Origin of the sequence: Streptomyces sp. NPDC048718, assembly GCF_043198875.1 — a bacterium.
In the GTDB taxonomy this organism is placed as follows: domain Bacteria; phylum Actinomycetota; class Actinomycetes; order Streptomycetales; family Streptomycetaceae; genus Streptomyces.
On sequence record NZ_JBICVG010000004.1, the window covers coordinates 114,094 to 170,663 of the forward strand.

54 protein-coding genes, 1 tRNA gene and 3 pseudogenes (2 of these 58 only partly in view) are annotated in these 56,570 nt (G+C 70.3%); 43 read left to right on the plus strand and 15 right to left on the minus strand.

Going from position 1 to position 56,570, the window contains the following annotated elements; genetic code table 11:
• The 4 genes from ACGFRB_RS08770 to ACGFRB_RS08785 all read left to right on the plus strand — a co-directional run.
• On the plus strand, positions 1–584 hold the 3' portion of the coding sequence (locus ACGFRB_RS08770) for a response regulator transcription factor (protein WP_393240825.1). 133 nt of this gene lie to the left of the window's left edge; only the last 584 of its 717 coding nucleotides appear in the window; its start codon lies beyond the left edge, outside the window; its stop codon occupies positions 582–584.
• A gap of 113 nt (positions 585–697) precedes the next feature.
• Positions 698–1,525, plus strand: a complete 828-nt coding sequence (locus ACGFRB_RS08775; protein ID WP_393240828.1) for a 4'-phosphopantetheinyl transferase family protein — start codon at positions 698–700, stop codon at positions 1,523–1,525.
• Between the two features lie 400 nt (positions 1,526–1,925).
• On the plus strand, positions 1,926–3,425 hold the full coding sequence (locus tag ACGFRB_RS08780) for a multicopper oxidase family protein (protein ID WP_393240831.1): 1,500 nt from the start codon (positions 1,926–1,928) through the stop codon (positions 3,423–3,425).
• A 397-nt stretch (positions 3,426–3,822) separates the two neighbouring features.
• Positions 3,823–5,373, plus strand: a complete 1,551-nt coding sequence (locus tag ACGFRB_RS08785) for a M4 family metallopeptidase (RefSeq protein WP_393241535.1) — start codon at positions 3,823–3,825, stop codon at positions 5,371–5,373.
• Between the two features lie 215 nt (positions 5,374–5,588).
• Here the strand turns inward: ACGFRB_RS08785 and ACGFRB_RS08790 are convergent, their stop codons facing one another.
• A complete protein-coding gene (locus ACGFRB_RS08790) occupies positions 5,589–6,599 on the minus strand; it encodes a DUF5954 family protein (protein ID WP_393240834.1) in 1,011 nt (336 codons plus the stop codon).
• A 175-nt stretch (positions 6,600–6,774) separates the two neighbouring features.
• Between ACGFRB_RS08790 and ACGFRB_RS08795 the strand changes: the two genes are divergently transcribed.
• Both ACGFRB_RS08795 and ACGFRB_RS08800 read left to right on the plus strand, forming a co-directional pair.
• Positions 6,775–7,389 carry a hypothetical protein gene (locus ACGFRB_RS08795; RefSeq protein WP_393240837.1) on the plus strand — a complete coding sequence of 205 codons (615 nt, stop codon included), beginning with the start codon at positions 6,775–6,777 and terminating at the stop codon, positions 7,387–7,389.
• An 83-nt stretch (positions 7,390–7,472) separates the two neighbouring features.
• Positions 7,473–9,119: pseudogene (locus tag ACGFRB_RS08800) on the plus strand (SWIM zinc finger domain-containing protein).
• 75 nt (positions 9,120–9,194) lie between these two features.
• On the opposite strand, the gene ACGFRB_RS08805 reads toward ACGFRB_RS08800, so the two are convergent.
• The gene (locus ACGFRB_RS08805; protein ID WP_393240840.1) at positions 9,195–10,106 is read right to left on the minus strand and encodes a hypothetical protein; all 912 of its coding nucleotides are present in this window, start codon (positions 10,104–10,106) and stop codon (positions 9,195–9,197) included.
• Between the two features lie 639 nt (positions 10,107–10,745).
• On the opposite strand from ACGFRB_RS08805, the gene ACGFRB_RS08810 reads away from it, so the two are divergent.
• The gene (locus ACGFRB_RS08810; protein ID WP_393240843.1) at positions 10,746–11,489 is read left to right on the plus strand and encodes a hypothetical protein; all 744 of its coding nucleotides are present in this window, start codon (positions 10,746–10,748) and stop codon (positions 11,487–11,489) included.
• Between the two features lie 9 nt (positions 11,490–11,498).
• Positions 11,499–11,924 (plus strand): hypothetical protein, encoded by a 426-nt coding sequence (locus ACGFRB_RS08815; protein WP_393240846.1) that lies wholly within the window; start codon positions 11,499–11,501, stop codon positions 11,922–11,924.
• 672 nt (positions 11,925–12,596) lie between these two features.
• On the opposite strand, the gene ACGFRB_RS08820 is transcribed toward ACGFRB_RS08815, so the two are convergent.
• Positions 12,597–12,668 (minus strand) — tRNA-Arg (locus tag ACGFRB_RS08820).
• A 110-nt stretch (positions 12,669–12,778) separates the two neighbouring features.
• Between ACGFRB_RS08820 and ACGFRB_RS08825 the strand changes: the two genes are divergently transcribed.
• The 28 genes and pseudogenes from ACGFRB_RS08825 to ACGFRB_RS08960 all read left to right on the plus strand — a co-directional run bounded on the left by ACGFRB_RS08825 (position 12,779) and on the right by ACGFRB_RS08960 (position 42,389).
• A complete protein-coding gene (locus ACGFRB_RS08825; protein WP_393240848.1) occupies positions 12,779–13,333 on the plus strand; it encodes a response regulator in 555 nt (184 codons plus the stop codon).
• A gap of 109 nt (positions 13,334–13,442) precedes the next feature.
• Positions 13,443–14,507 (plus strand): ArgS-related anticodon-binding protein NrtL, encoded by a 1,065-nt coding sequence (gene nrtL, locus ACGFRB_RS08830; protein ID WP_393240851.1) that lies wholly within the window; start codon positions 13,443–13,445, stop codon positions 14,505–14,507.
• 10 nt (positions 14,508–14,517) lie between these two features.
• The gene (gene lysA / locus ACGFRB_RS08835; RefSeq protein ID WP_393240854.1) at positions 14,518–15,909 is read left to right on the plus strand and encodes a diaminopimelate decarboxylase; all 1,392 of its coding nucleotides are present in this window, start codon (positions 14,518–14,520) and stop codon (positions 15,907–15,909) included.
• Between the two features lie 162 nt (positions 15,910–16,071).
• Positions 16,072–17,361 (plus strand): homoserine dehydrogenase, encoded by a 1,290-nt coding sequence (locus ACGFRB_RS08840; protein WP_363001781.1) that lies wholly within the window; start codon positions 16,072–16,074, stop codon positions 17,359–17,361.
• 6 nt (positions 17,362–17,367) lie between these two features.
• A complete protein-coding gene (gene thrC, locus ACGFRB_RS08845) occupies positions 17,368–18,438 on the plus strand; it encodes a threonine synthase (protein WP_363001320.1) in 1,071 nt (356 codons plus the stop codon).
• Between the two features lie 405 nt (positions 18,439–18,843).
• Positions 18,844–19,761, plus strand: a complete 918-nt coding sequence (thrB, locus tag ACGFRB_RS08850; RefSeq protein WP_363001319.1) for a homoserine kinase — start codon at positions 18,844–18,846, stop codon at positions 19,759–19,761.
• Positions 19,762–20,213: 452 nt separating this feature from the next.
• The gene (gene rho / locus ACGFRB_RS08855; RefSeq protein WP_393240858.1) at positions 20,214–22,322 is read left to right on the plus strand and encodes a transcription termination factor Rho; all 2,109 of its coding nucleotides are present in this window, start codon (positions 20,214–20,216) and stop codon (positions 22,320–22,322) included.
• Between the two features lie 227 nt (positions 22,323–22,549).
• Positions 22,550–23,645 (plus strand): annotated as a pseudogene (locus tag ACGFRB_RS08860) (LCP family protein).
• A gap of 253 nt (positions 23,646–23,898) precedes the next feature.
• On the plus strand, positions 23,899–24,123 hold the full coding sequence (gene rpmE / locus ACGFRB_RS08865) for a 50S ribosomal protein L31 (protein ID WP_030761597.1): 225 nt from the start codon (positions 23,899–23,901) through the stop codon (positions 24,121–24,123).
• A gap of 101 nt (positions 24,124–24,224) precedes the next feature.
• Positions 24,225–25,301 carry a peptide chain release factor 1 gene (gene prfA, locus ACGFRB_RS08870; RefSeq protein ID WP_363001314.1) on the plus strand — a complete coding sequence of 359 codons (1,077 nt, stop codon included), beginning with the start codon at positions 24,225–24,227 and terminating at the stop codon, positions 25,299–25,301.
• Between the two features lie 37 nt (positions 25,302–25,338).
• Positions 25,339–26,184, plus strand: a complete 846-nt coding sequence (gene prmC / locus ACGFRB_RS08875) for a peptide chain release factor N(5)-glutamine methyltransferase (RefSeq protein ID WP_361229965.1) — start codon at positions 25,339–25,341, stop codon at positions 26,182–26,184.
• Positions 26,185–26,314: 130 nt separating this feature from the next.
• Positions 26,315–26,962: an L-threonylcarbamoyladenylate synthase gene (locus tag ACGFRB_RS08880; protein WP_361229968.1), complete on the plus strand. Its 648-nt coding sequence runs from the start codon at positions 26,315–26,317 to the stop codon at positions 26,960–26,962.
• Positions 26,959–27,642, plus strand: coding sequence for a protein-tyrosine-phosphatase (locus ACGFRB_RS08885; protein WP_361229971.1), 684 nt, complete (start codon positions 26,959–26,961; stop codon positions 27,640–27,642). Before ACGFRB_RS08880 ends, ACGFRB_RS08885 begins: the two co-directional genes overlap by 4 nt.
• A gap of 448 nt (positions 27,643–28,090) precedes the next feature.
• Positions 28,091–29,404 carry a serine hydroxymethyltransferase gene (glyA, locus tag ACGFRB_RS08890; protein ID WP_393240864.1) on the plus strand — a complete coding sequence of 438 codons (1,314 nt, stop codon included), beginning with the start codon at positions 28,091–28,093 and terminating at the stop codon, positions 29,402–29,404.
• A gap of 118 nt (positions 29,405–29,522) precedes the next feature.
• Positions 29,523–30,923 carry an MraY family glycosyltransferase gene (locus tag ACGFRB_RS08895; protein ID WP_393240867.1) on the plus strand — a complete coding sequence of 467 codons (1,401 nt, stop codon included), beginning with the start codon at positions 29,523–29,525 and terminating at the stop codon, positions 30,921–30,923.
• A gap of 262 nt (positions 30,924–31,185) precedes the next feature.
• Complete coding sequence (locus tag ACGFRB_RS08900) at positions 31,186–31,599, plus strand: hypothetical protein (RefSeq protein WP_361229980.1); 414 nt, start codon at positions 31,186–31,188, stop codon at positions 31,597–31,599.
• A gap of 225 nt (positions 31,600–31,824) precedes the next feature.
• Positions 31,825–32,634 (plus strand): F0F1 ATP synthase subunit A, encoded by an 810-nt coding sequence (gene atpB / locus ACGFRB_RS08905; RefSeq protein WP_361229983.1) that lies wholly within the window; start codon positions 31,825–31,827, stop codon positions 32,632–32,634.
• Between the two features lie 94 nt (positions 32,635–32,728).
• Positions 32,729–32,986, plus strand: coding sequence for an ATP synthase F0 subunit C (atpE, locus tag ACGFRB_RS08910; RefSeq protein ID WP_093874070.1), 258 nt, complete (start codon positions 32,729–32,731; stop codon positions 32,984–32,986).
• A 40-nt stretch (positions 32,987–33,026) separates the two neighbouring features.
• The gene (locus ACGFRB_RS08915; RefSeq protein ID WP_361229986.1) at positions 33,027–33,572 is read left to right on the plus strand and encodes a F0F1 ATP synthase subunit B; all 546 of its coding nucleotides are present in this window, start codon (positions 33,027–33,029) and stop codon (positions 33,570–33,572) included.
• Positions 33,569–34,384, plus strand: a complete 816-nt coding sequence (locus ACGFRB_RS08920; RefSeq protein WP_363001307.1) for a F0F1 ATP synthase subunit delta — start codon at positions 33,569–33,571, stop codon at positions 34,382–34,384. Before ACGFRB_RS08915 ends, ACGFRB_RS08920 begins: the two co-directional genes overlap by 4 nt.
• A 130-nt stretch (positions 34,385–34,514) precedes the next feature.
• Positions 34,515–36,110, plus strand: a complete 1,596-nt coding sequence (gene atpA, locus ACGFRB_RS08925; protein ID WP_363001305.1) for a F0F1 ATP synthase subunit alpha — start codon at positions 34,515–34,517, stop codon at positions 36,108–36,110.
• A 20-nt stretch (positions 36,111–36,130) separates the two neighbouring features.
• Positions 36,131–37,048 (plus strand): F0F1 ATP synthase subunit gamma, encoded by a 918-nt coding sequence (locus ACGFRB_RS08930; RefSeq protein WP_361229995.1) that lies wholly within the window; start codon positions 36,131–36,133, stop codon positions 37,046–37,048.
• On the plus strand, positions 37,048–38,487 hold the full coding sequence (gene atpD / locus ACGFRB_RS08935) for a F0F1 ATP synthase subunit beta (protein WP_363001303.1): 1,440 nt from the start codon (positions 37,048–37,050) through the stop codon (positions 38,485–38,487). The genes ACGFRB_RS08930 and atpD overlap by 1 nt, the downstream gene beginning before the upstream one ends.
• Before the next feature lie 175 nt (positions 38,488–38,662).
• On the plus strand, positions 38,663–39,037 hold the full coding sequence (locus ACGFRB_RS08940) for a F0F1 ATP synthase subunit epsilon (protein WP_359871980.1): 375 nt from the start codon (positions 38,663–38,665) through the stop codon (positions 39,035–39,037).
• A 144-nt stretch (positions 39,038–39,181) separates the two neighbouring features.
• Positions 39,182–39,628, plus strand: coding sequence for a DUF2550 domain-containing protein (locus tag ACGFRB_RS08945; RefSeq protein ID WP_363001301.1), 447 nt, complete (start codon positions 39,182–39,184; stop codon positions 39,626–39,628).
• A gap of 241 nt (positions 39,629–39,869) precedes the next feature.
• Positions 39,870–41,087 (plus strand): cellulose-binding domain-containing protein, encoded by a 1,218-nt coding sequence (locus ACGFRB_RS08950; protein WP_393240874.1) that lies wholly within the window; start codon positions 39,870–39,872, stop codon positions 41,085–41,087.
• A 142-nt stretch (positions 41,088–41,229) separates the two neighbouring features.
• Positions 41,230–41,655, plus strand: coding sequence for a DUF3788 family protein (locus tag ACGFRB_RS08955; protein ID WP_393240877.1), 426 nt, complete (start codon positions 41,230–41,232; stop codon positions 41,653–41,655).
• Positions 41,656–41,708: 53 nt separating this feature from the next.
• Positions 41,709–42,389, plus strand: coding sequence for a histone-like nucleoid-structuring protein Lsr2 (locus tag ACGFRB_RS08960; protein ID WP_393240880.1), 681 nt, complete (start codon positions 41,709–41,711; stop codon positions 42,387–42,389).
• 20 nt (positions 42,390–42,409) lie between these two features.
• Here the strand turns inward: ACGFRB_RS08960 and ACGFRB_RS08965 are convergent, their stop codons facing one another.
• The 5 genes from ACGFRB_RS08965 to ACGFRB_RS08985 all read right to left on the minus strand — a co-directional run bounded on the left by ACGFRB_RS08965 (position 42,410) and on the right by ACGFRB_RS08985 (position 46,062).
• Positions 42,410–43,690, minus strand: a complete 1,281-nt coding sequence (locus ACGFRB_RS08965) for a cytochrome P450 (protein ID WP_393240883.1) — start codon at positions 43,688–43,690, stop codon at positions 42,410–42,412.
• 1 nt (position 43,691) lies between these two features.
• Positions 43,692–44,726 (minus strand): cytochrome P450, encoded by a 1,035-nt coding sequence (locus ACGFRB_RS08970; protein WP_393240886.1) that lies wholly within the window; start codon positions 44,724–44,726, stop codon positions 43,692–43,694.
• An 82-nt stretch (positions 44,727–44,808) separates the two neighbouring features.
• The gene (locus ACGFRB_RS08975; protein WP_359872132.1) at positions 44,809–44,889 is read right to left on the minus strand and encodes a tryptorubin family RiPP precursor; all 81 of its coding nucleotides are present in this window, start codon (positions 44,887–44,889) and stop codon (positions 44,809–44,811) included.
• A 649-nt stretch (positions 44,890–45,538) separates the two neighbouring features.
• Positions 45,539–45,796: a hypothetical protein gene (locus ACGFRB_RS08980; RefSeq protein WP_393240889.1), complete on the minus strand. Its 258-nt coding sequence runs from the start codon at positions 45,794–45,796 to the stop codon at positions 45,539–45,541.
• Positions 45,793–46,062, minus strand: coding sequence for a hypothetical protein (locus ACGFRB_RS08985; protein WP_393240892.1), 270 nt, complete (start codon positions 46,060–46,062; stop codon positions 45,793–45,795). The genes ACGFRB_RS08980 and ACGFRB_RS08985 overlap by 4 nt, the downstream gene beginning before the upstream one ends.
• A 90-nt stretch (positions 46,063–46,152) precedes the next feature.
• Between ACGFRB_RS08985 and ACGFRB_RS08990 the strand changes: the two genes are divergently transcribed.
• The 4 genes from ACGFRB_RS08990 (at position 46,153) to ACGFRB_RS09005 (ending at position 47,784) form a co-directional block, all read left to right on the plus strand.
• Positions 46,153–46,995 carry a Scr1 family TA system antitoxin-like transcriptional regulator gene (locus tag ACGFRB_RS08990; RefSeq protein WP_393240895.1) on the plus strand — a complete coding sequence of 281 codons (843 nt, stop codon included), beginning with the start codon at positions 46,153–46,155 and terminating at the stop codon, positions 46,993–46,995.
• Positions 46,992–47,204: a DUF397 domain-containing protein gene (locus ACGFRB_RS08995; RefSeq protein ID WP_393240898.1), complete on the plus strand. Its 213-nt coding sequence runs from the start codon at positions 46,992–46,994 to the stop codon at positions 47,202–47,204. The genes ACGFRB_RS08990 and ACGFRB_RS08995 overlap by 4 nt, the downstream gene beginning before the upstream one ends.
• Before the next feature lie 143 nt (positions 47,205–47,347).
• Positions 47,348–47,554 carry a DUF397 domain-containing protein gene (locus tag ACGFRB_RS09000; RefSeq protein ID WP_393240901.1) on the plus strand — a complete coding sequence of 69 codons (207 nt, stop codon included), beginning with the start codon at positions 47,348–47,350 and terminating at the stop codon, positions 47,552–47,554.
• A 20-nt stretch (positions 47,555–47,574) separates the two neighbouring features.
• The gene (locus tag ACGFRB_RS09005) at positions 47,575–47,784 is read left to right on the plus strand and encodes a DUF397 domain-containing protein (RefSeq protein WP_393240904.1); all 210 of its coding nucleotides are present in this window, start codon (positions 47,575–47,577) and stop codon (positions 47,782–47,784) included.
• Positions 47,785–47,820: 36 nt separating this feature from the next.
• On the opposite strand, the gene ACGFRB_RS09010 is transcribed toward ACGFRB_RS09005, so the two are convergent.
• Positions 47,821–48,264, minus strand: a complete 444-nt coding sequence (locus tag ACGFRB_RS09010; protein ID WP_393240907.1) for a DUF6194 family protein — start codon at positions 48,262–48,264, stop codon at positions 47,821–47,823.
• A gap of 81 nt (positions 48,265–48,345) precedes the next feature.
• On the opposite strand from ACGFRB_RS09010, the gene ACGFRB_RS09015 reads away from it, so the two are divergent.
• Positions 48,346–49,092 (plus strand): MerR family transcriptional regulator, encoded by a 747-nt coding sequence (locus tag ACGFRB_RS09015; RefSeq protein ID WP_393240910.1) that lies wholly within the window; start codon positions 48,346–48,348, stop codon positions 49,090–49,092.
• A gap of 60 nt (positions 49,093–49,152) precedes the next feature.
• Here ACGFRB_RS09015 and ACGFRB_RS09020 read toward each other — a convergent pair whose 3' ends face one another.
• From ACGFRB_RS09020 to ACGFRB_RS09030, 3 genes are all read right to left on the minus strand, one after another.
• Positions 49,153–51,030 carry a glycosyl hydrolase family 18 protein gene (locus ACGFRB_RS09020; protein ID WP_393240913.1) on the minus strand — a complete coding sequence of 626 codons (1,878 nt, stop codon included), beginning with the start codon at positions 51,028–51,030 and terminating at the stop codon, positions 49,153–49,155.
• A 122-nt stretch (positions 51,031–51,152) separates the two neighbouring features.
• Positions 51,153–51,926 carry a response regulator gene (locus ACGFRB_RS09025; RefSeq protein ID WP_393240915.1) on the minus strand — a complete coding sequence of 258 codons (774 nt, stop codon included), beginning with the start codon at positions 51,924–51,926 and terminating at the stop codon, positions 51,153–51,155.
• Positions 51,923–53,167, minus strand: a complete 1,245-nt coding sequence (locus tag ACGFRB_RS09030) for a sensor histidine kinase (RefSeq protein WP_393240917.1) — start codon at positions 53,165–53,167, stop codon at positions 51,923–51,925. The genes ACGFRB_RS09025 and ACGFRB_RS09030 overlap by 4 nt, the downstream gene beginning before the upstream one ends.
• Positions 53,168–53,397: 230 nt before the next feature.
• Between ACGFRB_RS09030 and ACGFRB_RS09035 the strand changes: the two are divergent.
• A pseudogene (locus ACGFRB_RS09035) lies at positions 53,398–53,937 on the plus strand (hypothetical protein); the annotation flags it as partial.
• A 123-nt stretch (positions 53,938–54,060) separates the two neighbouring features.
• On the opposite strand, the gene ACGFRB_RS09040 reads toward ACGFRB_RS09035, so the two are convergent.
• The 3 genes from ACGFRB_RS09040 to ACGFRB_RS09050 form a co-directional block, all read right to left on the minus strand.
• A complete protein-coding gene (locus ACGFRB_RS09040) occupies positions 54,061–54,633 on the minus strand; it encodes a cob(I)yrinic acid a,c-diamide adenosyltransferase (protein WP_363001280.1) in 573 nt (190 codons plus the stop codon).
• A 98-nt stretch (positions 54,634–54,731) separates the two neighbouring features.
• Positions 54,732–55,478, minus strand: a complete 747-nt coding sequence (locus ACGFRB_RS09045) for an ABC transporter permease (RefSeq protein WP_393240920.1) — start codon at positions 55,476–55,478, stop codon at positions 54,732–54,734.
• Between the two features lie 77 nt (positions 55,479–55,555).
• Positions 55,556–56,329 (minus strand): ABC transporter ATP-binding protein, encoded by a 774-nt coding sequence (locus tag ACGFRB_RS09050; protein ID WP_393240923.1) that lies wholly within the window; start codon positions 56,327–56,329, stop codon positions 55,556–55,558.
• Positions 56,330–56,399: 70 nt separating this feature from the next.
• Between ACGFRB_RS09050 and ACGFRB_RS09055 the strand changes: the two genes are divergently transcribed.
• Positions 56,400–56,570 carry the 5' end (the start) of a TetR/AcrR family transcriptional regulator gene (locus ACGFRB_RS09055; RefSeq protein ID WP_393240926.1) on the plus strand. It continues 468 nt past the right edge of the window, so the window shows 171 of its 639 coding nt (coding positions 1–171); it begins with the start codon at positions 56,400–56,402; its stop codon lies off the right edge, out of view.

Genomic DNA, 56,570 nt, shown 5'->3' on the forward strand with positions numbered 1-56,570 from the left:
GCCACCAGGTGAGCCGCGTCGAGACCGGGGGCGCCGCGCTCCGGACGTACGGCGACATGGATCTCGTCCTCATCGACCTCGAACTGCCCGACATCGACGGGCTGGAGGTCTGCCGGCTGATCCGCGCCGCCGGCGATACCCCGTTCATCGCGCTCAGCACCCATGGTTCCGAACTGGACCGGGTGCTCGGCCTCCAGGCCGGCGCCGACGACTACCTGGTCAAGCCGTACGGATTCCGCGAACTCGTGGCGCGCGCCCAGGCCGTCATGCGCCGGGCCAGACCCCGCCCGCGCTGTACGGGGGTCATCGCGCGCGGAGCGCTGCGCATCGACGTCGGGGCGCGCGAGGTCAGCCTCGACGGCAGACACATCGACGTCACCCGCAAGGAGTTCGACATCCTGCATCTGCTCGCCTCCGACCCGGGGAACGTCGTTCCCCGCAAGCGGCTCATGCAGCAGATCTGGGGCGACTCCTGGTCGCGGCGGACCGTGGACACCCATGTGAGCAGCCTGCGCGGCAAACTGGGCTGTCGGGACTGGATCGTGACCGTGCGCGGCGTGGGGTTCAGACTCGGCGGCGGGTGACCGGCCAAACAGCCGGAAGCCCCAGTCGCTTGACCTTCCACGTGCCCGGCCACCCCTCCGACTCCGCGATCTCCACCCCCTCTTGCGATCCCACCCCGGGAAGGACACCACCGATGCGGGCCGATGCCTGGCTCCTGGACGTCACCGAGGAATCCGACCCCGGCGCCGCCGACATCACCCCGCTCGACGCCCATGAGCGCGAGCGGGCCGCCGCGTTCCGGCGGCCCGTCGACCGGCACCTCTACACGGTGGCGCACCTCGCCCTGCGCACCCTCCTCGCCGGGCTGCTCGGCGCGCGCCCCGCCGATCTGGTCTTCGGCCGCGAACCCTGCCCGTGCTGCGGCGCGCCGCACGGCCGTCCGGTCCTCGCCACCCCCGGACCGCCCCCGCTGCACTTCTCCCTGTCCCACACCCCCGGGCTCGTCCTCGTCGCGACCGCGCCCGTCCCCGTCGGCGCGGACGTCGAACACCGCCCCGCCCCCGAATCCGTACGCGACCTGGTGAGCGTGCTGCACCCGAGGGAGCGGGCCGAGATCGAGGGCGAGCCCGAAGGAGAGCCCCGTGCCGCCGCCCTCGGCCGGATCTGGGCGCGCAAGGAGGCGTACCTCAAGGGCCTCGGGACCGGCCTCGGCCGCGATCCGGCCCTGGACGACCTCGGCGGCGACCCCGTCCGCGAGCCCGGCCGCCATCCGGAAGGCTGGGCCGTGCGCGACCTGCTCTGCGGCCCGCGCCATCACGGCGCGGTCGCCCTGCGCACCCTCGTACCGGGCACGAAGCCGGCCCCCGGAACCGGAACCGGCCCCGGCCCCGGCCCTGGCTTTGGTTCCGAGTCGGGATCCGGCTCCGCACCGGGGTCCGCTTCCGGGGCCGAGCCGCGACTGCGTCGTTTCCCGTCGCTCGCCGCGCTGCGGGCCGAACCGCCCGCGCCCCTCGGGGAGTAGCGCGTCCCGGCCTCGCCGTAACCCGCCGGGCCCCCGTACCCTGACGAGCCCGGCCGGGGCCTGTCGGATCCCCGGCGGCACGCCCACGTCACGGCGACGGCCGCGCGACCCCCGTACGACCTCCGTACAACCCCCGTGCGGCGACTGCCCCGTGCGGAATCCGGCGACGCCGCGACGCCCTCGGGCCACCCCGACGGAATCTTGACATTCTCTTGCGGAAATCACACGGAAAGCCCGCGCGGTCTGCGGAATTGCACCGCTCTCTGACTTCCCCGCACGTTGAAGCGGACCCGGGAACCGACGAAGAATCGTGGCCGTGTTCCGGCCCGATTCCGACGGCCGGTTTCTTGTTCGCGCAGGATTTTCGGGAGTCGATCCCGGGATCGTTATGGGGGATTACGTGATAACTCGGCGCAGCATGCTCAAGACGGGCATGGCGACCGGCGCGGTCGGGGCCGCCGGCCTGCTGATCCCGGCCACCGCGGGCCCGGCCGCGGCGAGCCCGGCCGGTGCGGCGAGCCCGGCCGGTGCGGCGGGCGCGGCCGGTTCGCGCGGCGCGTCCGCCGCGGTGGACCTGGACCCGGCCTCCGTACCGAAGTTCACGCAGGCCATGCCGCTGGCTCCGACGGCCACGCCGTACATGTCCATGCCGATGACAATGGACTGCTACGCCCTGACCATCCAGGAGGCGGACAAGGAGGTCCTGCCGGGCGCGCTCACCCGGGTCTGGACCTTCAACGGCGGCTTCCCCGGGCCCGTGCTCAAGGCCAGGAGCGGTGTCCGCACCGTGGTGGACCAGACCAACAACCTGCCCGTGGGCATCTCCGTCCATCTGCACGGCGCGCATGTGTCGGCGGACAACGACGGCGACCCGATGGTGCTCATCCCGCCGAACGGCGGCACCAAGACGTACACGTACCCGAACTCCCAGCCGCACGCCAACCTGTGGTTCCACGACCACGCGCACCACGCCGAGTCGGAGAGCGCCTTTCGGGGGCTTGCCGGAACGTATCTGCTCACCGACGACATCGAGCAGAGCCTGAATCTGCCGAGCGGCGCGTACGACGTGCCGATCCAGCTGCGCGACGCCCGCTTCGACGACCAGGCTCAACTCGTCTACCAGATGGGCGACCAGAGCCGTCATGTCATCCTCGCCAACGGCAAGGCGTGGCCGTATCTCAATGTCGCCGCGCGCAAGTACCGCTTCCGGCTCTGCAACACCGCCAACACGCGGTTCTTCACCCTCGCCCTGTCGGACGGCGCGACCTTCCAGCAGATCGGCTCGGACGGCGGGCTGCTCCCCGCCCCGGTCACCGTCAACCAGGTGGTGATCTCCCCGGGCGAACGTGCCGACATCGTCGTCGACTTCTCGAAGTACGCGGTCGGGACGACCCTGGAGTTCCGCAACGAGGGGACCGGCGGCCCCATCGACCAGATCAGCAAGGTGCTCCAGTTCCGGGTCGACCGCACGGCGGCCGACACCAGCGTGGTGCCGAGCACCCTGCGCACCCTGCCGGCGCTGCCGGCGGCCACGGTCAACCGGTCCTTCACGCTGGCGATGGGCGGCGGCGTGGCCACCATCAACGGCCTCGCGTACGAGCACGGCCGGATCGACACCGAGATCGCGTACGGGGCCACCGAGGTCTGGACCGTCACCAACCCCGGCCCGGGCAACCACAACTTCCATGTGCACCTGGTGCAGTTCAGGGTGATCGAGCGAAACGGGACGCCGGTGACCTCGGGGCCGGAGTACGGCCTGAAGGACACCGTGCGGGTGGGGTCCGGGGAAACGGTCAAGATCCAGGCGACCTTCACCGGCTACCGGGGGCAATACCTGTACCACTGCCACATGTTCGACCACGCCGCGATGGGCATGATGGCCACGCTGCGCGTGTCCTGACACGGGGGCGCGTACGTCCCTCGCGTACGTACTTCCCCGCGCTCTCCGCCGAGTTACCTTCCGCGCCCCTCACGTACGTCCCCCGCGCCTCTCGCGTACGTCCCCCGAGCCGCCCCCGAGGGGAGACCCTCGCGTCTCCCCTCGGGGGCACCCTCAGGGCGGTCAGCTCCCCGCATAACGGACCGACTTGGTCGCCCTTCGGACAAGCGAAGGTCAAATTCTTGTTGCATACCTGTCAATCCGATCGGTCTGCTGACACGCTTCCGACGCACCAGCACCACGCACCACCCCCCACTCACCCCCCACGCTTCACAGCGAAGGAGCCCGCGTGAACCGCCTGCAGACCTCGCCCCGCCGTACCACCGTCCGCGCCGCCGCCCTGCTCGCCTCGGCGGCCATGGTCGTCATCGGTGTCCAGACCGGATCCGCCAGCGCCAGCGCCCCGCGCGAGGCCGGAGCGACCGCGGTCAACCTCAGCGCCTCGCAGCGCGTCGCCGCCCTCCAGGACGCCCAGGCCGGAGCCGACGCCACCGCCCAGGCCATCGGCCTCGGCGGCCAGGAGAAGCTGGTCGTCCGTGACGTCGTCAAGGACGCCGACGGCACGGTCCACACCCGCTACGAGCGCACCTACGCCGGCCTGCCGGTCCTCGGCGGCGACCTCGTCGTCCACGAGAAGAAGGACGGCGCCCGCTCCACCACCAAGGCGACCGGCGCCCGGATATCGGTCCCCACCACCGCCCCGGCCGTCGCCGCCGCCACCGCCGGCAAGTCCGCCGTCGCCGCCTCCGACGCCCGGTCGGCCAAGGCCGGCGACGCCCGCAAGGTGATCTGGGCCGCCACCGGCAAGCCCGTCCTCGCCTGGGAGACCGTGGTCACCGGTACGCAGGCCGACGGCACCCCGAGCCGCCGCCACGTCATCACCGACGCCACCAGTGGCAAGGAGCTCTTCTCCTACGAGTCCATCGAGACCGGCGTCGGCAACACCATGTACAGCGGCCAGGTCACCCTCGGCACCTCCGGCTCCGGCTCGTACACCCTGACCGACGCCACGCGCGGCGGCCACAAGACGTACGACCTCAAGGGCGGCAGCTCCGGCACCGGCACGCTCTTCACCAACACCACCAACACCTTCGGCAACGGCCTCGCCTCCAACCGCGAGACCGCCGCCGCCGACGCCCACTACGGCGCCGCGATGACCTGGGACTTCTACAAGAACGAGCTGGGCCGCAACGGTATCCGCGGCAACGGCGTCGCCGCCTACTCCCGCGTCCACTACGGCAACGCCTACGTGAACGCCTTCTGGGACGACTCCTGCTTCTGCATGACCTACGGCGACGGCTCGGGCAACGCCAAGCCGCTCACCTCCCTCGATGTGGCCGGCCACGAGATGTCCCACGGCCTGACCGCCTCGACCGCCGGTCTGGTCTACAGCGGTGAGTCCGGCGGCCTGAACGAGGCCACCTCGGACATCTTCGGCACCTCGGTCGAGTTCTACGCCAACAACGCCTCCGACAAGGGCGACTACCTCATCGGCGAGAAGATCGACATCAACGGCAACGGCACGCCGCTGCGTTACATGGACAAGCCGAGCAAGGACGGCGCGTCCAAGGACGCGTGGTACTCCGGCGTCGGCAACGTCGACGTGCACTACTCGTCCGGCCCGGCCAACCACTTCTTCTACCTGCTGTCCGAGGGCAGCGGCGCGAAGACCATCAACGGCGTCAGCTACAACTCGCCCACCGCGAACGGTGTGACGGTCACCGGCATCGGCCGGACCAAGGCCTACAAGATCTGGTACAAGGCCCTGACCACCTACATGACCTCCACCACCAACTACTCGGGTGCCCGCGCGGCCACCCTCTCCGCGGCTTCCGCCCTGTACGGCGCGAGCAGCGCCGAGTACACCGCGGTCGCGAACGCCTGGAACGGCGTCAACGTCACCAAGTAAGCGCCCGCGCGGTCACCGGTGGCATGCCACCGGTGAAGCGCCGCTGGTGACGCGCCACAGGGAGCCGTCCTCGACCGCCGACGCGGTCGGGGACGGCTCTCGTCGTGTCGGCGAAGGCGATCGAGGATGGCCCAGGCGATCGAGACGGCCGGGCCGATCGAGGCGGCCGGGTTGACCGAAGCGGCCGAGGGAGGCCCGTCGGACGCCGTCGCGCCTCACGCGTCGTAGTGGATCACGCCGTACTCGTCCATCGTCGGGTGCATCTTCATCGGCTCGGTGTCGTCCACGTCCGACGGCCTCGGCTTCTCGGGGCCGTCCGGTCCGACTCGGACCATGCGTTCGGTCCGGCAGATGTGGAACAGGCGCCCGTCGAAGGTGAGTTCGTCCGCGCGACCGAGGGTGCGGAACTCCTCGGCCGCCCGCGCGTACCGCTTGCGCTTCTTGTCGTCGAACTCGTAGATCATCGGCCAGAGTTCGTTCAGCGCGCCGTACAGGAACGCGCGCGCGTCGTGCGGGGTCGTCATCAGCGACCCCTGCGGCTCCCAGACGGCGCCCCGCTTCTCGACCACCCCGAAGGTGGTCGGCATCAGGACGACCTCCGGGTGGGTCCGTACCGCCTGCTCGGAGTCGGCGCTGACCTCGTCCGGGTAGCGCTCCCCGTCGTAGGTGAACTCCCGCAGCCAGAGTCGCAGCGCCTCCGCCATCGGCCGGTTCTCCCGGGCCGGATCGAGGACGAAGCCGAGGTCCGGCGAGGGGGAGCGCTGGCGGCTCAATTCCCAGGAGCGCAGCAGCGGTTCGACGTCGGTCGGCCGGGGCGGTTCGAGGCCCTCCTGTCCGGACCGCGCCAGCTCGTCGCCCCGTACCACCCGGAATCGTTCGCCCAGCACCTCGACCTCGTCGATCGGCTCCTTCTCCAGGACGGCGACGGCGTCGAGCAACTCCCGGCGCTCGGTGGGGACATCGGTGTCGTCCTTGGCCCGGAACCACAGCATCGAATGAAGACTGTCCCGCGACCCCTGCGGCGTCGCGTCCCGCAGCGGCGACACCAGCCGCCAGGCCCCGTCCCGGTGCACGGCGACCCCGAACAGCGCCCCGCGCACCGACAGCGACGGATAGCGCAGGAACCGCTCCATGGCGTCCCGCTCGCTGACCCAGGCCACAGGGTCCTCCTCCTGGATGAGGTTCTGCTGCGCCTTCTCGATCCGCGACTTCCAGTCATCAATCATGCGCGCATTGTGATCCTTCCGGCCCGTGTGCTGGGCCGAAACGGCCGAACTGTCCGGCGGACGAGCGATGTTGCGGCGCCGGGCTTGCCGCGAGGGGCCGGTAAAGGGGGGTGGGTGCGGGGTTCGACCGCAGGTCACCGTAGGGTTCGGCTCCCTTCGTGAGAGGAACGATTCGATGCTCGGCTACTGGTTCGCGGTCGTACGCCGCCTGGCCTTCCCCGCGCTGACGACCGGCGCGCTGTTCGCGGTCGGCCTGGCGGCGCTCCTGATCGTGGGCGGCGACGTGGTGGTGAGCGAAGCCGTCCCCGAGGTCCTCGGAGCCGGTGTGGGCAGCGCGTTCGCCTTCCTGGCCATCCTGTCCATGGCCGCCACCGTGGGCGCGGCCCGCACGGCCCGCCGGTACGGCCTCGCGCTCGGCCCCGAGGCCGTCGCCCTGCCGAGCGTCCGCGAGGTGCGGGTGCCGGGCATCGCGAACAGGACCGCGTTCCAGCTGACCGACAGCGTGCGGTACGCGATCGAGAACGACCCCGCCATGCCGCTCGACGAGGTCACCACCTTCGGCCACGGCGCCCTGGACCTGACCCTGAGCGGCCCCTCGGACACCAAGGTCGTCGTCGAGATCCGCATCACCCCCGGCCCGGACACGACGACCGCCGCCATCCAGGCGCGCCCCACCGCCACCCACAAGCGCCTGGACTCGGCGGCCTCTTGGGCGATGGCCGGCATCGTCGAGCGCCGCACGCTGGAAGCCCTGCACGCCGAAGCCGCCCCGGCCGGCGACCCCGCCTGACAGCCGACCCGGGGCCGCGCCGCCCAACGGCCGCTGGCATGACGGGCCGTCGAGCCGGAGCCGATCCGGAGTGTGGGGGAGCGGTGAGCGGTCTTACCGAGGCGAAGCTGAAGTCGCTGGCCGGGACGCGTTCGTTCGAGCGTGGACTCGATTACGTCGACGACGTGTCCGGTCTGGAGATCGGCGACGGCTGGATCAGAGCGTCGGTGCGCGGCACGGAGCGGTACGAGGCGGAACTTCTGCTGGGCGGGCGCAAAGGGCCGACGGGCACCTGCGACTGCCCGTACGGCCAGGAGGGCAACTTCTGCAAGCACCTGGTCGCCCTCGGCCTGACCGCGATCGCCCAGGGAGCCGACCTCCCCGCCCGGCGCGCGTCGGCCCGGGGCCGGGCGCGGGGGTTCGAGTCCTGGCTGTCCGGCCTGACCCGAGACGAATTGCTCGCCCTGCTGAGGGACGAGATGGCCGGGGACCGGCAGCTGCGCCGCCGCCTGGAGGCGCGGGCGGCCGCCGCGCGCGGAGACCTGGCGGAGGTCCGGTCCCGGGTTCGTGAACTCTTCGACATCACCCCGTTCGCCCAGTACGACTATGTCGAGTACGCCGACGCCCACGCCTTCGCCGGCCAGGCGAGGCAGGCGGTGGCCGCGATCCGGTCGCTGACCGCCGCACACCGGGCCGCCGACGCGGTGGCCCTGGCGCGGGAGGCGATCGACCTGCTGGCCGGGGTGATCGAACGCGTCGACGACTCCGACGGATGGCTCGGACAGATCGGCACCGACCTCGCCGAAGCGCACCATGAGGCCTGCCGCGCCGCCCGCCCCGACCCGGAGGAACCGGCCCATTGACTCGTGGCGCACGCCGTCGCCGACGCCTCCGACCTGACCGACCTCGACCCGCTCGACTACACCGACCTCCTCGGCGACCGGGGCATGGCCGCCCTGCGCCGGTACGCGGTCGAGGCGTGGCAGGCCAACCGGACGGGCTGGGCCGAAAAGGATCTGATGCGGCGCCTCGCGAAGTCCGGGCGGGACATCGACACGGTGATCGCCGTCCACGCGGCGGACCTCGCGCCGAACGGCCACACCCACCTGCTCATCGCCCGCGAACTGGACACGGCGGGCCGCCCCGCCGAGGCCCTCGACTGGGCCGAGCGCGGCATCCGCGACACCGACGACCTCGCCACGATCGACACCGCCCTCGTGGACGACCTCGCCGAGCGGTACGCCCGCACCGGCCGGCTCGCGGACGCCGCCACCCTGCGCCGCGACCACTTCGCCGCCTGCCGCACCCTGGCCACGTACCAACGACTCCGCACCGCCGCGCAGGCCGCGACCCGCTGGCCGACCGAGCGGGAGGCGGCCCTGGACCTCCTGCGCGCCGCCGCCGACCGGACCCTCGTCGACATCCTGCTCGACGACAAGGACACGGAAGTGGCATGGCAGGCGGCCACGGCGACCGGCGCCCACGACGGCCAGTGGCTCATCCTCGCCGACCACTCCCGTCCCACCCGCCCCGCCGACGCACTCGCCGTCTACCTCCGCTTGGCCGCCCGCCTCACCCACCAGACCGGCAACCACGCCTACGAACAGCTGGTCAGCCTGCTCCTGAGCATCCGCGACTGCCACCGCCATCTCGGCACGCCGGACGACTTCACCACGTACGTCACCGCCCTGCGCGCGGCCCAGAAGCGCAAGCGGAACCTGATGCGGCTGATGGACGAACACGGGCTGTGAGCGACGAGGCCCGTCTTCGGACCGGCCCGTCGGCCGGCCTCGTACAGGCTGGCCGACGGGCCGTACGCGCGACTGTTACGCGCTGACTCCGGCGGTGTGTTCCCGGTGCCAGCGGAAGAACTCCGCACGGTGCGTGCCGAAGTCGGCGACCACTCGGCCGGCGATCGTGTCGGCCATGTGGCGAAGGTCGTCCGTCGTCGAACTGTGCGGACCCGACGCGAGGGTGCCGTCGGCGGCCACGTAGACGTATCCGTGCTCGAAGAGCTCGTCGCAGCCCATCAGACAGGCGGGCACGATGTTGTCCAGACTAAGGCGTTCCTGCCGGCTGGCCTCGCTGCGACGCTTGACATGAGCCGCGCGGATGAGGCGGCTGGGAAATATGCGGCCGCAGAAGGCGCAGGCGACGGTCGAGCGCGCACCTATGAGGGCTCTGCGCAGCTTCTGCTGCTCACGGCGGACGAACACCTGGGCCACCGCGTTCGTGTCGCCGGTGTGGGCGACATCGCCCGCTCCCGTACCGCCCTGGACGGAGGGCAGACCTGCGGCGAGGCTGGCGACCGCGGCCGAGCCTTGGGAGACGACCGCGGCGCCCTGCTTGTTCGCGGACAGCCGCAGGGCCTCCATGGCGTCGGCCCCCAGGCTCAGGCCCGCGACGCTGTTCTCCTCGCTGAGGGTGTCTATCCCGATACGCTCGGGGTACGTGTCGTCAGGCCAGACCTCGTCCGTGGCCACGAAGAGAGGCCGCGTGATTTGGGTGACGATGACCCGCTGGAGCGTGGCTTCGGCCCATCCGCCCGGAGCCACCCTGCTGTTGGGGCCGCGGTGCCCCAGGATCAGAAAGTCGCCCTCGGCGAGCCCCTGGACGACCTGCCTGGCTCCGGCCCGGTCGAGGGCGCTGCTGCGCCAACCCCACAGGCCCGCGTCGAGCCCGGTCTCGAGGTTTTCCTTGGAAGGGGCGGGGACGTAGATGTAACCGGTCTGCGTCACTGGTTCTTCTTTCACTCGGCCTCCAAGACGGAGGGTTCAGTGGTCGTGCCCTCAGCGAGTCTCTTGACTGGAAGGGGCACGCACTCAACCGGAGTTGAGTGCCGAAGATCGTACCTGTAAGTAAGTCAGATAATCAAGCGTGCGCTTGAGATGGTGATGCCGAAGATGGAGGTGTCCTCCGCGCCTCGCGTCCGACGGGGGCGCGGAGACTCCGTCGAGCCGGGTGAAGGCCGGGCTGCGTAGTCGCCCCAGCTCTGGACGCTTCGGTCAAGAAGATCCGCCGACACTCGGAATGGTCGGGGGAGGTGGAACACGCGCCTTCGTCCGCACGCCTCTCGTCCGGGACGGATGAACAACGAAGACCCCCTGTGTACAGGGCGGAGAGCGTGGCACGTAGGGGACTTATTGGCCTGTGACCTCCACGCGAGCCGTACAAGCGCCATCCGTGGGGCGACCTCACGCGCTACGGGCTAGCGGGCGATCGTGGTGCGTTGACGGGCACTCGCAGACCTGGGCTTGAGAGGACCTTGTGCTGCCCAACGGGTCTGATGGGGCTGCTAGTTGACTAAGATCACACCTCTGCATGGAGTGGCGGTCTGTCGATTCAGTTGAGAGGGGAAGTCTTTGGAGACGGCCCGGGTGTTCTTTGGCCTTGCAGCGCCTTTAGCGGTCTCGTGGGAGCGTGACTGGTTCAGGAAACGGCCGTGGCGGGCGATCGTCTTCACTGTGCTGTACTGCGGCTACGTCATCGTTCCGTACCGGGATGAGGCGAAGCCTTGGGAGGCCCTCGCGGCTGCAGGGCTCGTGGCGGTGGGGGCGGCGCTTCTGCTCCACCTCCCTGGAACGATGTTCGTTGGCTTCTCGGTCACGACGTCTGTGACCAGCGGACGGGTGGCCGCCAGCAAGCTCGGAGGTGCGGTCATCCTCGGGTTTGCGGCTATCGCCGGGATCTGGGTGGCGGCGGCCACAACGGTGAACCTCGGGACTCAGTTGCTGCTCAGTGATCGGGCGAGCGTGATGATCTCTGCCTTGCTCTTGGCGGTCTTCGGTGGTGGGACTCTCGTCAAAGCCGCGACTGATCCGGTGGAGCGTGAGGTGAACAGTCTGGACCCTGGCCCTGCGAAGACGATGGCATTGCAGCTGATAAAGAGCGGCGGCAGGAACATCGGACTGATTGAGCGCGGGATCCTGTTCCTGTTCTTGGCTGCTGGCCAACCCGAAGCCGCAGCGCTCGTATTGGCAGCCAAGGCTCTGGCGCGCGCCCCGGTTGATCACGTCAATCACGCATCCAAATACTTTCTCGTCGGTACGCTGGCCAGCGTCCTTGCTTCGGCGGTCATGAGTATGGCTGCGCGCACAGCGGGAGGGCTGTCCGCACTTTAGGAGGGTTCCTTGGAGCTCAGGCGGCATCCGTTCATCCACAAGTTGCTCTCGCTCGGCTTGCCGGCCGCGGACTATGTGGTGGCTGGTAGTGGCCCCCTTCTCGCTCACGGCCTGAGAGATGAGGTCACGGACCTGGACGTCGTCGCCCGCGGCGATGCCTGGAAGATCGCCACCAGCATCGCTGATCCCGTGCGGGCACCGTCCGGGCACGGCTTTATGGTGCTGCTCTTTGATGGCGGAATTGAGATCTTCGATCGCTGGCTTCCGGGTGGGGCAGGGGTCGATGCGCTGATCGACAGCGCAGAGGTGATTCAAGGGATCCCCTTCTGCCCGCTTGCCGAGGTTCTCGAATGGAAGATCCGATCCAATCGAGAAAAGGACCAGCCTGACATCAGGGCGATAGCGCAATATCTGCACCGTCAGACCCGGCGATGAATCTGCGGTTGAACGCACGTAGGATCCATCTGGATGCCCCTGTGGGTGTCCTTGAAGCGCTTCAGGCTGTGGCGTGCATGGTCACAGACTTCCTTGGTGTCCTCGGATGGCTCCAGCAACGTGGTTGTAGGCAGGAACGCCGCCTTCCCCCACGCCTCGTGGATGACCAGCGATGCGAAGGGGAGCCACGCTGAGACCCGCGACGCTCCCGAAGGGAGAGTCCTGGCCGTCGAGCCCGCGAAACACGCGTCCCATGTACCCGGCATCGGGTGTAACGCCGGCAACGGCTACGCCTTCCTGTGCTGGCAAGGCCCCTCCCAAGCTGCGCTTGGCACGAAGACGATCCCGTTCGCGGCACGGCGCGACTGCTTTCAAGCGTTCCATGCTGTTCGGACGGTGGACCAAGCGTCGGCCCCCGTGTGAGCGGTCCCGGCGCGGTCCAGGGGGACATGTCCGGCGCCGGATGCTCAGCGGGGCAGTGTCGCGTTGAAGCGCCAGTAGTCCGCGTCCGGGGAACCCGTGGTGTGAGGTGCTTCTCTGGGGGGCGCTACATCCGCACCCGCGATCAGTGACACACAACAACAGAGACCCGGACTCAGTAGGACTGAGTCCGGGTCTCTGTGTTTGGCACTCTCGCTGGTCAGCGGGTCGATCACGCTGTCCGAGCTGGAGTGCCCCCGGCAGGATTCGAACCTGCGCACACGGCTCCGGAGGCCGTTGCTCTATCCCCTGAGCTACGGGGGCGTTGTCGCTTGTTGCGGCGACGGGATGAACACTACCAGCTCTCGTAGGGTGCCCGTGAACAGGTATTTCCAGGGCGTCACGAGGGGGGTGTTCGCCCGCACGGGTCGGAAGTGGGCAAAACCCGGACGCAGCCCCTCCCCGCGACCTACTCTCGACGTGTGTCAGGGGTGTCGGGGCGAGTGCTGGTTGTGGACGACAACCGTGTGATTCGCCAGCTGATCAGGGTCAATCTCGAACTCGAGGGGTTCGAGGTGGTGACCGCCGCCGATGGTGCCGAGTGTCTGGATCTCGTGCACGAGGTCCGTCCCGATGTGGTCACCCTCGATGTCGTCATGCCGCGGCTGGACGGGCTGAAGACCGCCGCGCGGCTGCGGGAGGACCCGCGGACGAGTCATCTGCCGGTGGCGTTCATCAGTGCCTGCACCGAGTACGGGGACGGCGGCGGGGATGCTGCCGGGGCGGCCGGTGACGCGTTTCTGGCGAAGCCGTTCGAGCCGACGGATCTGGTGCGGGTGGTACGGCAGCTCATGCACCGCGAGCCCCGGACGTACCGGCAGGGGCGGGGGCGGGCCGGCGGTGGGACCGGTGGCGAGGCCGGCGGCGTCGACGCCGCCGGCGAGGAGCCCGCCGCAGGCGCCGGGCAGGCCGGCGGGGGAGTGCGATAGCGGTACGCGGTGGGCGCCCGGCAGCCCGCCCCGACCCCGCGCGCCCCACACCGCCCACATGTCGAAACCGGTTCGCGTTCCCACCCCCCTCCTCCCCTAGGCTGGTCACGTGACCCCCGCGGACCTCTCCCTCACCGTGCTGCACGCCGTGCGCCGCGCGGTCGACGAGGGTGTGCTCCGCGTCGAGGTCCCCTCGCGCGTCAAGGTCGAGCGGCCCCGGCCCGGGGGTGTGGGCGACTACGCCAGCAGCGTCGCGCTCGGCCTCGCCCGGCCCGCCGGGCGGGACGCCCGCGATGTCGCCGCGATCCTCAAGGACCGGCTGCGCGAGGCGCCCGGCATCCGCGCCGTCGACATCACCGGGCCCGGATTCCTGAACTTCACCCTCGACGCGGGCGACGGGACCGGGGTCCTGCGGGAGATCGCGCGGACCGGTCTCGCGTACGGGCACACCACTGCCCTCGCCGGCACCCGCGTCCGGTTCCACGCCTCCACCGAGCCCCGCGCCGCCCTCCTTGCCGAGACCGCCGCGGCCCTCCTGCGGGCCCAGGGCGCCGACGCCGGCATCGATACGGGACTCGGCGACGACCAGGATGGCGACGCCGAGCGGCTTCCCGCCCTCCCCGCGCCCTACGAGCCCCACCTCCTCGGCGTCGACGCCGCCCGCTGGGCGCTGCTGCGGCCCGCCGCGCACGACCGCGCGCTGCCCGGAGCGCCCCTGCTCGTCCAGCACGAGCGCAACGCGCTCTTCCGGGTGCGGTACGCGCACTCCCGTGCCCGCGCCCTCGTCCGCAACGCCGCGCAGCTCGGGTTCGCCCCCTCGTACGAGACCGCGGACGCATACGCGCACACGCACGCACGCGCACACGCGAGCGCCCCCGCCCCCACGGCCGCCCCCGCGCACGCCCCCGCGCCCCCCGCCCCCCTCCCCACCCTCCTCGGCGACCACCCCGCCGTCCTCCTCCTCGCCGCCCGCCACCGCGCCCCCGACCGGGTCGCCCGGCACCTGGAGGCCGTCGCCGACGCGCTCCTCGCCTACCAGCACACCGTCCTGCCCCTCGGCGACGAGAAACCCTCGGCCGCCCACCGCTCCCGGCTCGCGCTCGCCGAAGCCGCCGGGACGGTGCTGGCCGGCGGCCTCTCCCTGCTCGGCATCAGCGCACCCGACCAGATCTGAAAGAGCCGTCATGAGCCGATCCGCCCACCCCGCGGGGCCCCGCTACGCCGACGTCCTCCCCGAGGGCCACTTCGCCGCTCCGCCCACCGACCTCAACCGCCTCGACCCCAAGGTCTGGTCCCGTACGGTCGGCCGCGACGCCGACGGCGTCGTGACGGTCGCCGGGATCCCGGTGACCCGGCTCGCCGAGGAGTTCGGCACCCCCGCCTACATCCTCGACGTCGACGACTTCCGCGCCCGCTGCCGGGCCTGGGCCGACGCGTTCGGCGAGGACGCGGACGTGTTCTACGCGGGCAAGGCGTTCCTCTCCCGCGCGATCGTCCGCTGGCTCACCGAAGAGGGGCTCAACCTGGACGTCTGCTCCGGCGGCGAGCTGTCGACCGCGCTGTCGGCCGGGATGCCCGCCGAGCGGATCGCCTTCCACGGCAACAACAAGACGACCGCCGAGATCACCCGGGCCGTCGAGGCCGGGGTCGGCCGGATCGTCCTCGACTCTTTCCAGGAGATCGTGCGCGTCGCGCACATCGCGCAGTCCCTCGGCAAGCGCCAGCGCGTCCAGATCCGGGTCACCGTCGGCGTCGAGGCGCACACCCACGAGTTCATCGCGACCGCGCACGAGGACCAGAAGTTCGGGATCGCGCTGGCCGGCGGACAGGCCGCCGAGGCGGTGCGCCGGGCGCTCGGGCTCGACGGGCTTGAGCTGGTCGGCATCCACTCGCACATCGGCTCGCAGATCTTCGACATGGCCGGTTTCGAGGTGTCCGCGCGCCGGGTGGTGCAGCTGCTCGCCGAGATCCGCGACGAGCACGGTGTGGAGCTGCCGGAGATCGACCTCGGCGGCGGCCTCGGCATCGCGTACACCTCCGACGACGACCCGCGCGAGCCGCACGACATCGCCAAGGCACTCACCGGCATCGTGGCCCGCGAGTGCGAGGCGGCCGGGCTGCGTACGCCGCGCATCTCCGTCGAGCCGGGCCGCGCGATCGTCGGCCCGACCGCCTTCACGCTCTACGAGGTGGGCACGATCAAGCCACTGGAGGGGCTGCGGACGTACGTCTCCGTCGACGGCGGCATGTCCGACAACATCCGCACCGCGCTGTACGACGCCGAGTACAGCGTCGCGCTGGTCTCCCGCCGCAGCGACGCCGAGCCGATGCTGTCCCGGGTGGTCGGCAAGCACTGCGAGAGCGGCGACATCATCGTCCGCGACGCCTTCCTGCCCGCCGACGTGGCGCCCGGCGACCTGCTCGCGGTGCCCGCCACCGGCGCGTACTGCCGCTCCATGGCCAGCAACTACAACCACGCCCTGCGGCCGCCGGTCGTGGCCGTCCAGGGCGGGGCGTCGAGGGTCATCGTTCGACGCGAGACAGAGGAAGATCTTCTGCGACTCGACGTTGGATGATGAAATAGTCATGTGACGGAATCGATGTCTCACGATCCGGACTTGGCGTGGAATCGCCTATTTGGTGAGTGAGACTGGTTCCAACCGTGGGGAACACGCCCGTAGCGATACGGATCAGACCGTAGCGATACGGATCAGAAGGTACGAGAAACGAGGTCGATGATGCGTACGCGTCCGCTGAAGGTGGCGCTGCTGGGCTGTGGTGTGGTCGGCTCAGAGGTGGCGCGCATCATGACGACGCACGCCGACGACCTCGCGGCGCGCATCGGCGCCCCGGTCGAGCTGGCCGGGGTCGCCGTGCGCCGCCCCGACAAGGTGCGCGGCGGGATCCCCGCCGAGCTGATCACCACCGACGCGACCGCCCTCGTCAAACGCGGCGACATCGACGTCGCGATCGAGGTCATCGGCGGTATCGAGCCGGCCCGCACCCTCATCACCACCGCCTTCGAGCACGGCGTCTCCGTCGTCTCCGCCAACAAGGCGCTGCTCGCCCAGGACGGCGAGGCCCTGCACGCCGCCGCCGAGCGGCACGGCCAGGACCTCTACTACGAGGCCGCCGTCGCCGGCGCCATCCCGCTGATCCGCCCGCTGCGCGAGTCCCTCGCCGGCGACAAGATCAACCGCGTGATGGGCATCGTCAACGGCACGACGAACTTCATCCTCGACAAGATGGACACCTCCGGCGCCGGCTACAACGAGGCACTGGACGAGGCCACCGCGCTCGGGTACGCCGAGGCCGACCCGACCGCCGACGTCGAGGGCTTCGACGCCGCCGCCAAGGCCGCCATCCTGGCCGGAATCGCCTTCCACACGCGCGTACGTCTCGACGACGTCTACCGCGAGGGCATGACCGAGGTCACCGCCGCCGACTTCGTCTCCGCCGCGCGCATGGGCTGCACCATCAAGCTGCTCGCCATCTGCGAGCGGGCCGCCGACGGCGAGTCCGTCACCGCGCGCGTGCACCCCGCGATGATCCCGCTCAGCCACCCGCTCGCCTCCGTCCGCGGCGCGTACAACGCCGTCTTCGTCGAGGCGGAGGCCGCCGGGCAGCTCATGTTCTACGGCCCCGGGGCGGGCGGCGCGCCGACCGCCTCGGCCGTGCTCGGCGACCTCGTCGCCGTGTGCCGCAACAAGCTCAACGAGGCCACCGGCCCCGGCGAGTCCGCGTACACCCAGTTGCCCGTGAGCTCCATGGGCGACGTGGTCACGCGGTACCACATCAGTCTCGACGTGGCCGACAAGCCGGGCGTGCTCGCCCAGGTGGCGACGGTCTTCGCCGAGCACGGCGTGTCGATCGACACCGTCCGTCAGACGGGCAAGGACGGCGAGGCCTCCCTCGTCGTCGTCACCCACCGCGCGCCCGACGCCGCCCTCTCCGGGACCGTCGAGGCGCTGCGCAAGCTCGACACCGTGCGCGGTGTCGCCAGCATCATGCGTGTTGAAGGGGAGTAAGGACCCATGACCACCAAGGGCACCCACCAGTGGCGCGGCATCATCGAGGAGTACCGGGACCGTCTTCCGGTCACGGACACGACGCCGGTCGTCACACTTCGTGAGGGCGGTACGCCGCTCGTTCCCGCCCAGGTCCTCTCCGAGCGCACGGGCTGCGAGGTGCACCTCAAGGTCGAGGGGGCCAACCCCACCGGTTCCTTCAAGGACCGCGGCATGACCATGGCCATCTCCAAGGCCAAGGAGGAGGGCGCGCAGGCCGTCATCTGCGCCTCCACCGGCAACACCTCGGCCTCCGCCGCCGCGTACGCGGTGCGCGCCGGCATGGTCTCCGCGGTGCTGGTGCCGCAGGGCAAGATCGCGCTCGGCAAGATGGGCCAGGCCCTCGTGCACGGCGCGAAGATCCTCCAGGTCGACGGCAACTTCGACGACTGCCTCACGCTCGCCCGCTCGCTGTCCGAGAACTACCCGGTGGCGCTGGTCAATTCGGTGAACCCGGTCCGTATCGAGGGCCAGAAGACGGCCGCCTTCGAGATCGTGGACATGCTCGGCGACGCCCCCGACATCCACGTCCTGCCGGTCGGCAACGCGGGCAACATCACCGCCTATTGGCGCGGGTACCGCGAGTATGCGGCCGACGGCCTGGCCACCCACACCCCGCGCATGTGGGGCTTCCAGGCCGCCGGTTCGGCGCCGCTGGTGCGCGGCGAGGTCGTCAAGGACCCGTCGACGATCGCCACCGCGATCCGTATCGGCAACCCGGCCTCGTGGGACTACGCGATCGCCGCGCGCGACGAATCGGGCGGTCTCATCGACGAAGTGACGGACCGTGAGATTCTCCAGGCCTACCGTCTGCTGGCCTCCCAGGAGGGCGTGTTCGTCGAGCCGGCCTCGGCCGCCTCGGTCGCCGGTCTGCTGAAGGCCGCCGCGCAGGGTCTGGTCGACCCGGGCCAGAAGATCGTCTGCACGGTCACGGGCAACGGTCTGAAGGACCCCGACTGGGCCGTCGCCGGCGCCCCGCAGCCGGTCACCGTCCCGGTCGACGCCGCGACCGCCGCCGAGCGCCTCGGCCTCGCCTGATCCGCTTCATCTGATCCGGTCCGGCATCGCCGGGCCGGATCGCGCTTCACCAGGGCATGGTCCGGCGGCCCGGTCCACCCGACCGGCCCGCCCACCCGATCGATCCGATCCGGCCGAATCCGATTCGGCCGGAACCCGGTCCCTGTCTGTTCCTGATCGCGAGTCAAACCCGCCCAGGAGCCGACAGAGGGGCACAGGACGGTGTGCGACACGCATCGTGCGCCTCCTGTGCGCCCTATGTCGCCGCAGAACCTTCCTTGGATAGGCTGTGGCGAACCCGCCCCGCCGCATATGCGCGGCGCTGTTGCCGTTGCCGCCCCAGGGGCGCGAACGGTCCGGGGTTCCGGGTGACCCCGCCGAAAAATCCACCGAACAACCTCGCACGTCAAGGAGAGTCAACGAGCGATGGCCGGTCCCGCGTTCCGCGCCGCCGCCGTACGGGTGCGCGTCCCCGCCACCAGCGCCAATCTGGGCCCGGGCTTCGACGCCCTCGGCCTGTCGCTGGGTCTGTACGACGACGTCGTCGTCCGGGTCGCCGACTCCGGGCTGCACATCGACATCGCCGGAGAAGGCGCCGACAACCTTCCGCGCGACGAGAGCCACCTGCTCGTACGCTCGATGCGCACGGCCTTCGACCTGCTCGGCGGACAGCCGCGCGGCCTCGAGGTCGTCTGCGCCAACCGCATCCCGCACGGTCGCGGCCTCGGCTCGTCCTCCGCCGCCATCTGCGCCGGCATCGTCGCCGCCCGCGCCGTGACGATAGGCGGCGACAGCCGGCTCGACGCGACCCGGCTGCTCGAACTGGCCACCGAGATCGAGGGCCACCCCGACAACGTCGCCGCCTGTCTGCTCGGCGGATTCACACTCGCCTGGACCGAGTCCGGCGCCGCGCGGGCCATCAGGATGGAGCCCGCCGATTCCATCGTTCCGGTGGTTTTCGTGCCCGGGAAGCCCGTACTGACCGAGACCGCCCGCGGTCTGCTCCCGCGCACCGTCCCGCACGTGGACGCCGCCGCCAACGCCGGCCGTGCCGCGCTCCTCGTCGAGGCGCTGACCCGCCGCCCCGAGCTGCTGCTCGCGGCCACCGAGGACCGGCTGCACCAGGAGTACCGGGCGCCCGCGATGCCGGAGAGCGTCGCCCTGGTGAACCGGCTGCGGGCGGACGGGGTGCCCGCGGTCATCTCCGGCGCGGGCCCCACGGTGCTCGCGCTGGCCGACGCCGAGACGGCCGACAAGGTCGCGCTGCTGGCGGGCGAGGGCTGGGCCGCGAACCGGCTCGACCTCGACATGTCCGGGGCGAGTGTGCTGCCGCTCGCTTCCTGACCCGCGGTCTCGGCCGCCCGGTCCGGGCGGCCGCCGCGGCCGTACGTCCTCTCACCAGGGACGTAAGGACACGAGATTGCCGGTGACGGAGAGGGGGAATGTTTGTTGGAGCCGGTAGTGTTAACCTCATGTCTGCACCCGACGTCTTCATGGCGCGGTGCTGAGAGTCCCCATCAGGGACCACCCGTTCTTCCGGGAGCCTCCTCCACTGCCTGAGCAGCCTGCCTGAGCAGTTTCGAGCACGCTCCGGAACCGGCACGACACCCCTCGCTTCTCTCGCCGAGGGCCGAGCAGGGGGCGCTCGGGCCGGACCCACAGCACGTTTTTCTTTCTTTCCGCCGTACCCGGCGGGACCACCGCCCCGACACGGTCCACCAAGCAGGGCCGCTGCCGGACAGCACGACCGGTCGCCGAGCCAGATGGCCGACGTCCGCTCCAGGGAAGGACCCTTCGTGAGCGACACCACCGATCTGATGGGCGTGACTGCCGACAATTCTGTCGACGCCGCCGCGCCCGCCGCAGGTGCTGCCTCCGGCACCACCACACGGCGCCGCCGCTCCGGCACCGGCCTTGAGGGCATGGTCCTGGCCGAGCTGCAGCAGGTCGCGTCCGGCCTCGGCATCAGGGGCACCGCGCGGATGCGCAAGGGCCAGCTGATCGAGGTCATCAAGGAGGCGCAGGCCGGGGGCTCCGGTTCCGCCGCCTCTTCCGCCTCCGCCGACACGGCCGAGGCCAAGCCGAAGCGCCGCGCCACCTCCAAGGCCCGTACGGCCGAGAGCGCCGACGCCGCGCCGAAGGTCGCCGACAAGGCCGTCAAGGCCGAGAAGTCCGCGCCGGTCGCCCAGCAGCAGATCGAGATCCCCGGTCAGCCTGCCAGTGACGACGCCCCGGCCGGCGAGCGCCGCCGCCGTCGCGCCACCGCCCCGGCCGGTTCGCCGGACGGCGCCGAGGCCAAGGGCGAGACCGCCCAGGCCGTCAAGACCGAGACCCGCACCGAGGCCCGCGAGGCCCGTGCCGAGCGCGGCGAGGCCAAGGCCGAGCAGCAGGGCCAGGCGCAGGGCGAGGCCCGTTCCGAGGCCGCCGGCGACGGCGCCGAGGGCCGGGGCCGCCGTGACCGCGGCGAGCGCGGTGACCGTGGCGAGCGCGGCGAGCGCGGCGAGCGCGGCGACCGTCAGGGCCGCCGGGACCGTCAGCGCGACCGCGGCAAGGGCGACGACCAGCAGGGCGGCCAGCGCAAGGAGCGCCAGGGCCAGGGTCAGGGTCAGGGTCAGAGTCAGGGCCAGGGCAGCCAGCAGTCCGGCCCGCAGGACGACTTCGACGACGACGGCGGCCGTCGTGGCCGTCGCGGGCGCTACCGCGACCGCCGCGGCCGTCGTGGCCGTGACGACTTCCCGGGCGCCGGCGAGCCGCAGGTCTCCGAGGACGACGTCCTGATCCCCGTCGCGGGCATCCTCGACATCCTCGACAACTACGCGTTCATCCGGACCTCCGGCTACCTGCCCGGCCCGAACGACGTCTACGTCTCCCTCGCCCAGGTCCGCAAGAGCGGTCTGCGCAAGGGCGACCATGTCACCGGCGCCGTGCGCCAGCCGAAGGACGGCGAGCGCCGCGAGAAGTTCAACGCGCTGGTGCGCCTCGACTCCGTCAACGGCATGGCGCCGGAGTCCGGCCGCGGCCGTCCCGAGTTCAACAAGCTGACCCCGCTCTACCCGCAGGACCGGCTCAGCCTGGAGACCGACCCGGGTGTGCTGACCACGCGGATCATCGACCTCGTGTCGCCGATCGGCAAGGGCCAGCGCGGTCTGATCGTGGCCCCGCCGAAGACCGGCAAGACCATGATCATGCAGGCGATCGCCAACGCGATCACCCACAACAACCCCGAGTGCCACCTGATGGTCGTCCTGGTCGACGAGCGTCCGGAAGAGGTCACCGACATGCAGCGGTCGGTCAAGGGCGAGGTCATCTCCTCGACCTTCGACCGTCCGGCCGAGGACCACACCACCGTCGCCGAGCTGGCCATCGAGCGCGCCAAGCGCCTGGTCGAGCTGGGTCACGACGTGGTCGTCCTGCTCGACTCCATCACCCGCCTGGGCCGCGCGTACAACCTCGCGGCGCCCGCCTCCGGCCGCATCCTGTCCGGTGGTGTCGACTCGACCGCGCTCTACCCGCCGAAGCGCTTCTTCGGTGCCGCGCGCAACATCGAGGACGGCGGCTCGCTGACCATCCTGGCCACCGCGCTGGTCGACACCGGCTCGCGCATGGACGAGGTGATCTTCGAGGAGTTCAAGGGCACCGGCAACATGGAGCTCAAGCTCGACCGGAAGCTCGCCGACAAGCGCATCTTCCCGGCCGTCGACGTCGACGCCTCGGGTACGCGCAAGGAGGAGATCCTGCTCGGCAGCGAGGAGCTGGCGATCACCTGGAAGCTCCGCCGGGTGCTGCACGCGCTCGACCAGCAGCAGGCGATCGAGCTGCTGCTCGACCGACTCAAGAAGTCGAAGTCGAACGCCGAGTTCCTGATGCAGATCCAGAAGACGACGCCTGGCGCCAACAACGACTGACGCGAGACGTCGGTCACTCCGGGGAGGGAGGGGCAGGAGAGCGGGAGACCGCGCCTCCCCTCCGTAACCTCGCCGCGACCTGCGTAAACGACTGCGCCCACCGAGCATCCGCCGGTGGGCGCAGTCGTTTTACCGGACATTGATCATCTAAACCTCATAAGCTCCCATGCAACTCTTTCGGGTGGTTCGCCGTCACACCAGGTGAATCGAAGGCCTGAGGGAGACGGATGAGCGAGCAGAACGACAGCGGTCGCGTACGCCCCACGCGCCGGCGCCCCACCGGCCGCCGCCGCAAACCGAGGGCCCGGCGCCGCCGCGCGGTCGTCGTCGCGGTCTGGAGCGGCGCGGTCCTGATCCTCGGGGCCGGTGCCGGACTCGGCTACGCGTACGTCCACCTCGACCACAACATCCAGGGCGTCGACATCAACGCCCAGCTCGGCAAGGACCGGCCGGACAACGTCGACAACGGTTCCGAGGACATCCTCGTCCTCCCGCGCCGGCGCCAATCACGCGTACGGCAAGGACGAGGGCGGCGCCCGCTCGGACACCGCGATGGTCGTGCACGTCTACCCCGGCCACACCAAGGCGTCAGTGGTCTCCATACCGCGCGACACCCTCGTCGACCGCCCCGCCTGTACCGGCGCCGAGGGCGCGGCGGTCCCCGCCGAGCACCGGGTCATGTTCAACACCGCGTACGAGGTCGGCGGCCCGGCCTGCGCCGTGAAGACCGTCGAGTCGATGTCCGGCATCCGCATGGACCACTACATCGAGGTCGACTTCGCCGGCTTCACCAAGCTGATCGACCAGCTCGGCGGCGTCGAGATCACCACCACGCGGCCCATCAAGGACGGCAAGAGCCATCTCGACCTCGCCCCGGGCACCCACACCCTCGACGGCGAGCGGTCCCTCGGCCTCGTCCGTACCCGCAAGAGCGTCGGTGACGGCAGCGACCTCGGCCGCATCCAGCTCCAGCAGGCCTTCATGAAGGCCTTCATCCAGCAGGTCAAGAGCGTCGGGGTGTTCTCCAGCCCCACGAAACTCTTCGGTATCGCGGACACCGCCACCAAGGCGATCACACCCGACTCCGAACTGGATTCCGTCAAGGAGCTGACGAGCTTCGCCCGGGGTCTGTCGAAGCTCGGCGCCGACGACGTGCACATGGTGACGATGCCGGTCGTGTACGACCCGGTGGACCCCAACCGTGTCGTGCCCGTGGAGGCCAAGGCACGACAGGTCTGGGAGGCCCTGAAGGCGGACCGGCCGATCCCGGCCGCGGCCACCCAGGACACCGCCACGGGCAAGGCCGACGGCATCGTGAAGTGACGCGTGAGCCGTGCGGTGGCGCCCCGGCAGAGCCTCGACAGGTCCCCGGTAGAGCCTCGGCAGGGCTCCGGCAGGGCCCACCAGGCCCCGTGACGAGGCCCCGGCGAGGCCCGGAACCCCGCCGGGAATAGTTCCGAGCGGACCCCGGTTTTGGGAGATACGGCCAGTCCTGGCAAACTGGTACGTCGGCCCCGGTTCACGCACGAGCATCCCGCACGGGCGACCCGGAGCCCTCCCGAAACTAGGAGACACCTTGAAGCGCGAGATTCACCCCGAGTACGTCGAGACCCAGGTCAGCTGCACCTGTGGCGCGTCGTTCACCACCCGTAGCACCCTGACCGAGGGCACCATCCGTGCCGAGGTCTGCTCCGAGTGCCACCCGTTCTACACGGGCAAGCAGAAGATCCTCGACACCGGCGGCCGCGTCGCCCGCTTCGAGGCCCGCTTCGGCAAGGCTGCCGGCTCCGCCAAGAAGTAGCGAGCCACAGCGCCGGTCGTCGGCTGCCCCTGCGCGGGGTGGCCGGGACCGGCGCTTTGCCGTCCCCGTAGCAACGTACGTACACCACTCAGGAGCCCCCGATGTTCGAGGCGGTCGAGGAACTGATCGGCGAACACGCCGATCTCGAGAAGAAGCTCGCTGATCCTTCGGTCCACGCTGACCAGGCCAACGCGCGCAAGCTGAACAAGCGCTACGCCGAGCTGACCCCGATCGTCTCCACGTACCTGTCCTGGAAGCGGACCGGCGAGGACATCGAGACGGCCAAGGAGTTCGCGCACGACGACCCGGACTTCGCCGCCGAGGTCAAGCAGCTGGAGAAGCAGCGCGAGGAGCTCACCGAGAAGCTCCGTCTGCTGCTGGTCCCGCGCGACCCGAGCGACGACAAGGACGTCATCCTCGAGATCAAGGCCGGTGCCGGCGGCGACGAGTCCGCGCTCTTCGCGGGCGACCTGCTGCGCATGTACCTGCGCTACGCCGAGCGCGTCGGCTGGAAGACCGAGATCATCGACTCCACGGAGTCCGAGCTGGGCGGCTACAAGGACGTCCAGGTCGCGGTGAAGACCAAGGGCGGCAACGGGGCCACCGAGCCCGGCCAGGGCGTCTGGGCGCGGCTGAAGTACGAGGGCGGGGTGCACCGCGTGCAGCGCGTGCCCGCCACCGAGTCGCAGGGCCGTATCCACACCTCCGCGGCCGGTGTGCTCGTCACGCCGGAGGCCGAGGAGGTCGAGGTCGAGGTCCACGCGAACGACCTGCGCATCGACGTCTACCGCTCGTCCGGCCCCGGCGGCCAGTCCGTCAACACGACCGACTCCGCCGTCCGCATCACCCACCTGCCCACCGGCATCGTGGCCTCCTGCCAGAACGAGAAGAGCCAGCTCCAGAACAAGGAGCAGGCCATGCGCATCCTCCGCTCGCGGCTGCTCGCCGCCGCGCAGGAGAAGGCCGAGGCCGAGGCCGCCGACGCGCGCCGCAGCCAGGTCCGCACCGTCGACCGTTCCGAGAAGATCCGTACGTACAACTTCCCGGAGAACCGCATCTCGGACCACCGGGTCGGCTTCAAGTCGTACAACCTGGACCAGGTGCTCGACGGCGAACTCGACGCGGTCATCCAGGCCTGCGTCGACGCCGACTCGGCTGCCAAGCTGGCCGCAGCGTAAGAATTTCCAAGCCCCACCCGCACCACGGAGGACCAGCGTGAACCTGCTGCTTGCCGAGGTGGCCCAGGCCACCCAGCGGCTGGCCGACGCCGGCGTTCCCTCACCGCGTTTCGACGCCGAGGAGCTCGCCGCGTTCGTGCACGGCGTGAAGCGGGGGGAGCTGCACAACGTCAAGGACGCCGACTTCGACGCCCGCTACTGGGAGACCATCGCCCGCCGTGAGGCGCGCGAGCCGCTCCAGCACATCACCGGCCGGGCCTTCTTCCGGTACCTGGAGCTCCAGGTCGGCCCCGGCGTCTTCGTGCCCCGTCCCGAGACCGAGTCGGTCGTCGGCTGGGCCATAGACGCCGTCCGGGCGATGGACGTGGTCGAACCGCTCATCGTCGACCTGTGCACCGGCTCCGGCGCCATCGCGCTCGCCATGGCCCAGGAGGTGCCGCGCTCGCGCGTGCACGCCGTGGAGCTGTCCGACGACGCGCTGGTGTGGACCCGGAAGAACGCGGAGGGCTCGCGCGTCACCGTCCACCAGGGCGACGCGCTGACGGCGCTGCCGGAGCTCAACGGTCAGGTCGACCTGGTCATCTCCAACCCCCCGTACATCCCGCTCACCGAGTGGGAGTACGTGGCGCCCGAGGCCCGCGACCACGACCCGGACATGGCCCTGTTCTCCGGCGAGGACGGGCTCGACACCATCCGGGGCATCGAGCGCACCGCGCACCGGCTGCTGCGGCCCGGCGGGCTCGTCGTCATCGAGCACGCCGACACCCAGGGCGGCCAGGTCCCGTGGATCTTCAACGAGGAGTCCGGCTGGGCCGACGCCGCCGACCACCCCGACCTGAACAACCGCCCGCGCTTCGCGACCGCCCGCAAGGCGACGCCGTGACGGGCGGCCACCAGACGAGTGCCTCCGCCCGGTGCGGAGCGAGTGGGGCGAAGGGACGCGCGGGCGTCGACGGACGCTGGAGCGCGCCGGAGCCGAACCGAGTGACCGACAAGAGGGAGGACCGGACCTGATGGCTCGGCGATACGACTGCAACGAGGCGACCGACCGGGCCACGGGTCTGCGTGAAGCCGCCTCCGCGGTGCGCCGCGGCGAACTGGTCGTGCTGCCCACCGACACCGTGTACGGGATCGGGGCGGACGCCTTCAGCTCGGAGGCCGTCGCGGACCTGCTCACGGCCAAGGGCCGCGGCCGCAACATGCCCACGCCCGTGCTCATCGGCTCCCCGAACACGCTGCACGGCCTCGTCACGGACTTCTCCGAGATGGCCTGGGAGCTCGTCGACGCGTACTGGCCCGGCGCGCTGACCCTGGTCGCCAAGCACCAGCCGTCCCTCCAGTGGGACCTGGGCGACACCCGAGGCACCGTCGCGATCCGGATGCCGCTGCACCCGGTCGCGATCGAGCTGCTCACGGAGGTCGGCCCGATGGCGGTGTCCTCGGCGAACCTGACCGGTCACCCGGCGCCGGAGAGCTGCGACGCGGCCCAGGGCATGCTCGGCGACTCCGTCTCCGTGTACCTGGACGGCGGCCCGACCCCCGGCATCGTCCCGTCGTCCATCGTGGACGTCACGGGCAAGGTGCCGGTGCTGCTGCGCGAGGGCGCGCTGACCGCGGAGGAGCTCCGGAAGGTGGTACCCGACCTCGAGGTGGCGAATTGACCACCCCGCAGGGGCGTGGCATAGCGGGGCACGAGCACGCGTACGACCGCAGCACTTTCCGCATCCTCCACGTCAGCACCGGCAATGTCTGCCGCTCGCCCATCACCGAGCGGCTGACCCGCCATGCCCTGGCCGACCGGCTCGGCGGCCCGTACGCCGGCCATGTCGGCCAGGGGCCCATCGGCGGTCTGATCGTGGAGAGCGCGGGCACCTGGGGCCATGAGGGCGCCCCGATGGAGGCCAACGCGGAGGTCGTCCTCGCCGACTTCGGCGCGGACTTCAGCGGCTTCGTGGGCCGTGAACTCCTCGACGAGCACGTCATCCGCGCGGACCTGGTCCTGACGGCGACCCGCGACCACCGCGCGCAGGTCATCTCGATGGGTCACTCGGCGGGCATGCGGACCTTCACCCTGAAGGAGTTCACCCGCCTCGTCCGCGCGATAGATCCGGCCACGCTGCCGGACCCGCGCGGCGACCACGGCACGGTCGACCGCGCCCGCGCGCTGGTCCGCGCCGCCGCCGCGCTGCGCGGGTGGCTGCTCGCCCCGTCGGCCGAGGCGGACGAGGTGAACGACCCGTACGGCGCGCCGATCACCTTCTTCCGCTCCATCGGCGACGAGATCCAGCAGGCGCTGGATCCGGTGGTCACGGCGCTGACGGGCGTGCCGGCGCGGCACTGAGCGGATCGCGGTACCGGGCGGCGGATTCGGTACCGAGCGGACGCGGGGGAGCACCGCGTCCCCGCCCGCCGGCCCCGGGCCCCCGGCCACCCACACCCCGGCCACACACGCCCCGGCCACACCCCCGGCCCCCTCCCAGACCGGACCGCTTCCGGCACACCCCGGCCACACCTGGCCGCACACCCCGCCACACTCTCGGCCGCACACCCCCGGCCACACCTCCGGCCGTCTTCTCGGGCACACCTTTCCCCGGACAGCGGACCGCCCGTCCCTCCGGACCCCCCTCTCCCTCCCGTACGCGCGCCCCTGACGGCCCCGTACGGCGCCCCAGCCTGCCCGTGGCGGTCCCACTAGCGGCCGGCCGCACCAGTGGAGCAGTGAGGGAGCAGGGGGCGCGCAGGGTGCCTACAGTGGATTTCAGGCCACCCCCACCGCCCGGAGCGCCCCCATGTCCCCGCCCACCGTGCCCAGCGCGCCGACCGACGCCAGCCCCGGCTCCCAGGCCGGTACCGCCACCGCCGCCACCGCAGGCCTCGACATCCTGCGCCGCCAGGACCCCGAGATCGCCGACGTGCTGATCGGCGAGGGACGACGACAGGCGGACGGACTCCAGCTCATCGCCGCCGAGAACTTCACCTCGCCCGCCGTACTGGCCGCCCTCGCCTCCCCGCTCGCCAACAAGTACGCCGAGGGCTACCCGGGCGCCCGCTACCACGGCGGCTGCGTCTACGCCGACGCCGCCGAGCGGATCGCCGTCGAGCGCGCCCGGGCCCTGTTCGGTGCGGAACACGCCAACGTCCAGCCGCACTCCGGCTCCTCCGCCGTCCTCGCCGCCTACGCGGCGCTGCTGCGCCCCGGCGACACCGTGCTCGCCATGGGACTCACCGACGGTGGACATCTGACCCATGGTTCGCCCGCGAACTTCTCCGGCCGCTGGTTCGATTTCGTCCCGTACGGCGTCGACGCGGAGACCGGACTCGTCGACTACGAGCAGGTCGCCGCGCTCGCCCGGCACCACCGGCCGAAAGCGATCGTCTGCGGCTCGATCTCCTACCCCCGCCATCTCGACTACGCGCTCTTTCGGGCCATCGCCGACGAGGTCGGCGCCTATCTCGTCGCCGACGCCGCGCACCCGCTCGGTCTGATCGCCGGCGGCGCGGCGCCGAACCCCGTCCCGTACGCGGACATCGTCTGCGGCACCACCCACAAGGTGCTGCGGGGCCCGCGCGGCGGTCTGATCCTGTGCGGCGAGGAGCTGGCGGAGCGGGTCGACCGGGCGGTCTTCCCGTTCACGCAAGGAGGCGCGCAGATGCACACGATCGCCGCCAAGGCGGTGGCGTTCGGGGAGGCGGCGACCCCGGCGTTCGCCGCGTACGCGCACCGGGTCGTCGACAACGCGCGCGTGCTCGCCGCCGGGCTCGCCGCCGAGGGGTTCACGCCGACGACCGGCGGCACCGACACCCATCTCGTCACCGCCGACCCGGCGCCGCTGGGCGTCGACGGCAAGGCCGCCCGCGACCGGCTCGCGGCGGCCGGGATCGTCCTCGACACCTGCGCGCTGCCGTACGGGGAGCGGCACGGCCAAGGGCGCGGCATCCGGCTGGGTACCGCGGCCGTGACCACCCAGGGCATGGGGGCGTCGGAGATGACGAGAATCGCCGCACTGTTCACCGCCGCGTTGCGCGACGACGCCGCGGAAACGGCCCGGGTACGGGCGGATGTACGGGAAATCACCGGGCGGTTTCCGCCGTATCGCCAGTAAAAAGCCGGTAACGCACCCGTCCCCGGAACCGTCGGAGAGTGAGAGGTGTCCTCGACCATGGGGACGGCCCGGCTAGGGTGTGGGGCTGAGATGGCCAGCGATTCCTGTGGGGCAGCCCGTGCGTGATTACCTGCTGACGCTCTGTGTCACGGCCGCGGTGACCTATCTGCTGACCGGTCCGGTGCGGAAGTTCGCCATCGCGACCGGGGCGATGCCGGAGATCCGCGCACGCGACGTACACCGAGAACCGACACCGCGGCTCGGTGGCATCGCCATGTTCTTCGGACTGTGCGCGGGCCTGCTGGTCGCGGACCATCTGCAAAACCTCAGCAGCGTCTTCGAGCTGTCCAACGAGCCCCGCGCGCTGCTCTCCGGCGCCGCGCTGATCTGGATCGTCGGCGTCCTGGACGACAAGTTCGAACTGGACGCGCTGATCAAGCTCGGCGCGCAGATGATCTCCGCGGGCGTGATGGTCGTCCAGGGTCTGACGATCCTGTGGCTGCCCATCCCCGGCGTCGGCACGGTCGCCCTCACCCAGTGGCAGGGCACCCTGCTCACCGTGGCGCTGGTCGTCCTGACGATCAACGCGGTGAACTTCGTCGACGGTCTCGACGGCCTCGCCGCCGGCATGGTCTGCATCGCCGCGGCGGCGTTCTTCCTGTACGCGTACCGCATGTGGTACGGCCTGACCATCGAGGCCGCCGCCCCCGCGACGCTCTTCGCCGCGATCCTCATGGGCATGTGTCTGGGCTATCTGCCGCACAACATGCACCCGGCGCGGATCTTCATGGGCGACTCCGGCTCGATGCTGATCGGCCTGATCCTGGCCGCGTCCGCGATCTCGATCACCGGCCAGGTCGACCCCGACCTCCTGGAGATCTTCGAGGGCTCGACGAAGGCCGCCACGCACGCCGCCCTGCCGGTGTTCATCCCGCTGGTGCTGCCGCTGACGATCATCGCGATCCCCATGGCGGACCTGGTGCTCGCCATCGTGCGCCGTACCTGGAAGGGGCAGTCGCCGTTCGCGGCGGACCGGGGGCATCTGCACCACCGGCTCCTGGAGATCGGGCACTCGCACAGCCGTGCCGTGCTGATCATGTACTTCTGGTCGGCGCTCATCGCCTTCGGCACGCTGGCCTATTCGGTGCACTCGACGTCGATGTGGATCGTCCTCGCCGTGGTCGTGCTGAGCGCGGTCGGCCTGGTGCTGCTCCTGCTGCCGCGTTTCTCGCCGAGAGCGCCGCGCTGGGCGCAGGCGGTCGTACCGCCGCGCTACCGGCGCCGTGCGTACCGGCTGCGGACCGAGGGGGCCCGGGCGGGTGCCCAGGGGGCCGGCTCCGGCACCGACGCGGGCTCCGAAGCGACCACCGAAGCGACCTCCGGCATCGACGCGGACGCCGGGTCCGGCTCCGCGGAGGAGCGCGACCACGAGCCCGTGCCGGCCGGGGTCAACGGAGCGACCGCGATCGGCCACCGTTCACGCTTCTCCGATCGAAGTAAGGCCGGGGCGCGAGGTTGACGAAAGCCTCATCTCCGGTCATTAGCACGCGAGTTGACTCGCTGTCGCGCTCGCACGTGCACGGTCACTCTCACGTGTGAGAGTTGGCACACGCGCGAGTAAAGACCTATTCAAATAGTTTGTGATACCGTTCACGAGACCCGGCGACAGTGCCGAAAGACCGTAGTGCGACGGCCTTTTCGGCCCCGAGACTCATCTCGGTCCGGGCTTACGCTCGTCCATGACGACACCATCGCCCCCTCCAGCAAGCGGAGACACCGCCATGCCGTCCAACGACGCACGCATCCTGCTGCATACCGCAGTCCCCACCGCCGCCGCGGGCATCATCGCCACGGTCGTCAGCGGTGTGGTCGCGGGTGGCAAGGGCGCGCTCGGCGCTGTCATCGGAACCCTGGTCGTCCTGCTCTTCATGGGCATCGGGCAGCTGGTGCTGCAACGGACGGCGAAGAAGCTCCCGCATCTGTTCCAGGCCATGGGGCTCATGCTCTACACGGCCCAGCTGCTGGTGCTCTTCATCTTCCTGGCGCTGTTGAAGGGGACGACCGCGTTCAACTTCAAGGCGTTCGCCTTCACGCTGCTCGGCACCACCATCGTGTGGGTCGCCGCCCAGGCCCGTGCCTACATGAAGGCCAAGATCACGTACATCGACCCCGACAATTCGGGGCCGAAGCCGTGAAGGGTAGGGCCGGGATAAAGCCGCCTGCTGCTTCCTGCTATCGTCCGGTGCCAACTGCGGCAGTGCGGGCGCGGGCATCCGGAACGGCGCCTGACCCAGCGAGAGGCTCGATGCCGAACCGCCGCCCCCTTATCCGTAAGACCAGTCCAGTGCCGACCCGCGGCTGCGTGCCGCGCCGACACAACGAGGTTGCCGTACCTATGCGCCACGCTGAAGGAGCCCGCGGTGAGTGCTGACCAGACGCTTGCCTTCGACCCGGATTGCCACATCTTCTCCGGATGTGGCTTCCCGGCGCCGGGGCTGCACACGTTCATGTACGAGCCCCTGTTCACGGTGGGGAGCTTCGACTTCACCAAGCCGATGCTGCTCGCCATCCTGGGCTCGATCGTGGTCGTCGGCTTCTTCTGGGCCGCTTTCAACAAGCCCAAGCTGATCCCCGGCAAGATGCAGATGGTCGGCGAGGCCGGTTACGACTTCGTGCGCCGCGGCATCGTCTACGAGATCATCGGCAAGAAGGACGGCGAGAAGTACGTCCCGCTGATGGTGTCGCTGTTCTTCTTCGTCTGGATCATGAACCTGTGGTCGATCGTTCCGGTCGCCCAGTTCCCGGTCACCTCGCTGATCGCCTTCCCGGCGGCTCTCGCGCTGATCGTCTATGTCCTGTGGATCTCGCTGACTTTCAAGAAGCACGGCTTCGTCGGCGGGTGGAAGAACATCACCGGTTACGACAAGAACCTCGGCGCGATTCTGCCGATGGTCGTCGTCCTCGAGTTCTTCTCGAACCTCCTCATCCGGCCCTTCACGCACGCGGTGCGACTGTTCGCGAACATGTTCGCCGGTCACCTGCTGATCGTGATGTTCTCGCTGGCCACCTGGTACCTCATGAACGGCCTGGGCTTCGTCTACGCCGGCGCCTCGTTCGTGATGGTTCTCGTGATGACCGCTTTCGAGCTCTTCATCCAGGCCGTCCAGGCGTACGTCTTCGTCCTCCTGGCCTGCAGCTACGTCCAGGGCGCGCTCGCCGAGCACCACTGAGCCCCGCTCACGGACTCGTAGCACCCACCCCGAAACCAGCAGTCGTCCGGTGGCCAACCCCCACCGGGTCATTGAAAGAGAAGGAAGTAACGGCATGTCCGCTGCTCTCGACATGGTCAACCTCGCCGCCGGCGCCAAGGAGAACGTCGTCGGCAACGTCGCCTCCATCGGTTACGGCCTCGCCGCGATCGGCCCCGGCGTCGGCGTCGGCATCATCTTCGGTAACGGTACGCAGGCCCTCGCCCGTCAGCCCGAGGCCGCCGGTCTGATCCGCACCAACCAGATCATGGGCTTCGCCTTCTGTGAGGCGCTCGCCCTCATCGGCATCGTCATGGGCTTCGTCTACCAGTAAGCCGCTGACAAGTCCGACCCTTTTTACGGAAGGCACTGATGTGAACGCTCTGCTTCTTGCGGAGGCGGCGGAGCCCCAGCCTCCGCTCATCCCGCATCTCGACGAGCTCGTCATCGGCCTGATCGCCTTCGTCATCGTCTTCGGCTTCCTCGCCAAGAAGCTCCTCCCGAACATCAACAAGGTTCTGGACGAGCGTCGCGAGGCCATCGAGGGTGGCATCGAGAAGGCCGAATCGGCCCAGGTCGAGGCTCAGAGTGTGCTGGAGCAGTACAAGGCTCAGCTCGCCGAGGCCCGCCACGAAGCCGCGCGTCTTCGCCAGGAGGCGACGGAGCAGGGCACCGCGATCATCCAGGAGATGAAGGCGGAAGGCCAGCGCCAGCGCGAGGAGATCATCGCCGCCGGTCACACGCAGCTCGCTGCCGACCGCAAGGCCGCGTCCGCCGCGCTGCGTCAGGACGTCGGCAAGCTTGCGACCGACCTGGCGTCGAAGCTCGTCGGCGAGGCCCTCGAGGACCACGCCCGTCAGAGCCGGACCATCGACCGCTTCCTTGAGGAACTCGAGGAGAAGGCCGAGGCCGTGCGATGAACGGAGCGAGCCGCGAGGCACTGAGTGCCGCACGTGAGGCCCTCGACGCACTGACCGACAACACGTCGGTGGACGCGGGCAAGCTCGCGGGCGAGCTGGCGGCCGTCACCGCGCTGCTCGACCGCGAGGTGTCGCTGCGTCGGGTCCTGACCGACCCGGCGCAGGCGGGCGAGGCCAAGGCCGAGCTCGCCGGGCGACTCCTTTCCGGTCAGGTGGGCGGCGAGACCGTCGACCTGGTCGCCGGGATGGTGCGCTCCCGCTGGTCGCAGTCGCGCGACCTGGTCGACGCGGCCGAGGAGCTGGCGAACATCGCCGACCTCACCGCGGCCCAGAAGGCGGGCGCCCTCGACGACGTCGAGGACGAGCTGTTCCGGTTCGGCCGGATCGTCTCCTCCAGCAACGAGCTCCGCTCCGCGCTGACGGACAAGACCGCGAAGGCCGCGGCCAAGAGCGAGCTGCTGCGCAGCCTGCTCGGCGGCAAGGCCAACCCGGTCACCGAGCGTCTGATCGTCCGCCTGGTGACCCAGCCCCGGGGCCGTAGCCTGGAGTCGGGACTCGAGTCCCTGTCCAAGCTCGCCGCGGCGCGCCGGGACCGGATGGTCGCCGTCGTCACCTCCGCGGTGCCGCTCAGCGACCAGCAGAAGCAGCGCCTCGGTGCCGTTCTGGCCAAGCTGTACGGCCGCCAGATGCACCTGAACCTGGACGTGGACCCGACGGTCCTCGGCGGGATCTCGGTGCGGGTCGGTGACGAGGTCATCGACGGCACCATCGCGGAGCGCCTCGACGAGGCGACCCGCCGCCTGGCCGGCTGACCTCGGCCACAAATCAAGACGCATGACAGCGGCCCGGTTGGGCCGTGCAGAGATTGCAGAAGATTCCTGGGGGTCGGCCCCCAGACCCCTTAAGAAACTTCGGGCCCAACAAGGAGAGCAGGGAACCCAGATGGCGGAGCTCACGATCCGGCCGGAGGAGATCCGGGACGCACTGGAGAACTTCGTCCAGTCGTACCAGCCGGACGCGGCCTCGCGCGAGGAAGTCGGCACGGTCAGCCTGGCCGGCGACGGCATCGCGAAGGTCGAGGGTCTTCCCTCGGCCATGGCGAACGAGCTGCTGAAGTTCGAGGACGGCACCCTCGGCCTCGCGCTGAACCTGGAAGAGCGCGAGATCGGTGCGATCGTCCTCGGCGAGTTCAGCGGCATCGAGGAGGGACAGCCGGTGCAGCGCACCGGTGAGGTCCTCTCCGTCGGTGTCGGCGAGGGTTACCTGGGTCGCGTCGTCGACCCGCTCGGCAACCCGATCGACGGTCTCGGCGAGATCGCGACCGAGGGCCGCCGCGCCCTCGAGCTGCAGGCGCCGGGCGTCATGCAGCGTAAGTCGGTCCACGAGCCGATGGAGACCGGCTACAAGGCCGTCGACGCCATGACCCCGGTCGGCCGTGGTCAGCGTCAGCTGATCATCGGTGACCGTCAGACCGGCAAGACCGCTCTTGCCGTCGACACGATCATCAACCAGCGCGACAACTGGCGCTCGGGCGACGTGAACAAGCAGGTGCGCTGCATCTACGTCGCGATCGGTCAGAAGGGCTCCACCATCGCGTCCGTGCGCGCGGCCCTCGAAGAGGCCGGCGCGCTCGAGTACACGACCATCGTCGCCGCCCCGGCGTCCGACCCGGCCGGCTTCAAGTACCTGGCGCCGTACACCGGTTCGGCCATCGGTCAGCACTGGATGTACGCCGGCAAGCACGTCCTGATCATCTTCGACGACCTGTCGAAGCAGGCCGACGCCTACCGCGCCGTGTCCCTGCTGCTGCGTCGTCCGCCGGGCCGCGAGGCGTACCCGGGCGACGTCTTCTACCTGCACTCCCGCCTGCTGGAGCGCTGCGCGAAGCTGTCGGACGAGCTGGGCGCGGGCTCGATGACCGGTCTTCCGATCGTCGAGACCAAGGCCAACGACGTGTCGGCGTTCATCCCGACCAACGTCATCTCGATCACCGACGGCCAGTGCTTCCTGGAGTCCGACCTGTTCAACGCCGGCCAGCGTCCGGCCCTGAACGTCGGTATCTCCGTGTCGCGTGTCGGTGGCTCCGCCCAGCACAAGGCGATGAAGCAGATCTCCGGTCGCCTCCGTGTGGACCTGGCCCAGTTCCGTGAGCTCGAGGCGTTCGCCGCCTTCGGTTCCGACCTGGACGCCGCGTCGAAGGCGCAGCTGGAGCGCGGTCAGCGCATGGTCGAGCTGCTGAAGCAGCCGCAGTACCAGCCGATGTCGACCGAGAACCAGGTCGTCTCCATCTGGGCCGGCACCACCGGCAAGATGGACGATGTCCCGGTGGCCGACATCCGCCGTTTCGAGACCGAGATGCTGGCGTTCCTGCGTCAGAGCCACTCGGGCCTCATGACCTCCATCCGTGAGGGCGGCAAGATGTCGGACGACACGCTGCAGTCCGTCGCCGACGCGATCGCGGAGTTCAAGAAGCAGTTCGAGACGTCCGACGGCAAGCTGCTGGGCGACGACGCCTCCGCCGTCAACGTCTCGAAGTGACGACGGAAGGGACCTGACTCATGGGAGCGCAGCTCCGGGTCTACAAGCGTCGCATCAAATCCGTCACCGCGACGAAGAAGATCACCAAGGCGATGGAGATGATCGCCGCCTCGCGCGTCGTCAAGGCGCAGCGCAAGGTGCAGGCGTCGACCCCGTACGCGACCGAGCTCACCCGCGCGGTGACCGCGGTCGCCACGGGCGCCAACGACAAGCACCCGCTGACCACCGAGGCGGAGAACCCGACGCGTGCCGCGGTCCTGCTCCTCACGAGCGACCGCGGTCTGGCCGGCGCCTTCAACTCCAACGCCATCAAGGCGGCGGAGAAGCTCGTCAAGGAGCTGGAGGGCGAGGGCAAGACGGTCGACATCTACGTCGTCGGCCGTCGTGGTATCGCGCACTTCAACTTCCGTGAGCGCAAGCTGGCCGACACGTGGGCCGGTTTCACGGACGAGCCGACGTACGCGGACGCCAAGAAGATCGGCGAGCCGCTGATCGAGGCCATCGAGAAGGACACGGCCGAGGGTGGTGTGGACGAACTCCACATCGTCTACACCGAGTTCGTCTCGATGATGACCCAGTCCGCGATCGAGGCCCGGCTGCTGCCTCTCAGCCTCGACGAGGTCGCGAAGGAGGCCGGCACGACGGACACGATCCGTCCGCTGTTCGACTTCGAGCCGTCGGCGGAGGACGTCCTGGACGCCCTTCTGCCGCGGTACGTCGAGAGCCGGATCTACAACGCGCTGCTGCAGTCCTCGGCTTCGAAGCACGCCGCCACGCGGCGCGCGATGAAGTCGGCGACCGACAACGCGGGCGAGCTGATCACCAGCCTCACCCGTCGTGCCAACGCGGCCCGCCAGGCCGAAATCACCCAGGAAATCAGCGAGATCGTCGGTGGCGTTGCCGCCCTGGCCGACGCGAACGCGGGGAGTGACAAGTAATGACGACCACTGTTGAGACGGCCGCCGCCACGGGCCGCGTCGCCCGGGTCATCGGCCCGGTCGTCGACGTGGAGTTCCCCGTCGACGCCATGCCGGAGATCTACAACGCGCTGCACGTCGACGTGCTCGACCCGTCGGGCGAGGGCACCAAGACGCTGACCCTCGAGGTCGCGCAGCACCTCGGTGACGGCCTGGTCCGCACCATCTCCATGCAGCCCACCGACGGTCTGGTCCGCCAGGCCCCGGTGACCAACACGGGCACGGCCATCACCGTCCCGGTCGGCAACGTCACCCAGGGCAAGGTGTTCAACACCCTGGGCGAGGTCCTGAACGAGGACCCGTCCACGGTCGCCGACGCCGAGCGCTGGGCGATCCACCGCAAGGCCCCGGCCTTCGACCAGCTCGAGTCCAAGACCGAGATGTTCGAGACCGGCCTGAAGGTCGTCGACCTTCTCACCCCGTACGTCAAGGGTGGAAAGATCGGCCTGTTCGGTGGTGCCGGTGTCGGCAAGACCGTTCTGATCCAGGAAATGATCATGCGTGTGGCGAAGCTGCACGAGGGTGTGTCGGTCTTCGCGGGCGTCGGCGAGCGCACCCGTGAGGGCAACGACCTCATGGTCGAGATGGAAGAGGCCGGCGTTCTGGACAAGACCGCCCTGGTCTTCGGCCAGATGGACGAGCCCCCGGGCACCCGTCTGCGCGTCGCCCTGGCCGGTCTGACCATGGCGGAGTACTTCCGCGATGTGCAGAAGCAGGACGTGCTGTTCTTCATCGACAACATCTTCCGCTTCACGCAGGCCGGTTCCGAGGTCTCGACCCTGCTCGGCCGTATGCCCTCCGCGGTGGGTTACCAGCCGAACCTGGCCGACGAGATGGGTCTCCTCCAGGAGCGCATCACCTCGACCCGTGGTCACTCGATCACCTCGATGCAGGCGATCTACGTCCCCGCCGACGACCTCACCGACCCGGCGCCGGCGACCACCTTCGCCCACCTCGACGCGACGACGGTTCTGTCCCGTCCGATCTCCGAGAAGGGCATCTACCCGGCCGTGGACCCGCTGGACTCCACGTCCCGGATCCTGGACCCGCGTTACATCGCCGAGGACCACTACGCCGCCGCCATGCGCGTCAAGGGCATCCTCCAGAAGTACAAGGACCTCCAGGACATCATCGCGATCCTCGGTATCGACGAGCTGAGCGAGGAGGACAAGCTCGTTGTCCACCGCGCCCGCCGTGTCGAGCGCTTCCTGTCCCAGAACACCCACGCGGCGAAGCAGTTCACCGGCGTGGACGGTTCGGACGTTCCGCTCGAGGAGTCGATCGCCGCGTTCAACGCGATCTGCGACGGTGAGTACGACCACTTCCCGGAGCAGGCCTTCTTCATGTGTGGTGGTCTTGAGGACCTCAAGAAGAACGCCAAGGAGCTCGGCGTCTCCTGAGCCCCCGTGCTCGGCTGAAGGGGGCGGGTCCGCCCCGCCCCCTTCGGTACGCCAACCCCGCTGTACCCTCCGGCAACCGCCGGGGAAGAGGACCGCGGCGCTCCGGCGCCGTACGTCCTACTAGACTTTGACCCAACACCCGGTATCCGCCGGGTGGTGAACCGAGGAGCCACCCTTGGCCGCTGAGCTGCACGTCGAGCTGGTCGCCGCGGACCGGAGTGTCTGGTCTGGCGAGGCCACCCTGGTCATCGCGCGTACCACCTCCGGCGACATCGGCGTCATGCCCGGTCACCAGCCGCTGCTCGGTGTGCTGGAGTCGGGCCCGGTGACCATCCGTACGAGCGAGGGCGACACGATCGTGGCCGCCGTCCACGGCGGATTCCTTTCCTTCGCCGATGACAAGCTTTCTCTGCTCGCGGAGATCGCCGAACTGGCGGACGAGATCGACGCCCAGCGTGCCGAGCGCGCGCTGGAGCGTGCGAAGTCGGACGAGGACGCCGCCGCCGAGCGGCGCGCCGAGGTCCGGCTGCGCGCGGTGGCGGTCCGCTAGCGGATCGCGCCAGAGCCACACCCTCAGCCGCGGCACGGTCGGAGACACTCCGGACCGTGCCGCGGCTGAGGCGATGCAGATGCGGGTTGTGTTCGGTCAGGCCGGGTCCACCGGTCACGGGTTGCGGCGAGGAGGTCGGTGAAGATGTTCCTCGTGTTGCTCGTGTGCGGCCTGGTCGTCGCACTGCTGGTGATCGGGCTGTTCGTGTTCGGTCTGCGGCGCAGGCTGATCCAGCGGGCCGGCGGGACCTTCGACTGTTCCCTGCGCTGGGACGTCGCAGAGGAGCGCGACCCCACCGGCAAGGGCTGGGTGTACGGCGTCGCCCGCTACAGCGGTGACGAGATCGCCTGGTTCCGTGTCTTCTCGTACGCGCCCCGCCCCAAGCGGATCCTGGAGCGCTCGGCCATCGAGGTCCTGGCGCGCCGCAGCCCGGAGGGCGAGGAGGAGCTGGCGCTCCTTTCGGACTCCGTGATCCAGGCGTGCGTGGTCCGCGGGACACGACTCGAACTGGCGATGAGCGAGGACGCGCTGACCGGTTTCCTGGCGTGGCTGGAGGCGGCACCGCCCGGCCAGCGGGTGAATGTGGCCTGACGACGGTCTGTCGGTGGCTGTCTGGCTTCCTGGCTTTTGTACGGCCCGGCGAGTTCCCTGAGGGGGATCGCGCGGGCCGTTTTCGTTGGCCGGGGTTGGGGTCGGGGCTGGCGTCGGGGCCGGGCCGGGTGGCGGGTGCCGGATGTATTGACAGTGTGCGGTCACAGTGGCTGTCATGTGTGGGAGCGCTCCCATTCGTCGGCTTCCGGTCGACACTCCACCCCCTGGCTTGGAGGCAACCATGCGCACCCTCGTCGCGCGATTACGGCAACGGCCCTGGATCGGGGCGGCACTCGCAGCCTTCTCGGGCGTCGCCCTGCTGTTGTCCGCGGTCGTCACGGCACCTCCCAGCAGGGCGGCGGACGCCGGCTGCCGGGTCGAGTACACCGCCAACCAGTGGGCCGGCGGCTATACGGCCGCGATCAGGCTCACCAACCTCGGTGCGGCGCTCACCAGTTGGCGGCTGACCTGGACGTACGGCGGCGACCAGGTGGTGACGTCGGCCTGGAACTCCACCGCTTCTCAGAGCGGTCATGCCGTCACCGTCACCAACGCGGCGTGGAACGGCGGCCTGGCGACGGGCGGTTCGGCCGACTTCGGTGTCCAGGGGACGTACGGGTCGGCCAACCCGACGCCGACGGACTTCGCGGTCAACGGGGTCGCCTGTGGCGGCACTTCGACGCCGACGGACCCGACCACCCCGCCGACCACGCCTCCCACCACTCCACCGACCACTCCGCCGACGACTCCTCCGACCACTCCGCCGGGTGGTGGTGACTGCGGCAGCGCCGTGGTCTGTTCCGGGTTCGAGGACCAGAGCGGCTCCACCCCGTCCGGGGCTTGGCAGTTCGCGGCTCCGGACTGTCAGGGGACGGGTGCGGTCACGGTCGACACCTCCGTCGTGCACAGTGGCGGCAAGTCGATGCGGGTGGACGGCAAGGCCGGGTACTGCAACCACGCCTTCATCGCCACGACGGCGAACCTGTCGCCGGTGAGCCCGATGTACGTACGGATGTGGGTGCGGCACACCACCGCGCTGCCCGCCGGGCACGTCTCCTTCGTCTCCATGCCGGACAGCGGTCAGGGCGGCAAGGCGCTGCGCGTCGGCGGCCAGAACGGCGCGTTGCAGTGGAACCGGGAGATCGACGACGCCACCCTTCCCGCGCAGAGCCCGGCGGGTGTGGCGCTCAGCAAGCCGCTGCCGACGGGCAGTTGGCAGTGTCTGCGCTTCGCGGTCAACACGTCGAACGGCAACCTCGACACCTGGCTGGGTGACCAGCAGGTGGCCGGTCTGCACGCGGACGGGGTGCCCACGGCGGACATCGACCAGCAGTGGTTGTCCCGCACCACCGCACCACGCCCGACCGCGCTGCGCCTCGGCTGGGAGAGCTACGGCGTCGGTGACGACACCCTGTGGTTCGACGACGTGGCGGTGGGGTCCTCGCCGATCGGCTGCTGAGAGGGAAGGCGAAGCGGATACCGGACTGTCCGCCGTCCGCCGGGCCCGAACGAGCGAGGTCCGGCGGACGGCGGACAGTCCGTCCGGGGCTCGTCCGCGTGCCTCACTCCGTCGAAGGTCCGGACCGGGTTAGCCTCGCCGCGTGGCGAACCAGCCGACGAACCCGTTCACGGACCCGGACACCGAGCCGGCCCCTGCCCTGATCGCCGACGCGCTGGGCCCGGCGATCGAGGGCTGGGACGCGTTGACGCGGGCGCTGACGGATGCCGGGGTCCAGGTGGCCTGGCGCTGGTACCGCGATGGCGGCTGGCTGGCGAAGGCGGCCGACCGCCGTCGTACGATCGCCTGGATCGCGATCGAGGGCGACGCCACACGGTGCAGCTTCCACTTCGCCGAGCGGCTCCGCGACGACCTCGCCTCCCTCCCGGACCTTCCCCCGGAGCTGACACGGCGGGTCCGGGAGGCGCCCCGGCACGGCGCGCTCTTCACGGTGTCGTTCCTTGTCTCCGGCCCGGCCGACGTCGAGCGGCTGCGTCCGATCCTGAACGCGCGCATCACCTTGCGGTAGGCGAATCCCGCCCACGCTCAGCAGCAACACGACCGACGCCGCCGAGAAATTCTGTGACCAGCCTCAACGATCTCACCCGTATCGTGCCGCCCCCGGCCGCTTCGGCACCCACCGACTGGATCGCGGTCGAGAGTCTTCTCGGGACGTGGCTGCCGGACGACTACAAGCGGTTGGCCGACACCTACGGTCCGGGCGCCTTCTGCGACTTCGTCCACCTCTTCCAGCCGTACGGGGCCACCGAGGCGGTGGACTTGACCGGTCCGGCCCCCGCGCGGCTCCGCGCGCGACTGAGGGCGGACCGGGACAGCGGCACGTATCGGATGCCGCACGACCCTGACGACCTCTTCGCCGTCGGGGTGACCGACAACGGCAACCACCTCTTCTGGGTCACCGGGTCCGGAACGGAACCCGACGCCTGGCGGATCGCCGTCGACCAGGCGGACGGCCGTGACTGGTACACCTTCGACGGCGGGCTCACCGCGTTCCTTGCGGCCCTGCTCGGTGGCCACCTGAGCGTGCCGGTCTTTCCCGGGGATCTCCTCGCCGGCGGCGTGTTCTTCACCCCGTCGCGCGCGGCCGGCGAGACTCCCCGACCCGCGCCCGCCCAGGCCCCCGCAGGGGCGAGCCGAAGCAGCCAGGTGATCCGGGAGTGGGCCCGCTGGCAGGGGTACGACGTTCCGGATCGCGGCCGTATCCCCGCCCCCGTCATCCAGGCGTGGGAGCGGGCGCACTGAGAACGCGGGGGCGGGCGGGGTCAGTGGAGGTGGGCCGGGAGGGTGAGGAGGCCGCGGTGGCGGGGGTTGTCCTGCCAGGCGGCTGGGGTTGCGGCCGGGCGCAGGGCCGGGAAGCGGCGCAGGAGGTGGGTGAACGCGATCTCGGCCTGGAGGCGGGCCAGCGGTGCGCCCAGGCAGTGGTGGATGCCGTGGCCGAACGCCAGATGCCCGGAGGTGTCGCGGGTGACGTCGAAGCGGTCCGGGTCCGGGAAGGCCTCCGGGTCGCGGTTGGCGGCGAGGAGGGCGATCTGGACGAACTCCCCGGCCGGGATCGCGGTGCCCTGGATCGTCACCGGCTCGGTGGTGTAGCGCAGGGTCGCGATGCCGAACGGGCTTTCGTGGCGCAGTACTTCCTCGATAAGCCCGGGGACGAGGGAGGCGTCGGCGCGTACGGCGGTGAGTTGCGAGGGATGGGAGAGGAGGGCGTGCAGGCCGTTGGCGATCAGATTGACGGTCGTCTGGTGCCCGGCGACCACCAGCAGGAACGCCATCGAGGTGATCTCCTCCTCGCTGAGCGAGCCCGCGCTGTCGCGGGCGGTGGCCAGCGCGGACAGGAGGTCGTCCCCGGGGTGGGTCCGCTTCTCCTCGACCAGGGCGCGCAGCCGGTCCAGCATCGCGTCGGCCGTCGGTACGGAGACCTCGCCGTCGCCCTCGTTCCCGGCGACCGAGTGTCCTCGGACCTGGAGGATCCCGGGATCGTCCGGGTCCGCGCCGAGCAGGTCGAAGATCACGGCCAGGGGGAGGGGGAGCGCGAACCGGCCGATCAGGTCGACCGCGCCGGCCGGGTCGCCCGCTGTGTCGACCGTCGTCTCTTCCAGCGCGTCGAGCAGGGTGGTGACCCGGGCCTCGATCCTGGGACGTAACGCGGCCACTCGCCTTGTGGTGAAGGCCTGTTGGACCAGCCGGCGCAGCCGGGTGTGGCGAGGAGGGTCGGAGTTGAGCATATGGGTGGTGAGCCCGCCGCCGGGGCCGCCGGTGGGCAGCCCCGCGTAGCGGGCGAACGCCTCTGTCGCCCCGTCCTTGCTCAGCCGGGGGTCGGCGAGTGCCGCCCGGCAGGCCGCGTACTCGGTGACGACCCAGCCGGCCAGCGGCACGGGACCGGCGAAGCGCACCTTGCGGGCCCCGCCCGTCTCGCGCCAGCGCCGGTACGTCGGGTGCGGGTCGCGGGCGACGTACTCGCCCACCGCCTCGAACCCGTCCGCCGTCGTTCTGGGCGCCTCGGGCGCCTCGGGCGGCTCGACCGGCTCGGGCGGCGGTGGCATGTCAGGCCTTGACCAGCCGTACGTCCGACACCCCGAGCAGCCCGGCCAGCGGAACCTTCCCCCTGGTCTGCGCGGGGTCGACCGTCAGGCCCGCCCCTCGGATGAGGTCCAGGAGAAGCTCGCCGAGCGGCATCACCATGTGCCGGCCCCAGCAGCGCTCCGAGGAGTGCCCGAAGGGGAAGTAGCCGGGGGCGGTGTCGGGATCGAGGGTCTCCCAGCGCTCGGGCCGGAACTCGTGCGGGGCGTCCCACAGCTTCGGGTCCCGGTGCGAGAGAAGCGGAAGGAGGAGGACGTCGTCGCCCGCGCCGATGCGGTCGTCGATGGCGGGGTACTCGGGGGAGGCGTTCCGCAGGAGGTTCCACGACGGCGGCAGCATCCGCATCGACTCGTAGAGGAGATGCTGGTTCGGCGTCTCGGGGTCGAACGGCGAGCCGAGCCACAGCGCGTTCGAGACGAGGGTGGAGACCGTGAAGCACACGGGGGCCGCCGCGCGGCGGTACATGCCGAGGGCGTAACGGCGGTCCTGGTACGTGGTGGCGTCGGCGACCAGGCCCGCGAGCGAGGTCAGCGGCGCGCCGCCCCGGCCGGCCCGCTTCGAGAGCGGAAGCGCGGCGCCCGCCGCGATCACCGACCAGGTGAGTTTGGTGGTGAGTTCGAGGTTCCGGCTCATCAACACCCGCAGCCGGTAAGGGTCGTTGCCCAGGATCATGTCCCGCAGGAACATGTGGCCGGTCAGCGGCCACAGTCCGGACAGATCGACGTCCTCGGGCCGGGGGCGTTCCCTCTTCAGCGCCTCGCGCACATCGCTGCCGACGGTCCGCATCACGGAGGCGGCTTCACTCCGCGCGATGGAACGGCCGTGCAGCGGCTTGAATGTGGGCCGCTCGGTCTCGGTGGCCCGACGGGCGGCGAGGATCCGGTCGGCGACCTCGTGTCCGGCGATCCCGATGGTGTCGGGTTCGAGTCGGAAGACGTCCTGCCCGAGGTGGTCCCGGAAGAGGGCGGCGAGTCGGGGGTGGAACACCGTGGAGCGCATGGAAGATCTCCGGGGAGGCCGAGAGGGGTGACATCGGCGGGCGATGTCGTCCCCGCCCGATGGGCGGGGACGACTAGGCGTCCTAGTACCAGATGTACCAGGCACTGGCCTTCAGGCTCTTCTGCGCGGACACCTTGTTGCGAATGGCGAAGAGAAGCTTCATCACTGCACCCCCTTTCAGGGTGGAGACGTCGACACGACCTCGTGTGGAGGTCGTGCGCAGTTGGCCTGTGCAGCCTGGGGCAGCAATATGAACATCAGATGAACGCCCAGGTGGGGGTGCTGATTTGGGGCTCTCGCGGGCCCGAATCGCCTGAGGTGGAGGGGGTGAGGGGGCGGAAGTATTCCCGTCGGCCTGTTCGGGTCGGCATGAAGATCACTACGGTCTGGGCGGTAGTGCCGAGTGCGGCGGTTGTTGTACACCGTGTCAGCCGGGTCCGGCCCGAGGGCGGACGGGCCGAGGTGGAGGCGGGCGGGGGCGCGTGGGCTCAGACGGCTGCCGGCTGCCGGTCCGCGAGAAGCAGGGCGAGCGGGCCGCCCTGGAGGAGGAAGCGGCCTTCGTGAACGGCGGCGAGGGCGTCCTTCATCGGCCACCACATCAGCTTGAAGCCGTCCTCCCCGGGAGCGAGTCTCTGCGGGCCGTAAGTGACCGCAAGGGAAGAGGCGGGGGCCGGGGCCGGATGTGGGCCCGCCCCGTCCGGGGTGGAGGTCCGGGCGGGGCGGGGGTCTTCAGGAGCGGGACCGGGCGATCAGTACGGCGATCGTCGCGATCCAGGCGGCGGCGCCGAGGACGGCGGCCGCGGTACGCCACATCAGCCGGACCGTCGCTCTATGGTGCGCCGCTCGCCGTGCGGCGGCGACCGCCGGTTGAGGGTCATTTTGGGTGGAGCGTGGGGGTGGTTGCGGATCTCCACCGCGCAGTCGACGGCCGCTGATTCGTCGCGTTCCGGTCCGGTCCTCGTGTAATGCGCGAACCAGTCGACGAGCAGCGCGCACACCGTGCAGCCGGGGGACGGCTCCGGGTGGCGGCGGAGTCCGTGGTCAGTGGCGAGCTCTATTCGACCGGTCACGGCTTCACCACCTTCGGGGCCGGCGGGACGGGCGTGGTGAGGACGCGGATGCGCTCGCGCTCGGTGTCCGTCGGCGGGCGGAGATCCTCGGCGTTCGCGGTCCACTCCGTTCCGCCGCACACGGGGCGGAGGAAGATGAGGTCGCCCTCGTGGGCCATCACCCTGCCGGGGCGAGTTGTCGCCATCCGGATGTCGACCATGTACGAGCCGACGGGCGGCATCGTCGCAGGCTGCGGGCTTTCTTGAGCGATGTGTTCGGACACCATCGCTCCTTTCTGTAGCGCTTTCACTACGAGGCGTTGTCAGAGTGGCTTAGGCTGCGGCCTGTCTTCAACGTTCCAAAGACGGAGGGCATCTTGGTAAACCGCAAGGAGTTGAATCCGGAGGCTTCGCCCCGGGCGGCCTACGGTGCGCGATTGCGTAGCGCGCGAGAGGCACGTGGCTGGAAGCAGGACGACTTGGCCGAGCGGATGGGCTACTCGGGGAGGCATATTTCGGCAGTCGAAACTGGCTGCAAACCGCCAACTCGGCGTTTCTCGCGGAGTCTGGACGCCGCACTCGGGCTCACCGGGACCGCAGAGTCGTTCGAGCGGGCTTGGGGTGAACTCCGGAATGGCAGTCTGCTGGAAGGGTTTCCGGAGTACGTTGGCTACGAGGCCCGTGCGGCGGAAATCAGGTTGTTCGAGTCAGGGCTGATCCCTGGCCCGATCCAGACGCCGGCGTACGCGCATGCGTTGGCTGGAGGTGCCGTCAAGCGAGGCGTCCTGACAGTTGAACAAGCTGATGAGAGAGTTGCGTTCCTCATGGAGCGCCAAGCTGCGCTGGCGCGGCGTGAGCCGCCCCTCGTCATCGTCGTTCTGGACGAGAGCTGCGTTCGCCGCCCCGTCGGTGGTGCATCCGTGATGGATGAACAACTGGAGCGGCTGGTGGAGTTTGCGGAGCAGCCGAACACCATGCTTCAGATCGCCCCCTACGCGATCGGCGAGGCACGCACCCTCGACCGAGCGGTCAACCTGTTGACACTCCAGGATCGGTCTCTGCTCTCCTACGTCGAGTCGCAGACCCAAGGGCACCTGGATCGAGCGCTCACATCCGTGCTTCCTCTGGTGAAGGCCTACCATCAACTACAGGCCGTTTCCCTGTCGCAGACGGCGTCTGTAGACCTGATCCACCAGCTACGAAGAGGTTTGCCGCGATGACTGAGCCCCAGACCCTGCGTTGGGTTAAATCCTCCTACAGCAACAACGGGGGTACCTGCGTCGAGTGGGCCCCGGCACATGCGTCTGTCACCGGCATCGTCCCTGTTCGGGACTCAAAGAATGCTGCTGGTCCGGTACTCGGCGTATCCGTCCCGGCGTTCGCGTCCTTCGTGGCAGGGGTCAAGGACGACGGGTTCGGCATCGCCTGACGCAAACTGACACACGAAAAGCCCCGCCCCACCTCTCAGTTCGGGATCAAGGCGGGGCTTCGTCATGCGGTCTGGCCGAGGGTGCCGTTGCGGCGTACCGTGCGCGAAGAACCCCTTCGACTCTTCGTACGAAAGGGCAGCAGATGACGATTGAATCCCCTCGCTGGTTCACGTCCTCCTACAGCAGCAACGGTGGTGCTTGCGTCGAGGTTGCGACCAACCTTGTCGCCTCGCGTGGCACCGTCCCCGTTCGTGACTCCAAGGTTCCCGCCGGCCCTGCCCTCTCCATGGCCGCCACCGCGTTCGCCGCGTTCATCGAGTCCGTGAAGGACGACACCCTCGGCGCCTGAGGCGCCAGGAAGGGCATCTCGTGACGACCGACATCCCTCAGTGGTTCACGTCCTCCTATAGCGGCAATGGTGGCACCTGCGTCGAGGTCGCGACCAACCTCGTCGCCTCGCGCGGCACCGTTCCCGTCCGTGACTCCAAGGTCCCCGCCGGCCCCGAAGTCCACCTCTCCGCCTCCGCCTTCACCGCCTTCGTGGCGGGCGTCAAGAGCGACGAGTTCGACATCGCCTGACATCCCGCCCCGCACCACCTGCCTCCCGCGCGCGGTCTACCCCGCCCGTCGCTCGTGCCGTGCGCGGGCCAGGCGATAGGCCGTGCGCAGGAGGTCGCGTGTCACCGTCTCCGTGCGCGCGCCCGGGTTCACCACCGCCAGCCACCCCGCACCGCCATAGACCGGGTGCGCGATCACGGAATCGGCGGCGCTCGGGTCGCCGGGCCCGTGGGCGGTCCATTCGGTGAAGGCTGCCTTCCCGGCGGCCATGTTCACGCGGAAGGTGCCCGGCCGGTCCAGGCGCGAGGACGTGTCGCCGGGGTAGTCCTTCGTCACCACCGTCGCGAACGGCTGCGCCGTCGCCGGGACGGTGCCGTCCGGGGCGTAGTAGAAGAACGTGTCGCCCCACCCGATCTCCGGCGTGCCGTCGCCGGGTGCGGGCCGGAGGGTCAGGACGCCGTCGAGGGCGCCCATGAAGTCCAGGATCTCGTCGATGGTCATGTGCTCTAGCGTGACCTTGACGTGCTTGTGGAGACTTCGAGGCCACGGTGGAGGGGTGCAAGGGTGCAAAGTCTCAAATCAATGGTTTTGCGCCCCGTCGATATCGCGCGCCGCGCCGGGTACTCCGTGCAGCAGGTGCGCAACCTCGAACGCGACGGTGTGCTGCCTCCGGCGGCGCGTACGGCCACGGGCTACCGCGTCTACGGCGAGGTGCATCTGCACTCCGCGCTGGCCTACCGGGCCCTCGCCGCCGGGGTGGGGCCCGTCGAAGCCAAGAAGATCGTGCGGGCCTTCCACGACGGCCCCCTCGCGCGGGCGCTCGCCCTGCTCGACGCGGCGCACGCCCGGCTCGCCGCCGAGCGCGAGGAACTGCGGCAGGCCCGGGAGGCCGCCGAGGCGATCGCGGGCGAGCCGCTCGCTGACGTGCGCGCGTCCGACGCGATGAGTGTGTCCGAGCTGGCAGGCGCGCTCGGGGTGCGCCCGTCCACGTTGCGGCACTGGCACGCGGAGGGGCTCGTCGTACCGGACCGCGACCCCGCCCCGGACCGCGACCCCAGCCCCGGCACCGCACGCGGTGGACACGGAGCGCGCCGGTACTCGCCCGCCCAGGTACGGGACGCGCGGATCGTGCACCAACTGCGTCAGGCCGGCTACCGCATCACCCAACTCAAATCTCTCTTGCCGGAGTTGCGAAACGCGTGTCGGTCGGCGGATGTCGCCGCCGCCCTGGCCGCCAGGGACGCGAGCATCGCGACCCGCTCCCGCGCCCTGCTCGACGGCTCCGCCGCTCTCGGCGCGCTGCTCTCCCTCCGCGACCTCCACACGTGAGAGAGCCCCGCCCCTTACCCGATCGCGTCGGGTGCGGGGCGGGGCTTGTCGCCGATACGGCTAGTTCAGGCCGGAGTTGATCGCGCCGACCAGTTCGCCGTTCGTCGTGTCGCCGCTGAACTCCCAGAAGAACGCGCCGCCCAGGCCCTGGCTCTTGGCCCAGCTCATCTTCGAGCCGACCGTGGCGGGGGTGTCGTAACTCCACCAGTTGGTGCCGCACTTGGCGTACGCCGTACCGGCGATCGTGCCGGTCGACGGGCAGGAGGTCTTGAGGACCTTGTAGTCCTCGATCCCCTGCTCGTACGTGCCCTGCGCCGGGCCGGTGGCGGTGCCGCCGGGGGCGTCCTGGGTGACGCCGGTCCAGCCCCGACCGTAGAAGCCGATGCCGAGCAGCAGCTTGTTCGCCGGGACACCCTGTGCCTTGAACTTGGCGATCGCCTCGGCCGAGTTGAAGCCCTGCTGCGGGATGCCGGAGTACGAGGTGAGCGGGGAGTGCGGGGCGGTCGGGCCCTTGGCGTCCCACGCGCCGAAGAAGTCGTACGTCATCACGTTGAACCAGTTCATGTACTGCGCGGCGCCCGCGTAGTCGGTGGCGTCGATCTTGCCGCCGGTGGAGGCGTCGGCGGTGACGGCCGCGGTGACGATGTTGTTCGCGCCGAACTTGGCACGCATGGCCTGCATCATGTTCTTGAACGCGGCCGGGCCGCTGGTGTCACAGCTCAGACCACAGGCGTTGGGGTACTCCCAGTCCAGGTCGATGCCGTCGAAGACGTCGGCCCAGCGCGGGTCCTCCACCAGGTCGTAGCAGGACTGCGCGAACGCGGCCGGGTTCTGCACCGCCTGGCCGAAGCCGCCGGACCAGGTCCAGCCGCCGAACGACCAGATGACCTTGATGTTCGGGTACAGCTTCTTCAGCTTGCGCAGCTGGTTGAAGTTGCCGCGCAGCGGCTGGTCCCAGGTGTCGGCGACGCCGTCCACGGCCTGGTCAGCGGTGTACGCCTTGTCGTAGTCGGCGTACGCGTCGCCGATCGCGCACTTGCCGCCCGTGACGTTGCCGAAGGCGTAGTTGATGTGCGTGATCTTGGCGGCGGAGCCCGACGTCACGATGTTCTTGACGTGGTAATTCCGGCCGTAGACGCCCCAGTTGGCGAAGTAGCCCATCTTCACCGCGGAGCCGGGCTGCGGGGTGCCCCCGCCGCCGTCGCCGCCACCGGTGGTGCGCACGGACACCGCGCCGCTGGCCGGGCCGGTCTGGTCGGTGGTGTCACGGGCGACGACTGTGTACGAGTAGTCGGTGCCGGCGGTCAGACCCGTGTCGGTGTACGTGAGACCGGTCGTGGTGGCGACCTTGGCGCCGCCGCGCAGGACGTCGTAGTTCTTGACGCCCTTGTCGTCGGTGGCGGCGGTCCAGGTGAGCTTCACCGAGGTGTCGGTGACGGCGGACGCGACCGGGGTGCCGGGCGCGGAGGGCGCGGCGTCGCCGGGCTGGCCGCCGCCGGAGCCGTCACAGGACGCTCCGTTGATCTTGCAGCCGGTGGGGGCGCCGGTGCCGGAGCCGTTGTACCCGAAGGTGATGCTGGCGCCGGGGGCGAGGGAGCCGTTCCAGCCGAGGTTCTTGGCCGTCCAGTGGTTGCCCGAGCCGGTGACGGTGGCGTCCCAGGCGGAGGTGACGGCGGTGCCGGCCGGATAGTCCCATTCGACGGTCCACGAACTGATGGCGGTGGTACCGGTGTTCTTCACCGTCCACTTGCCCTCGAAGCCGGTGCCCCAGTCCTGGGGCTTGCTGTACGTGGCGGTGGCGGAGTCGGCGGCCTGGGCCGGGGCCGCGGCGGCGGAGGCGAGCCCGGTCAGTGCGGCCAGCGGCAGGACGAGGGCGGTCAGGCCGGCGGCGGCCCGGCTTCTGAACCCTGTTCTGCGCGGGGGTGCTTGAGTGCTCAACGGTGCTCCTCAAGTAGCGGACGGTCGCGGTGGGGGTGGTCCGGAGTAGCGCGCGCCCCGTGAGCGTAGGAAGGTCTGTACCAATCGTCAAGAGGTCCAGACCAACCTGGGAATGTGTCCTCTCAGATCCCCAACTCCCTTGCCAAAACCGCAGCTTGAACCCTTGAACGCAGCTCCAGCTTGCCCAGCACCTTCGACACATGGGTCTTCACCGTCGCCTCCGCCATCCCCAGACGACCGGCGATCTCCGCGTTCGACAGACCCGCGCCGAGCGCCGAGAGGACCTCCCGCTCCCGGGGCGTCAGCGCGTCGACCACCGCCGGGTCCGGCCCGGATCCGGCGCCCCGCCACGGCCCTTGGCCCAGCCCTGAGCCCTGCCCTGAGCCCAGCCCCGGCCCCCGGCCCGTCGCCGCGAACTCGGCGATCAGCCGCCGGGTCACCGCCGGAGCGATCAGCCCCTCCCCGCCCGCGACCGTACGGACCGCCGCGATCAGCTCCGTCGCCTCCGCGTTCTTCAGCAGAAAGCCCGCCGCGCCCGCGCGCAGCGCCCCGAACACGTACTCGTCGAGATCGAAGGTGGTGAGGACGAGCACGTCCGCGAGCCCCTCCGCCACCACCCGGCGGGTCGCGGACACCCCGTCGAGCTTCGGCATCTGGACGTCCATGAGCACCAGATCCGGCCGTAGTTCGCGGGCCAGTTCCACCGCCCGCTCGCCGTCCGCCGCCTCGCCGGCCACCTCGATGTCGGGCGCGCTGCCCAGGATGAGGACGAGCCCGGCCCGTACCGCGCTCTGGTCCTCCGCCACCACGACCCGGATCACCCTGGTCGGCCCGTCGGTCCCGTCCACCCCGTTCACCCCGTCCGGTTCACTCGCTCCGCTCACTGCGCCCGTCATGACTCCGCCGTCCTTTCCTCGGCGGGCAGCACCGCCCGCACCCGCCACACCTTCGCCTGGTCCGTTGAGTCATCCGCCGCCGGGCCCTCCTCGGTGACCGGGCCCGCCTCGAACTCCCCGCCCAGCAGCGCCACCCGCTCCCGCATCCCGACCAGCCCGGCCCCCGAGCCCGGCGCCCGCGGGCCCGGCCGCTCCCCGTAGGGGCTGGTCACCCGCACCGTCAGGGTCTGCGGGTCGCGCGCCAGGGCCACCGCGACCGGGCCCGCCGGGGCGTGCTTGAGCGCGTTCGTCAGCGACTCCTGCACGATCCGGTACGCGGCCAGCTCCACCGGTGCGGGCAGCTTCTCCTCCGTCCTCGCCCGCGCGACGTCCAGGGTGAATGTCAGCCCGCTCGGCGCCCCGTTCACCCGGGCCTGCTCGACCAGCGCGGCCAGGCCCGCCAGGCGGGGCGCGGCGGCCGGCTCGTTCTCCGTGCCGCCGCGCTCGCGCAGCAGACCGATCAGCCGGCGCATCTCCTCCAGGCCCGCCACGCTGTTCTCCCGGATCACGGTCAGCGCCTGCCGGGTGGTGGCGGCGTCATCGAGGGAAAGCGCGGCCGTGGAGTGGATCGCGATCGCCGACAGATGGTTGGCGACCATGTCGTGCAACTCCCGCGCCATCCTGGTGCGTTCGGCGGTCACCGCCTGCACCCGGTCCATCTCGGCGAGCAGCGCCGTCTGTTCGGCCCGCAGCCGGGCGGCCTCCGCCGCGTCCCGGTGGTTGCGCACGATCGCGCCCGTGAGTGCGGGCAGGAACGAGACCATCGCCGTGAGGACGCCGACGAGGAGCGCGTACGCGTTCTGCCACCAGACCAGCAGCACGACCGTGACCGTGACGGTGACCAGACCGGTGGTGTAGGGGATACGGCGGGCGGAGGCGGACGTGCCGTACAGCACCGCCGCGTACACCACGTCCGTGAACATCAGCACCGTGGCGAGGTTGCCTCCCGTGAACTGGTCCGCCGCGATGACCAGGGTGCCGGTGATCAGCGCCGTACGCGGTGCCGTCCGGCGCAGCGTCTCCATCGCCGCCATCACCACGAGCGGGATCAGCGGGGCCCAGCGCTGCTCGAAGAGCCGGCCGCCGTTCATATAGAGGTCGAGGGACCACAGGAGCAGACCGCAGGACAGGCCGGCGACGGCGATCAGCAGATCGTGCCGATGCGGACGGGGGAGGGGGAGGAGGGGACGGGGGAAGCGCACCCCACCATCCAACACGCCGTACCGCGCCCCGGGCGTCCTCGGCAGGGGCGAGCCTCGGCCCCGCGTGCCTCCGTCGAAGGATGTAGGCACGGTTCGTCACCGGCGACGACGCGCGGGCGCCGGCCGGACGGAAGGCTGGAGGTGTGCCGGGAGGGCCCGTACAGGGAGCCCCTGACCGCGAGCCCCTGACCGCGAGCCCCGTGCGGGGAGCAGCGAGAGGAGAGAGCGCCGTGATCGTCGCGCTGATCGTGACCTGCGAGGTCGGCTTCTGGGTCCTGCTGGCGGCCGGACTCGCCGCCCGCTATCTACTCCGGATGCCCCGCACGGGTCTCGCGCTGCTGTGCGCCGAGCCGCTTCTGGAGGTCGTCCTCCTCGTGGCCACCGCGATCGACCTGAGGAACGGCGCCGAGCCGAGTGCCGCGCACGGGGTGGCCGCCCTCTACATCGGCTACACCGTCGGCCACGGCCACACCACGGTGAAGTGGCTCGACGGGCACGCCGCCCACCGCCTCGCGGGCGGCCCGCCGCCGGTCAAGCCGCCGAGGTACGGCATGGCGCGCGCCCGGTACGAGGGCCGGCTCTGGCTCGGCACGCTGGTCGCCGCCGCCGTCGCGACCGGCCTGCTGCTCCTGGCCATGGGGTACGTCGGCCGCTCCGGCGACACCGGAACGCTCAGGGACTGGATCCTCGTGGCCTGGCGGGTGGCGGGCATCCACGGGCTGATCGCCCTGGCGTACTTCATCTGGCCGAAGAAGGACCCGGGGAAGGGGCCGACGAAGGGGTCGGTCGGGGACCTGGGGAAGGGTATGGAAACGGGCCCGGAGACGAAGGACCCGGCGGAGAGCACCCCCGCCGGGCACGGCTTTCTTCGGCAGACCCGCAAGCCCGAGGGCTCAGCGCTCCCCGCCCGGGACCCACAGGACGTCCCCGACGGACTTGTTCGCCATCCGGGCCAGGATGAACAGCAGGTCTGACAGCCGGTTGAGATACGTGGCGGTCAGCGGGTTCATCGTCTCCCCGTGGACCTCGAACGCCGCCCAGGTGGAGCGCTCCGCCCGCCGGACCACCGTGCACGCCTGGTGCAGCAGCGCCGCGCCGGGCGTGCCGCCGGGCAGGATGAAGGACCGCAGCTTGTCGAGCTGCTCCAGGAAGCGGTCGCAGTCCTCCTCAAGGCGGTCGATGTAGGCCTGTTCGACACGCAACGGCGGGTACTTCGGGTTCTCGACGACCGGGGTCGAGAGGTCGGCGCCCACGTCGAACAGGTCGTTCTGCACCCGGCCGAGGACCGCCGCGACCTCCTCGTCGAGCTGTCCGAGCGCGAGGGCCGTGCCGATGACGGCGTTGGCCTCGTTGGCGTCGGCGTAGGCCGAGATCCGCAGATCGGTCTTGGCGGTGCGGCTCATGTCGCCGAGGGCGGTGGTGCCCTGGTCGCCGGTACGGGTGTAGATGCGCGTCAGATTGACCATGGCACCAGCGTAGTCAGCCGCCCCCCCGGCCGTCCGCCCGTCGACCGCCCGTCGACCGCCCGTCGTGCGTCGGTCGTCCGTCGTGCGTCAGTCGAAAGTCAGCCGTTCGACTTGCGGAACGTCCTCGCGCCGACCACGGTGGCGACCACCGTGAGGGCGACGGCGGCCAGCACCCCGTACAGCATCGTGGCGGTCGCGTACTGGCCCACGTACGCGTCCCGCATCGCGTCCACCAGGTACCGGAACGGCATGAAGTGCGAGAGCGTGTCCAGCCAGCCCGGGGCCACGGCCATCGGCAGCATCAGACCGGACAGCAGCATCGACGGCATCGCGAGCGTGTTGATCGCCGGGCCGAACTCCTGCGGGCTGCGCAGGTTCAGCGCCAGCGCGTACGACAGCGAGGCGAGCGCGAAGGTCAGCAGGGCGACGAAGCCGAAGCCGATCAGGACGCCGGCGAGCGGCGCGCGCAGACCCATGAGCAGGGCGGCCAGGACCAGCAGCACCGCCTGGAAGAGGAAGAGCACGGTGTCCCGCAGGGTGCGGCCGAGGAGCAGGGCGAGCCGGCTGACGGGGGTCACCCGCAGACGTTCGAGGACGCCCCAGTTCTTCTCCATGATCACGGCGAAGCCCGCGAACGAGGCGCCGAAGAGGCCGAGTTGGAGCAGCAGCCCGGGGACCAGGATCTGCCAGGAGTCGCCCTCACGGCCGAGCGGCAGCTCGGTCAGCAGAGGGCCGAAGAGGAAGAGATAGAGCAGCGGCATCAGGGCGCCGAAGAAGATCTGGAACGGGGAGCGAAGGGTCTGACGGACGTAGCGCCCGAAGAGGACCGCGGTGTCGTGCCACATGGAAGGGCTCCTGGACGGAGGGTCGCTGGACGGATGGGCGGCTGGACAGTCGGCTGAACAAGGGGGCTGCCGGCCGTCTAGACGGCGAGCGGGGTCTGGTCGGCGGGGGCCGGGGCGCGGCCGGTGATGGCGAGGAAGGCGTCCTGGAGGGTGTCGGCGCCATGGGCCGCCTTGAGCGCCGCCGGAGTGCCCTCGGCCACGACCACACCCCCGTCGACGACCACGAGCCGGTCGGCGAGCGCGTCGGCCTCGTCGAGGTAGTGGGTGGTGAGGACGACGGCGGTGCCGTAGTCGTCGCGCAGCCGCCGGACCAGGTCCCACAGGGCGGTCCGGCTGCCCGGGTCGAGTCCGGTGGTCGGCTCGTCGAGGAAGAGCAGCGCCGGGCGGTGGACGAGCCCGAGGGCGAGATCGAGCCGGCGGCGCTGGCCGCCGGAGAGGGCCGGGGTCGGACGGTCGAGCAGATCGGTGAGGTCGAGGGCGTGGGCGAGCTCGGCGGCGCGTTCGGCGGCCTCGGCGCGCGTGAGCCCGTACAGCCGCCCCTGGATGAGGAGTTCGGAGCGGACGGTCTCCTGCGGGTCGACGCCGCCGGACTGGGCGACGTAACCGATCGCCCGGCGCACGGAGACGGGATCGCGCAGCAGGTCGTGGCCCGCGATGGTCGCGGCGCCGCCGGTGGGCGCGAGCAGGGTGCTGAGCATGCGCAGGGTCGTGGTCTTGCCTGCGCCGTTGGGTCCGAGCAGGCCGACGATCTCGCCCGGACGGACGGTCAGGTCGATCCCGCGGACCGCTTCGACCGTGCCCTGCCGGGTGCGGAAGGTCCGGGACAGCCCGGACGCGCTGATGATGGGCATGGGACTACAAAAACAGAGCCACTGAAATTTTGCAATGTCCCCAAAATTTCAGGACGCCTAAGATGGCGGCATGGCTGAAGGGCTCAGGGAACGCAAGAAGCGGCAGACGAAGCAGCTGATCTCGGACATGGCGACCGGGCTCTTTCTGGAGCGCGGCTTCACATCGGTCACGGTGGCGGAGATCGCGGAGGCGGCGGACGTCTCGGTCAACACCGTCTACAACTACTTCCCGGCCAAAGAG

Bases quoted from the DNA above. Each gene is read 5' to 3' on its own strand.
- ACGFRB_RS08775 (WP_393240828.1), top strand. From the start codon at position 698: ATGCGGGCCGATGCCTGGCTCCTGGACGTCACCGAGGAATCCGACCCC.
- ACGFRB_RS08785 (WP_393241535.1), top strand. From the start codon at position 3,823: ATGGTCGTCATCGGTGTCCAGACCGGATCCGCCAGCGCCAGCGCCCCG.
- ACGFRB_RS08790 (WP_393240834.1), bottom strand. From the start codon at position 6,599: ATGATTGATGACTGGAAGTCGCGGATCGAGAAGGCGCAGCAGAACCTC.
- ACGFRB_RS08795 (WP_393240837.1), top strand. From the start codon at position 6,775: ATGCTCGGCTACTGGTTCGCGGTCGTACGCCGCCTGGCCTTCCCCGCG.
- lysA (WP_393240854.1), top strand. From the start codon at position 14,518: ATGAGCCGATCCGCCCACCCCGCGGGGCCCCGCTACGCCGACGTCCTC.
- ACGFRB_RS08840 (WP_363001781.1), top strand. From the start codon at position 16,072: ATGCGTACGCGTCCGCTGAAGGTGGCGCTGCTGGGCTGTGGTGTGGTC.
- thrC (WP_363001320.1), top strand. From the start codon at position 17,368: ATGACCACCAAGGGCACCCACCAGTGGCGCGGCATCATCGAGGAGTAC.
- thrB (WP_363001319.1), top strand. From the start codon at position 18,844: ATGGCCGGTCCCGCGTTCCGCGCCGCCGCCGTACGGGTGCGCGTCCCC.
- prfA (WP_363001314.1), top strand. From the start codon at position 24,225: ATGTTCGAGGCGGTCGAGGAACTGATCGGCGAACACGCCGATCTCGAG.
- ACGFRB_RS08880 (WP_361229968.1), top strand. From the start codon at position 26,315: ATGGCTCGGCGATACGACTGCAACGAGGCGACCGACCGGGCCACGGGT.
- glyA (WP_393240864.1), top strand. From the start codon at position 28,091: ATGTCCCCGCCCACCGTGCCCAGCGCGCCGACCGACGCCAGCCCCGGC.
- ACGFRB_RS08900 (WP_361229980.1), top strand. From the start codon at position 31,186: ATGCCGTCCAACGACGCACGCATCCTGCTGCATACCGCAGTCCCCACC.
- atpE (WP_093874070.1), top strand. From the start codon at position 32,729: ATGTCCGCTGCTCTCGACATGGTCAACCTCGCCGCCGGCGCCAAGGAG.
- ACGFRB_RS08920 (WP_363001307.1), top strand. From the start codon at position 33,569: ATGAACGGAGCGAGCCGCGAGGCACTGAGTGCCGCACGTGAGGCCCTC.
- atpA (WP_363001305.1), top strand. From the start codon at position 34,515: ATGGCGGAGCTCACGATCCGGCCGGAGGAGATCCGGGACGCACTGGAG.
- ACGFRB_RS08930 (WP_361229995.1), top strand. From the start codon at position 36,131: ATGGGAGCGCAGCTCCGGGTCTACAAGCGTCGCATCAAATCCGTCACC.
- atpD (WP_363001303.1), top strand. From the start codon at position 37,048: ATGACGACCACTGTTGAGACGGCCGCCGCCACGGGCCGCGTCGCCCGG.
- ACGFRB_RS08945 (WP_363001301.1), top strand. From the start codon at position 39,182: ATGTTCCTCGTGTTGCTCGTGTGCGGCCTGGTCGTCGCACTGCTGGTG.
- ACGFRB_RS08950 (WP_393240874.1), top strand. From the start codon at position 39,870: ATGCGCACCCTCGTCGCGCGATTACGGCAACGGCCCTGGATCGGGGCG.
- ACGFRB_RS08965 (WP_393240883.1), bottom strand. From the start codon at position 43,690: ATGCCACCGCCGCCCGAGCCGGTCGAGCCGCCCGAGGCGCCCGAGGCG.
- ACGFRB_RS08970 (WP_393240886.1), bottom strand. From the start codon at position 44,726: ATGCGCTCCACGGTGTTCCACCCCCGACTCGCCGCCCTCTTCCGGGAC.
- ACGFRB_RS08975 (WP_359872132.1), bottom strand. From the start codon at position 44,889: ATGAAGCTTCTCTTCGCCATTCGCAACAAGGTGTCCGCGCAGAAGAGC.
- ACGFRB_RS08985 (WP_393240892.1), bottom strand. From the start codon at position 46,062: ATGGTGTCCGAACACATCGCTCAAGAAAGCCCGCAGCCTGCGACGATG.
- ACGFRB_RS08995 (WP_393240898.1), top strand. From the start codon at position 46,992: ATGACTGAGCCCCAGACCCTGCGTTGGGTTAAATCCTCCTACAGCAAC.
- ACGFRB_RS09000 (WP_393240901.1), top strand. From the start codon at position 47,348: ATGACGATTGAATCCCCTCGCTGGTTCACGTCCTCCTACAGCAGCAAC.
- ACGFRB_RS09010 (WP_393240907.1), bottom strand. From the start codon at position 48,264: ATGACCATCGACGAGATCCTGGACTTCATGGGCGCCCTCGACGGCGTC.
- ACGFRB_RS09015 (WP_393240910.1), top strand. From the start codon at position 48,346: ATGGTTTTGCGCCCCGTCGATATCGCGCGCCGCGCCGGGTACTCCGTG.
- ACGFRB_RS09025 (WP_393240915.1), bottom strand. From the start codon at position 51,926: ATGACGGGCGCAGTGAGCGGAGCGAGTGAACCGGACGGGGTGAACGGG.
- ACGFRB_RS09040 (WP_363001280.1), bottom strand. From the start codon at position 54,633: ATGGTCAATCTGACGCGCATCTACACCCGTACCGGCGACCAGGGCACC.
- ACGFRB_RS09045 (WP_393240920.1), bottom strand. From the start codon at position 55,478: ATGTGGCACGACACCGCGGTCCTCTTCGGGCGCTACGTCCGTCAGACC.
- ACGFRB_RS09050 (WP_393240923.1), bottom strand. From the start codon at position 56,329: ATGCCCATCATCAGCGCGTCCGGGCTGTCCCGGACCTTCCGCACCCGG.